Origin of the sequence: Brucella sp. NBRC 113783, assembly GCF_040372265.1 — a bacterium.
Lineage (GTDB): Bacteria > Pseudomonadota > Alphaproteobacteria > Rhizobiales > Rhizobiaceae > Brucella > Brucella teleogrylli.
Genome location: NZ_BAABRX010000002.1, coordinates 398,485 through 455,560, shown reverse-complemented (window position 1 = coordinate 455,560; position 57,076 = coordinate 398,485). Strand labels below are relative to the sequence as shown.

Sequence of the window (57,076 nt, the reverse complement as noted above, 5' to 3'; positions counted from 1 at the left end):
CCGTGTAGAGCTGACGAGGGCGACCGATCTTCTGCTGCGGGTCTTCGATCATTTCCTTCCACTGAGCGACCCAGCCGACGGTGCGGGCGAGTGCAAAGAGAACCGTGAACATTTCGGTCGGGAAGCCGAGAGCCTTCAGCGTAATGCCGGAATAGAAGTCGATATTCGGATAGAGCTTCTTCTCGATGAAGTATTCATCCGTCAGAGCGATCTTTTCCAGTTCCATTGCAACGTCGAGCAACGGATCGTCCTTGATGCCCAGTTCGCCCAGAACTTCATGGCAGGTCTTCTGCATGATCTTGGCGCGCGGATCGTAGTTCTTGTAGACGCGGTGACCGAAGCCCATCAGACGGAACGGATCGTTCTTGTCCTTGGCGCGGGCGACGAATTCCGGAATGCGATCCACCGAGCCGATTTCGGCCAGCATGTTGAGCGCTGCTTCGTTTGCGCCGCCATGGGCAGGGCCCCAGAGGCATGCAACGCCAGCTGCGATGCAGGCGAACGGGTTGGCGCCCGACGAACCGGCAAGGCGCACGGTCGAGGTCGAAGCATTCTGTTCGTGATCGGCATGCAGGATGAAGATGCGGTCCATGGCGCGGGCCAGAACCGGATTGACCTTGTAATCCTCGCAAGGAACGCCAAAGCACATGTGCAGGAAGTTCGAAGCGAAATCGAGGTCGTTCTTCGGATACATGAACGGCTGGCCGATATGGTACTTATAGGCCATTGCGGCGAGCGTCGGCACCTTAGCGATCAGGCGGATGGAAGCGACCATGCGCTGATGCGGATCGGTGATGTCGGTCGAGTCGTGGTAGAAGGCGGACATGGCGCCCACACAACCGACCATCACGGCCATCGGATGCGCATCGCGGCGGAAGCCGGTGAAGAAGCGCGTCATCTGTTCATGGATCATCGTGTGACGGGTCACGCGATAATCGAAATCCGCCTTCTGGGTTGCCGTCGGCAGTTCACCGTAAAGCAGCAGGTAGCAGGTTTCGAGGAAGTCGCCATGTTCGGCGAGCTGGTCGATCGGATAGCCGCGATAGAGCAGGGTGCCTTCGTCGCCATCGATATAGGTGATCTTGGATTCGCAGGAAGCGGTCGAGGTGAAACCCGGATCGTAGGTAAAGGCATGCGAATTCTTGTAAAGTGGACCGATGTCGACGACGTCCGGCCCGACAGTGCCTTGTCGCACAGGCAGATCGAACGTATTGCCGTCGAGAGTAAAGCTGGCTGTCTTAGCTGACATCATGTTTCCTTTCATGTCCACTTTGCCGCCGCAGGCGGCAGTATTGCATTCGCTGCTATAACTTGTCTCGTATCTCTTGGCGGGCCCCGAAAGACTGCGGGATGCCCGATTTTTAACGCATTACGGCTACGATTTTGACCGCCAAACTATCCCAAACCGTCCGCGATGCAATGCGAAATTTGAACTATTTATATGCCGTTCGTCACGTCAGCGTGAATGATAGCACCTTAACCGATTTGATCGCGAATACGGCCCAAGGACTCGTCGCGACCCAGCACGAAAAGCACATCGAACACACCCGGTGAAGTAGCGCGCCCGGTAAGGGCGGCACGCAACGGTTGCGCAATCTTGCCGAGTTTCAGTCCGGTTTTTTCTGCATGGGCGCGAACCACAGCGTCCAGTGATTCAATGGTCCACTCGCCGGCAACTTCCAGATCCGGCAGCACCGATTTCAGAACGGCGCGACCTTCTTCATTGAGAAGTGAGGCGGCCTTTTCATCGAGATCGAGCGGGCGCGCTGCGAAAATGAATTTTGCACCGTCGGCAAGTTCAACGAGCGTCTTGGCGCGGTCCTTCAGGCCGGACATGGCCGTGAGCAGCTGCGCGCTGCGCTTGTCATCGAGCGCTGCGGCCAGCTCTTTACCACCTTCGATTTCCGGCAGAACGGCAACAAGGGCATCAAACAGCGCCTTGTCGTCGCTGCCGCGCATATAAAGACCGTTGATCGCTTCGAGCTTCTGGAAGTCGAAACGGGCAGCGCCCTTGTTGATGTCCTTCACGTCGAACCATTCGATCATCTGTTCGGTCGACATGATTTCGTCATCGCCGTGGCTCCAGCCGAGACGGACGAGATAATTGCGCAATGCTGCGGGCAGATAGCCCATGGCGCGATAAGCATCGACGCCAAGAGCGCCATGACGCTTGGAAAGCTTTGCACCGTCCGCACCGTGGATCAGCGGAATATGCGACATTTGCGGCACGTCCCAGCCCATGGCGTCATAGATGACAGTCTGGCGGGCTGCATTGGTCAAATGATCGTCGCCGCGAATGATATGGGTGACGCCCATGTCGTGGTCGTCAACGACAACCGCGTGCATATAGGTCGGTGTGCCATCGGAACGCAGAATGATGAAATCATCGAGATCCTTGTTGGGGAAGCGAATATCGCCCTGCACGGCGTCGCGCACGAGCGTTTCGCCTTCCTGCGGCGCCTTAATGCGAATGACAGGCTTTACACCTGCAGGCGCTTCGGACGGGTCGCGGTCACGCCAGCGGCCATCATAACGCGGCGGGCGGCCTTCGGCACGCGCTTTTTCGCGCATTTCTTCCAGCTCTTCCGGCGTCGTGTAGCAGTAATAGGCTTTACCAAGAGCAACCAGTTCCTCGGCGACTTCGCGGTGGCGCGGCGCGCGCTCGAACTGCGAGATCGCGTCACCTTCCCAGTCGAGGCCGAGCCAGGTCAGGCCGTCGAGAATGGCGGCGGTGGCGGCATCAGTGGAACGTTCACGGTCGGTGTCTTCGATACGCAGCAGCATCTTGCCGCCGGTATGCTTGGCATAGAGCCAGTTGAACAGGGCCGTGCGGGCACCGCCGATATGAAGATAACCCGTGGGCGAAGGGGCAAAACGGGTGACGACCGGTTTCGACATGGTAGCTCCACTTTATCGCGCGCCCGTCAAGACAGCGGCAATTGCCGGGGCAGGGGCGCAAACTGAATTCTGATGCTCGCCGCCAAAGAGCGAGGGCGAGGATTTCTATAACGAAACCCTCTCGATTTCGACTGGCGTTCATGTAGCATAGGCAGCATTGTGCGCAAGGGCTTCGCGTTTGTTTCGGCTCCTTGCGACATTGTTCTTTTGGGGTATTTCGACAAAAAGACCTTTTTTTGCAGTCAGGCGGGGGCATGACGCGCATAGGTGATATGGCGGAAGCAAATGAGCGGGCGCTTGTCAAAAGCCTGCCTGACGGCTTGACGCGCTCATATCTTCCCGAGCCGTGGCCTGACCCTGCAATTGCGCCTGCCGAACGCCGCGACCGCGATCCGTCGCAAATCCCGACGCCGGATGATGGCCGCAGCGCCGTCAAAAGCCTTGCGCGCAGGGCTCCCGCCGCCTTTGCGGAAGCTGTCAGTCTGGAAGCGGCGCGCGGGATTTTCTTTCTGCTGATTCCGATTTTCAGCGGCCTTGGCGCGATTGCCTATTTCACCGTGTCATTTGAACCGGATTGGACGCCGGTGCTGGCGCTTCTCACCGGACTGGCTGTCATCCGGCTCCTCGCGCGGAAGCATTTCCTTGTTGCGCAGATACTGACGCTGGCGCTGGCTTTCCAGCTGGGTCTTGTCAGCGGAAAATGGGAAACCGAACGCAGGGCGACGCCGATGCTCGGTTCCGATGTTTCAACACGCATAACAGGCCGTGTCGTTGCGCTGGAAGCGCAGGATAATGGCAGCTGGCGTATTACCCTTGATTTGCTGGCAACAGAACGCCCGAAACTGCGCTTTGCACCGGAACGTATCCGTATCAATGCGCGCGATATACCTGCTGAAACAACGATTGGCGGCGGCTTGACCGGTTTTGCGCGGCTGCGGGTGCCGTCAGGCCCGGTCCGCCCCGGCAATTATGATTTTTCTTTTCACGCCTATTTCAACGGTATTGGTGCAAACGGCTTCTTTCTGGGGAACCCAAAGACGGCGCATGTCCCGCCGCAAACAAGCCTGATCGCTGCGATCAGTGAGTGGGTCGCCTTGCTGCGCGTGCGCGTTTCGGAGCGGGTGGAGGAGGTGATTGGCGGCGAGGACGGCAATGTCACAGCCGCATTGATCGCTGGAACGCGCGGCGGCATCAGTGAGGAAACCAACGAAAATCTGCGCAAGGCGGGTCTCGCGCATATTCTTTCCATATCGGGGCTGCACATGGCACTGGCGGCGGGGGTCGTCATGTTTGTCCTCCGGTCTGGTTTTGCGCTCTTTCCCGCGTTCAGTGTGCGCCATCCGGTCAAAAAATACGCGCATTCCTGTCCCTGCTGAGCTGTACGTTCTATCTCGCCATGTCTGGAGCGGATGTGGCCGCACAGCGCAGCTATGTGATGATCGCCGTGATGCTCAGCGCGTTATTGTTCGACCGGGCTGCGATCAGCATGCGCAATCTGGCAATCGCCGGAATGGTGACCATCGCGATTTCACCGCATGAAATATTGGGGCCTAGTTTTCAAATGTCCTATTCGGCGACAGCTGCCCTGATCGCCGGTTATGCCTGGTGGAGCGCGCGCAAGGCCAAGAAGCTGCAGGATATGGAAAGGCGCGTTGCAGCGCCAGTCGGCGGATTGGCAGCCAAGGCGTTGAATTTTGTCTTTGCCGCTGCAGGAACGTCGTTATTGGCTGGGCTTGCAAGCGGTATTTTCGCTGCCTACCACTTCAACAATACCGCACCGTTGGGGCTGATTGGCAATGTGCTGGCTGATCCGGTGATTGCCGTTCTGGTCATACCCTTTGCTGTTTTCGGTTTGGTGTTGATGCCGCTCGGTCTCGACTGGATACCATTGTCCCTTGCTGGTTCCGGTGTGTGGATCGTGCGCGAGATTGCAAGTTTCGTGGCGTCCTGGTCCCCGGAAGGCAATCCGGGCGCGATGCCGCTCACAGCGCTTGCTTTCTGGACCATAGCGCTTGTGATTGCGGTCCTGTTCACAACCAGATTCAAGATTCTCGCTTTACCATTTGTTTTATTGGGATTTATCGCCTTTGTACGCGAGCCGTTTCCAGATGTCGTGATCTCGGAAGATGCTAAGCTGGTTGGGGTTCGACTGTCCGATGGGCGTTTTGCCGTGAACCGCGACAGACCATCCAAGTTCACGGTCGATAATTGGCAAACTGCCTATCTCGCATCGCAATTTCTGATACCGCAACACGCAAAGGACCGGCTCAGAGGAATCCCGACGGACGGCTTTATCTGCGAGGATGGATTGTGCACGATCACGCTGCGCGACGGGCGCGTGCTTGTATATACGGCTGATCCGACAGTTCAGGATATCGCCTGTGACATTGGCGATGTGATTATTCTGGCTGTAGCTGGCGAAATGCCAGGATGCACGCGCACGAATAAGCTCGTTCTCAACCGGCGTGATCTGGCCTTGCGCGGGACGGTTGAAATCAAATTGGGTGACAAGAAAGACGCCGCCAATGTTCCCACCGTGAAGCTTTCAAGCACCTCGCCCGACGAAAGCGGCGCTCCACCGCAACAGCCCAGATTTGCTGATCCGCGTTACGACGACACGCTGGCCTTCGCCATCGATGAGCCACGGCGTCCGTGGCATCTATTTCGGCTCTATTCCCGCGCAGCGCGGGGACTGCCAGATTGGGAATATAAAAAGAAAAGGACTGCGCAGGTGGAGGTGTCAAATTGTCCGGCTGATGACAATCAGGAGCCGGGCAAATGTGAATGACCGCATGGCGGCTATGAGATCAGTTATTCCGGCAGTCCGGTAAACTACCATTGCGACCCAAATCGCCCAAAACGGACAACCTCTGATCAATACCGGCGGATCAGACCGACCAGCTTGCCCTGTACGCGCACGCGGTCGGGACCGAAGATGCGCGTTTCGTAAGCGGGGTTTGCCGCTTCAAGCGCAATCGACGCACCCTTGCGGCGGAAGCGCTTCAAGGTCGCTTCTTCATCATCGACCAGAGCCACGACAATCTCACCCGGATTGGCCATGTCACCGCGCTTGATGATCACCGTGTCACCGTCGAAAATTCCGGCATCGATCATCGAGTCACCTTTGACCTCCAGCGCATAATGTTCGCCCGCGCCGATCATTTCCGGCGGAAGGCTGAGCGAATGCGTCTGGTTCTGAATGGCGGAGATCGGCACACCGGCAGCGATGCGTCCCATGACAGGCACCGACACGGTTGCCGACACATCGTCATTGATCGCAACCGGGGCAGGGCGCAATGGTTGCGCGGGCGCAGGCGGCGCCTTGCCCAGACTGCCTTCAATGACGCTCGGTGCGAATTTCTTCTGCGCGTTCAGCCCCGGTGCAATCGAATCCGGTAGCCGCAGCACCTCAAGGGCACGCGCTCGGTTCGGCAGTCTGCGAATAAAACCGCGTTCTTCCAGAGCGGTGATCAGCCGATGTATGCCCGACTTGGAAGCAAGATCGAGCGCCTCCTTCATTTCGTCAAAAGATGGCGGAATGCCCGTTTCTTTCAGACGGTCATGAATGAACAGCAGAAGCTCGTGCTGCTTACGGGTCAACATGCGCGACACCCTCCGGCCAGATAAGAATCGAGAAAAACAAAACCAGAACGAACACTATATGTTCCAGTCTTGTTCTGCAATGGTTTTAAAATGATTAACGGGTGCGCGCCTTGTTGCGGTTCTGTTCACGGAAGGGTGTGAGGTGGGGCTCGGTGTTTGATGAAGCGGTTTGTTTTCAAACAATTACGTTTGTTACTTCGTGTTCATTCGAGGTTGTGAAAGCGCGGCTTTTCACACCTATCAGCGCAACATCAGAACACGGCACGGTGTGCCCGCAGCGGCTGCCGGGGCATTTTCATCACGAATGAGCAGTGCATTGCAACCGACAAGGGCCGTCAGCATGGACGAGTCCTGTACTGGAAACGGTGTCACCAGCAGTGTTCCATCGCTTTGTGATTCGACCGTTGCGCGCACAAAATCGCGGCGATGGTCATTGGCGGGCATCGCCTGACCGAGTTTCGCCGGGCGGATATCCGCCGTCAAATCGGTGCCTGCAAGTTTCGCGATAAGCGGACGGAGAAAAACCAGACTGCAAACAAGACTTGAAACCGGATTGCCTGGCAGGCCGATTATGTGAACGGTTTTGCCATTGACGGTCTTGCGTCCATACATCAGCGGCTTTCCGGGGCGCATGGCGATTTTCCAGAAGTCCAGTTCGACACCGCAATTGCGTAATGCGCCATGGACGTAATCGCGGTCACCGACCGAGGCGCCGCCGATGGTCACCAGTACGTCGATGCCGCTGTCGAGAGCGGAGGCGATAGCCGCTTCGATCTGAGCCGGATCGTCCGGAATGATTCCCATATCTTCAGGCTTGCCACCGGCGCGGCGCACGATTTCGGCAATGCCGACGCTGTTTGACGCGACAATCTGGTCCGGGCCGGGGTCGGCTCCCGGCGGCACAAGTTCGTCGCCGGTGGCCAAAATAGAAATGCGAGGTTTGCGAAACACATCAAGCGTTGGATTGCCGCTGGCCGCAGCCAGTGACAAAGCGGGTGCGTCCAGTTCGCGGCCAACGGACAGAACAGTCTTGCCCGGCGCAAAATCGAGACCAGCCCGGCGGATATGACGCCCCGTGGCTATGCCTTCGAGTATGGTTAGCTGATCGCCAGATCGCTCGGTATGTTCCTGGATGACAATCGTATCGGCAGCTTCCGGCATCGGTGCGCCAGTGAAAATACGCACAGCCTGTCCGGGGAGGAGTGAACCGTCGAAGCGCTTGCCAGCAGCGGATTCGCCGATAACCTTCAGTTGAAGCGGATAGGTGGTATCTGCTGGCGCAATCAAAGCATAGCCGTCCATGGCTGAGCAGTCGAAAGGCGGTTGCAGGAAATGCGCCTCAACGGCGCGGGCAACAACGCGCCCGCCCGCTTCGTTCAACGCAACGGTTTCGAGGCCATGCGGTTCTGCGGAGGAGAGTATACGCGCCAGAGCATCTTCGACCGGGAGAAGGGACATCGTATTTCCTCTCGAACTCAAACTTGTCGGAACGTTTCACGCCTTCCAGTCGCCGGACTTGCCACCAGACTTTTCCACAACGCGGATATTGCCGATTTCCATATGGCGATCGACAGCCTTGGCCATGTCATAGATCGTCAGGCACGTCACGGATACAGCGGTCAGAGCTTCCATTTCCACGCCGGTGCGGCCCTTGAGCTTTGCAAGTGCGCGAACGCGCAAGCCCGGCAGCGCATGGTCCGGTACAATATCCACCGCGACCTTGGTCAGCATCAGCGGGTGGCAAAGCGGAATGAGGTCGGCGGTCTTTTTCGCGGCCATGATGCCCGCAAGCCGCGCGGTTCCGATCACATCGCCCTTGGCTGCGTCGCCCGCCAATATGAGCGCCAGCGTTTCCGGCTTCATGGTCACGCTGCCTTCGGCGACGGCCTGACGCTCGGTCTCGTCCTTGGAGCCGACATCCACCATATTGGCGGCGCCTTTCTGGTCGAGATGCGTGAGCCTGGCCGTGTCCGAGGTCATGACATCAGGCCTTGCCGGTCAGGAGTTCGCGTGTGGCGGCGGCAACATCGTCCTTGCGCATCAGGCTTTCGCCGATGAGGAACGTGCCGATGCCGGATTTTTCCAATCGCAGGCAATCGTCATGGGTGAAAATGCCGCTTTCGCCAACCAGCAGGCGGTCGGCAGGAGCCATTTTCGACAGCCGTTCCGAAACGGTCAGGCTTACTTCGAATGTACGCAGGTTGCGATTGTTGACGCCCAGAAGGCGCGAGGAAAGCTTGAGGGCGCGTTCCATTTCGGCTTCGTCGTGCACTTCGATGAGCGCATCCATGCCGAGTTCGAAAGCGGTTTCTTCCAGCGCCTTGGCCAGATCGTCATCGACGCTCGCGAGAATGATCAGGATGCAATCCGCACCCCAGCTGCGCGCCTCATAGACCTGATAGGTGTCGAACAGGAAATCCTTGCGCAGGGCAGGCAGGTTGCACGCGGCGCGCGCTGCCATCAGGAATTCCGGCGCTCCCTGAAAGGACGGCGTATCGGTCAGAACCGAAAGGCAGGCAGCGCCGCCATCTTCATAGGCCTTTGCCAATGCTGGCGGATCGAAATCCGGACGGATCAAACCTTTGGAAGGGCTGGCCTTCTTGATTTCCGCGATCAGGGCGAATTTATCGGCTGCGCGCTTGGCTTCGAGCGCCTTGAGAAAGCCGCGTGGTGCGGCCTGATCCTGTGCACGGGCCTTCAGGTCTTCAATCGTATGACGCGCCTTGGCAGCCGCGATTTCCTCGCGCTTGTAGACTTCGATCTTACGGAGAATGTCGGTAGACATGGTGCGCTTCCTCTCGTCAGACTGTCTTGTCGTTGGAGACAGCGATTACCTTTTGCAGAACGGCCAAAGCCGCGCCGCTGTCGATGGAATGGGCAGCCTGTGCTATGCCATCCTTCAAATCCGTGGCCGTACCCGCGATCACGAGGGCGGCAGCCGAGTTGAGCAGAACAATGTCGCGATAAGCGTTCTTCGCGCCTTCCAGAACGGCGAGCAGAGCCTTGGCATTCTCGGCAGCGTCGCCGCCTTTCAGTTCTTCCGGCTTGCAACGGCGCAAACCGACGTCTTCAGGCGTAATCTCGAATGTGCGGACGGTACCGTTTTCCAGCGCCGCGACCTGGGTCGTGCCAGCGGTGGTCATCTCATCCAGACCGTCGCCATAGACGACCCAAACGGCTTCCATGCCGAGTTCATTCAGCACATGCGCCAGAGGCTCAACCCATTGTGCCGCGAAAACGCCCAGGAGCTGGCGCTTCACGCTGGCCGGATTGGCGAGCGGACCCAGTATGTTGAAGATCGTGCGGGTTCCAAGCTCGACGCGAGAAGGGCCGACATGGCGCATAGCGGAATGGTGCATCGGCGCGAACATGAAGCCGAGACCGGCTTCCCGGGCGCTGCGGCCAATGGTTTCCGCGTCGGCTTCAATATTGACGCCCAGTGCTGCAAGCGTGTCTGCCGCGCCTGAGCGGGACGACAGGGCACGGTTGCCGTGCTTGGCGACGGGAACGCCAGCGCCCGCCACGACAAAGGCCGAGCAGGACGACACATTATACGAACCGGACTGATCGCCGCCGGTGCCGACAATGTCGATGGCGTTTGAAGGGGCGACGACCGGCAGCATGCGTGACCGCATGGAAGCGACCGCGCCGACGATTTCCGGCACGGTTTCGCCACGCACGCGCAAAGCCATCAGAAAACCGCCGATCTGCGAAGGCGTTGCCTGACCGGACATCATGATATCGAACGCGGCCTTGGAATCCTCTTGGCTCAGTGGTTCGCCGGAGGCCGCTTTCGCGATGTATGGTTTCAGATCAGCCATTGTCTTTCTGCCGTTTGTTTCTGTGAATTCTCGCGTTCGGCTGCTCAGCAGAACCTAGAATGCGAGAGCATTATTGATGACAGTCTGGTTGATCTTCACCGGATACTGCTTCTGCAATTCGCCAACCATCTGTTCCAGCACATCGTCGGAAAGGGCGGTTGCGAGATAGTTGCGCTGTTGTTCAGGAATGGTGTCCGGGCCAGCACTTGCAGGCTCGGTCACTTCCGTCACCTTGAAGAGAATCTGCGCGTCGTCGGAAGGCGCTGCCGCCGTGCCGGTGAAACCGTCCGGGCCACGGAAAATCTGCGCTGCCGCAGCCGAGCCGATATCGGCATCGTTCGTGGAGCGGGTGATGCCGCGCTTGGTCTGCTTTTCAAGGCCAAGTTCCGAAGCAATCGCATCGAGCGTCGCGCCGCCATCGAGGCGCTTCTTCAGGTCTTCCAGACGCTGATTGAGACGCTTGACGGCTTCCTCACCCTTCCATGCCGCCACAACCTTGTCCTTGACTTCATCAAGGGTGCGGTCGCGGGCAGGGGTGACGCCATCGATCTGATACCAGAGATAGCCGACATTGCCCATGGTCAGCGCGTCATTGTCAAAGCCCTGTTCGGCCTGGAAAGCAGCGGCCAGAAGCGCCTGTCCGTTCGGAAGTTCAACCGGCTTGCCGGACGGGTCGTTGCCCTCGGCATCGACCGCATCGACGGTGACGGTCTTGAGGCTCAGGCTCTTGGCGACATCGGCCATCGATGCGCCATCGGAGCGCTGCTGCTCATAGGAATCATGAATGCCGCTGATGCTGCTCGCCGCAATGTTGTTGGCGAGCGTCGTGCGGATTTCGGCTTCGACTTCCGAGAGTGGCTTGACATGCGCCGGGTCGATCTTGGTAACGCGCAGAATGACCGGGCCGAAACCGCCCTTGACGACAGGGCTTACGCCGTTTTCAGCGAGTGCAAAGGCTGCATCGGCGATGGTCTGGTCAGGAATAGCGCTTTTCTCGAAGGTGCCGAGCTTGAGATCGTCTTCGGTCTTGCCCTGTTCCTTGCCTATGTCGAGGAAGCTGGCGCCAGCGGCAATCTTTTCCTGCGCGGCGTTGGCCGCAGCTTCGTCGGTAAAGCTCAGCTGTTCGATGGTACGCTGTTCGACAGTGCCGTAGCGCGACTTGTTCTTTTCGTAATATTCGTTGATTTCGTCCTGCGTCACCGCAGAAGGGTCTGCGATGTCTGCTGGCTCCAGCTTGACATAGGTTACCTTGCGGTATTCAGGCGCCTTGTACTCATCCTTCTGCGCATCGAAATAGGTCTTGAGGACCTCATCCGACGGGGCAGGGATCGCGTCTGCTTTTTCCACAGGAATGGTGATGTAGTCCGCGCTGCGGCTTTCGCCCTGATAAAGCGCCAGAGCTTTCAGCATGGCGTCGGGCATCTTGATGCCGTCGGTCGCCGCTTCGACCATCTGCTGGCGACGGGCAACCTTGGCGCGATTATCAAGATAATCCTGCGCGCGAATGCCGGACTGGCGCAAAACCGCATCGAACTGCGCGCGGTTGAAGTTACCGCTGGCGTCCTGGAAGGCCGGATCTTCCGCCGTCAGGCGGGCAATGCCGTCCTTCGAAAGACCAAGCTGCATGTTGCGCGCGCCTTCGTCGAGAACCACACCGGCTGCAAGCTGCGCCAGAACCTGATTTTCAACGCCGATCGATTTTGCCTGTTCGCGCGTCAGACGCTGGCGGAACTGCTGCGACAGGCGCATCACCTGCTGTTCATAAGCGAAGCGGTAGTCAGTCGCGCTGACTTCGGAGTCGCCCGCAGTCAGCGCGGCATTGCCGGTTATGCCACCGCGGAAAACATCCGCAATACCCCAAACGCCGAAGCTCAGGACGAGCACACCAAGCAGAAGCTTGGAGATCCAGGAGCGAGAGGCAGAGCGCAGGCTGTCGAGCATGGGAAACCCTTCGATTATGAAATAAAGCTCGGCTTTGGTTGATTTGAGCCAGTCATTGAATTGATCCGTTCAGGGGATAACCCCAAGCAAGCCCCATATGCAAGGTCTCATTGAGGCTCTGCAACCAAGAACATTTGCATTGCGACACGAATATGCTTAGTCAGTGGCAAAATTCGGCGCGGTCATGCGTTATTCGCAGGAGGCGCCTGCCGTTTAGAGCGTGTTTCGATCCGAATGAATCGGATCGACGCTCTGAATGTTCAGTTCGACGCATAATCTTATCGATCCTCGTTTCACTCCGGTCGGATTATGCTCTTGAAAGGCGAGGAGAACACAATGACTCCGGGTATCCGTCCGTTGGTCGCTGGCAACTGGAAGATGAATGGTACGGGAGAATCTCTCACCGAACTGCGCGCGATTGCAGCCGGTCTGAGCTCCGATTTCGGTAGAAAATTGGATGCAGTGATCTGCGTACCGGCCACGCTGCTTTCACGCGCTGCCGAAACGCTCTCTGGCGAAACGACGGTCGGCCTTGGCGGGCAGGACAGCCATTTCAAGACTTCCGGCGCGCATACCGGCGATATTTCGGCTGAAATGCTGAAAGAAGCAGGCGCAAGCCACGTCATCATTGGACATTCAGAGCGCCGCACTGATCACCACGAAACCAACGATACGGTGAAGGCAAAGACCGAAGCCGCCTGGGCCTCTGGTCTTGTTGCCATCGTTTGCGTGGGTGAAACGGCTGATGAGCGTCAGGCAGAACGCACGCTGGACGTCATCGGCTCGCAGCTTGCGGGCTCCCTGCCGGATGGCGTGAATGCCGAAAACACCATCATCGCCTATGAGCCTGTCTGGGCCATTGGAACGGGTCTGACGCCGACGGTGCAGGATGTTCGTGCGGCGCACGCCTTCATGCGTGAGCAGCTGACCGAGCGCTTTGGAGCCAAGGGCGCGCATCTGCGTCTTCTCTATGGCGGTTCGGTCAAGCCGTCCAACTCTACCGAACTGCTCGGCATCGCCGATGTCGATGGTGCGCTTGTTGGTGGTGCGAGCTTGAAGGCGACAGACTTCCTCGCCATATGCGAGACCTATCGCAACCTTTGAGCGGCGCCTTGCCTCGCCATGCTCTAACTTGGGCGGCGGGGCTTGGATTATCACGCAATAGCGTGTAAAGAGCCGCATCTATTCTATCGTGCAGTCTGGACATGGTCATGTGATGTGTCCTGGAACTGCTTTAGTTCAGGGACGTAAAGACCGTTACCCATGCAAACCGTACTCATTGTCATTCATTTGTTGATCGTGCTGGCGCTTGTCGGCGTTGTGCTTATCCAGCGCTCTGAAGGCGGCGGCCTTGGCATTGGCGGCGGTTCTGGCTTCATGACGGCGCGGGGTGCCGCCAATGCGCTCACCCGTACGACTGCCATTCTGGCTATCGGCTTTTTCGCGACGTCGCTGGTTCTCGGCATCATGGCGCGTTATGGCGAACGCCCGACCGATATTCTGAACCGTATCCCGGCAGCATCCGGCAGTCAGACGGCTCCGGCAGGCGGCAACGGCGCTGGTGGTGGCATCCTCAATCAGCTCGGCGGCGAGTCTTCGCGCACCGACACGAATGGGACCGCACCGGCTGCACCGGGCGCCGCTCCGACGGGAACGACTGCACCGCAGGCGCCGGCGACGCCGGAAGCTCCGGCCAATCCGGTTCCAAGCTCACAGTAAAAAGAGCTTTCCATTCAAGCGATTGTGAAGCCGGCCCAATGGGCCGGTTTTCTTTTTGTTAACCACCGAATTGCAAAGTGTTGCAAGCAGGCAATAGGCTTTTACGAATCGCATTGCACAACTGTTGCAACGAATTGAGTCGTTCCTGCGTTTACAGTAAGGAAAGCGAAAGCTTGGCCGTAAAGTTGCGGCAGCTATTTTCCGCTTGTGCTTGGATTTCGGGAACTGATCATGTTTTCACGTCGTATTCTTATGGCTGGCATTGCGAGCCTTTGCGTTGGAGTTTCCGCGCCGGCTTTTGCCGCATCGCCGGTCAGTGCTGAAGCGCAGCTGAACGAAGCCGCTGCCGCTAACGTGCAAAAGGTTGCGCTTTCGAGCGACGCCAAGGCCAATCCGGACAAGCCGAAGAAGAAGAAAAAGAGCGCTTCCAACGGCAATGCCGGTGTGAAGGCCAACAAGTACAATATCGATCCCAAGTTCCGCGCACAGGAAGTTGCCTTTACGGGCTACAAGCCGGGCACGATCGTGATCGATCCGAAGCAGCGCTTCCTCTATCTGGTTGAAACCTCGACCACGGCGCGCCGCTATGGCATCGCAGTGGGCAAGCAGGGTCTGGAATTCAAGGGTTCTGCGACCGTCAATGCCAAGCGCGAATGGCCTCGCTGGATCCCGACCAAGGAAATGGTCGAGCGTGATCCCGGCCATTATGGTCGCTTCAAGAACGGCATGGATGGCGGTCCGGGCAACCCGCTCGGTTCGCGCGCCATGTATCTGTTCCAGGGCAACAAGGATACCTATATCCGTATTCACGGTACGGTTCAGCCATGGACCATCGGCAGCTCCGCTTCGAACGGCTGCTTCCGCATGATCAATGAAGATGTGATGGATCTCTACGAGCGCGTCGGTCTCGGCACCGAAGTCATCGTTCTTTGATCACAAATGACGATCTGAAAATGGCCGGGCTTTCGGGCCCGGCTTTTCTTTTGGCCGATTTTACGAATGCGTGAAGCTAAGCTGTGGATTGCGGGCTTCGGCATGGAAAAGTCGGGCAGGGGCCGTTAAGACGGTTCCATGTATTCGTCCGGAGATCATGCTTCCGTCATCTTCAGACGTATAGCGTTCGCATTCGTGCAATAGGGTTTCAGGGGTGCGTGTCACTCACCAAACGGTCCGTTTTGGGGTGACGTGTCTGTGTTCAACAACGATTACCGCATCGCTTCGGTGAAAAATCACTCCGAAGCGCATTTTTTTGTGGCGGAATCAATTAAGAAAGTCTAACGAGATAAGCCCATGGCGCGATATGTTTTCATCACTGGCGGCGTGGTTTCTTCCCTTGGAAAAGGCATAGCTGCTGCAGCACTGGCTGCACTCCTTCAGGCACGCGGTTACCGCGTGCGTATCCGTAAACTCGACCCTTATCTGAACGTCGATCCCGGCACGATGTCGCCTTACCAGCATGGTGAGGTGTTCGTCACTGACGATGGTGCCGAAACTGACCTCGATCTCGGTCATTACGAGCGGTTCACCGGTCGTCCTGCCAACAAGCAGGATAATATCACCACCGGTCGCATCTACCGTAACATCATCGAAAAGGAACGCCGCGGCGACTATCTCGGCGCGACGGTTCAGGTCATTCCGCACGTCACCGACGAGATCAAGAATTTTGTTCTCGAAGGCAACGAGGATTACGATTTTGTCCTGTGCGAAATCGGCGGCACTGTTGGCGACATTGAAGCCATGCCGTTCCTTGAGGCGATCCGTCAGCTTGGCAATGAATTGCCGCGCGGCGCAGCCGTTTACATCCATCTGACGCTGATGCCGTATATTCCGGCGGCGGGCGAGCTCAAGACCAAGCCGACGCAGCATTCGGTCAAGGAACTGCGTTCCATCGGTATTGCGCCGGATATTCTTCTGGTGCGTGCGGATCGCGAAATTCCGGAATCCGAACGCCGCAAGCTGTCGCTGTTCTGTAACGTGCGTGAAAGCGCCGTTATTCAGGCGCTCGACGTGGCAACGATCTACGATGTGCCAATTGCCTATCACAAGGAAGGCCTGGATTCGGAAGTTCTTTCGGCTTTCGGTATCGACCCGGCTCCGAAACCGCGCATGGATCGCTGGGAAGAAGTTTCCCATCGTCTGCACAATCCGGAAGGCGAAGTCACCATCGCAATCGTCGGCAAATATACGGGTCTGAAGGACGCGTATAAGTCGCTGATCGAAGCGCTCTATCACGGTGGTCTCGCCAACAAGGTTAAGGTCAATCTCGACTGGATTGAAGCGGAAGTCTTCGAAAGCGAAGATCCGGCTCCGCATCTGGAAAAGGTACACGGCATTCTGGTGCCGGGCGGTTTCGGCGAGCGTGGCGCAGAGGGCAAGATTCTTGCGGCGAAATTCGCGCGTGAGCGGAAAGTGCCGTATTTCGGCATTTGCTTTGGCATGCAGATGGCCTGCATCGAGGCAGCGCGTAATCTGGTTGGCATCGAAAACGCGTCTTCGACCGAGTTTGGCCCGACCAAGGAACCAGTAGTTGGTCTGATGACCGAATGGCTCAAGGGCAACATGCTCGAGAAGCGCGCAGCAGCTGGCGATCTCGGCGGCACGATGCGTCTTGGCGCTTATGAAGCAGCCCTTGCTCCGGGTTCCAAGATCGCGGAAATCTACGGTTCGACCGATATTTCCGAGCGTCACCGCCATCGCTACGAAGTCAATATCGACTATAAGAACCGTCTCGAAGAGGCGGGTCTGAATTTCGCGGGCATGTCGCCGGATGGCGTTCTGCCGGAAACGGTCGAATATCCAGACCATCCATGGTTCATCGGCGTACAGTACCATCCGGAACTGAAGTCGCGCCCGTTCGAACCGCATCCGCTCTTCGCTTCGTTCATCGAAGCGGCGATTGAACAAAGCCGTCTGGTTTGATGCATGAATAATGATCTCGCGCGCAATGCTCGTTCGGTGGACCATTTGGTTCTGCCGGTTGGACGACTGGACGAAGCGCGCGCGAGACTTTCTCTCTTGGGATTTACAGTGGCCCCGAATGCCCAGCATCCATTCGGCACCGCCAATGTGTGCAGCTTTTTTGCTGACGACACCTATCTGGAAATGCTGGCAGTCGACCGCGAGCCGCTTTATGTGGCTGCCGCCCGTCGCTCGAACAGTTTCATTCTCCGCGATCAGGCCTACCGCTTCCGTAACGGGCAGGATGGCTTTTCAGGCATAGCCTTCAAAACGGACGATGCACGCGCCGATCACGCCGCGTTCAAACGGCGCGGTGTTGCCGGTGGCCGCATGGTTGAGTTTTCACGGGCGTTCGTGAGCAAGGAAGGCAAGCGCGAAATTGCGAGTTTCCGCCTTGCTTTTGCGGCGGATCTGCGCGCGCCCGATGCGTTTTTCTTCACCTGCCAGCGTCTGGCTTATCCCAAGACGGATCGTTCGCATCTGATTGCGCATGAAAATGGCGTCAGCGGATTGCGCAAAATCCTGATCTGCGAGGATAATCCGGCGGCATTTTCGGAATTGCTGCAAGGCGTGTTTCATGCGCCAGCGCGCAAGCAGAACGGTGGTTCTCTGGAAATCACCGCAGGCAATGCCGATATAGATATCCTTCCTTCCAAACAGTTTGAACAAAGCTTTGGATGGTTGCCAGAGCTTCATGGCCGTGGCTTGCGGCTTGCAGGGCTGGTTTTCACGGTTGCTTCGCTTTTGACAATCGAGCAGCTTCTTGACCGCAACGGTGTCACGTTTCTGAAAAGAGATGGCCGTATCATCGTTTCTCCGGCTAAAGGCCAGGGTACGTTGTTCGTATTTGAAGGTGTTGAGTAAATGACGACCGCCAATTCCTCCGTCAAAGTCGGTAATGTTACCTTCTCCAACAGCGCGCGCTTCGCGCTGATCGCTGGCCCATGCCAGATGGAAACGCGGGACCATGCCTTCGACATGGCGGGACGCCTGAAGGAAATCACCGACAAGCTGGGTATAGGTCTGGTCTACAAGTCGAGTTTCGACAAGGCCAATCGCACGTCGCTGAAGGCAGAGCGCGGTATCGGTCTCGAAAAGGCGCTGGAAGTCTTTACCGATCTGAAAAAGGAATTCGGCTTTCCGGTTCTGACCGATATCCACACCGAAGAACAATGCGCCGCAGTCGCACCCGTCGTCGATGTGCTTCAGATTCCGGCCTTCCTCTGCCGCCAGACCGATCTGCTGATCGCCGCCGCGAAGACTGGCCGGGTGGTCAATGTCAAGAAGGGCCAGTTTCTGGCACCCTGGGACATGAAGAATGTTCTGGCCAAGATCACCGAAAGCGGCAACCCGAATGTGCTTGCAACCGAGCGCGGCGTGTCCTTCGGCTATAATACGCTGGTTTCGGATATGCGCTCGCTGCCGATCATGGCCGGCCTTGGCGCGCCGGTGGTTTTCGACGCGACCCATTCGGTGCAGCAGCCGGGCGGGCAGGGCGGTTCGTCGGGCGGACAGCGCGAATTTGTGGAAACACTGGCGCGCGCAGCGGTGGCTGTCGGTGTGGCCGGTCTTTTCATTGAAACCCATCAGGACCCCGACAATGCGCCGTCGGACGGACCCAATATGGTGCCGATCGACAAGATGCCTGCACTGCTGGAAAAGCTTGTGGCGTTCGACAGGATTTCCAAGGGTCTATAAAACACTGAGCGAATTGTGAAAGGCGGGGGATTTTCCTCCGCCTTTTGTTTCGCTAAGGATGTGCCCACATCGGATTTGTTCAGCAGCTCTGCATATAAGCGGAGCGATCTATAGGGAAGGACTGGCTCCTATGACTGCAATTATCGACATCGTCGGCCGCGAAATTCTTGACAGCCGCGGCAACCCGACCGTCGAAGTGGACGTAGTGCTTGAAGATGGCTCTTTTGGCCGTGCCGCTGTTCCATCCGGCGCATCGACCGGTGCCCATGAAGCCGTTGAGCTTCGCGATGGCGGCAGCCGCTATCTCGGCAAGGGCGTGGAAAAGGCCGTTGAAGCGGTGAATGGCAAGATTTTCGACGCCATTGCAGGCCTCGATGCCGAAAGCCAGCTGCTCATCGACCAGACTCTGATTGACCTCGACGGCTCTGCCAACAAGGGCAATCTTGGCGCCAATGCTATTCTCGGCGTGTCGCTGGCCGTTGCCAAGGCTGCCGCTCAGGCAACTGGCCTGCCGCTTTATCGCTATGTCGGCGGCGCGAATGCGCATGTTCTGCCCGTGCCGATGATGAACATCATCAATGGCGGCGCACATGCCGACAATCCAATCGACTTTCAGGAATTCATGATTCTGCCGGTTGGCGCATCGTCGATCCGCGAAGCCGTGCGTTATGGCTCGGAGGTTTTCCACACGCTGAAGAAGCGCCTCAAGGACGCTGGCCACAACACCAATGTCGGCGATGAAGGCGGTTTTGCTCCAAATCTCAAGAGCGCGCAGGCTGCCCTCGATTTCGTGATGGAATCGATCGAAAAGGCCGGTTTCAAGCCGGGTGAAGATATCGCTATCGGTCTCGATTGCGCATCGACCGAATTCTTCAAGGACGGCAATTACGTCTATGAAGGCGAGCGCAAGACCCGTGATCCAAAGGCGCAGGCCAAGTATCTGGCCAAGCTCGTCGCTGATTATCCAATCGTCAGCATTGAAGACGGCATGGCCGAAGACGACTGGGAAGGCTGGAAGTACCTGACCGACCTCGTTGGCAACAAGTGCCAGTTGGTTGGCGACGATCTGTTCGTCACCAATTCGGCCCGTCTGCGCGATGGCATCCGCATGGGCGTCGCCAATTCGATCCTCGTGAAGGTCAACCAGATCGGTTCCCTGTCGGAAACGCTCGATGCCGTCGAAACCGCACACAAGGCCGGTTACACCGCCGTCATGTCGCACCGTTCGGGCGAAACCGAAGATTCGACCATTGCCGATCTGGCAGTTGCCACGAATTGCGGTCAGATCAAGACCGGCTCGTTGGCCCGTTCGGACCGTACGGCGAAGTACAACCAGCTTATCCGCATTGAAGAAGAACTCGGCAAGCAGGCTCGCTATGCAGGCCGCAGCGCGCTGAAGTTCCTTTAATCGGAACCCCAAGGCTTTTGATGAAAGGCGGGCTCTGTGCCCGCCTTTTTCGTTGTCTTTGAGAACCATACCGCCATCTTGGTCGGTCCCGCTTTTGACTCCGTCCATATATATTGATATCAATGTTATTGTTCTGCCATGCGCTGGCCCTGAATGGGGAGCAATATGGCGGACATGGAGCGGCTCAATCCCGTATTGACCCGAGCCGTAAGGGGGGAATCGAAAGGGAGAGAGAAAATGGCTTATATTGAAGGCTTCGTCGTTGCGGTTCCAAAAGCGAACAAGGAAATCTATCGCAAACATGCCGCGACTGCTGCCGAACTGTTCAAGGAGTTTGGCGTTACGCGCATGGTTGAGGCATGGGGTGACGATGTGCCCGATGGCAAGGTGACCGATTTCCGCCGAGCCGTGCAGGCAACCGACGATGAGGAGGTGGTTTTCTCCTGGTTCGAATATCCCGACAAGGCCACCCGCGATGCGGCCAATCAGAAAATGATGAGCGATCCGCGCATGGCGGCGATGGGCAGCGAGATGCCCTTTGACGGCAAGCGGATGATCATGGGCGGGTTCTCAACGATTCTCGATGTGTGATCGTCTGAACGGTCGATAATGAACAGATCGGCAATCAAGAATTGATCCTGGTTGCCGATTTCCCCCCTGCGAGTGAATTACTCACAAGAGGTCACCGTCTTTTGATTATCCGAACTGTTTCACAAAAATAGGGTTAATCCTTCCCTGACATATGGCTGCGGTAAAGCTCTGTTAAGCAAAATAATGCTTCATGGTGGAATTCGGATTGGCGGCTACAGCTTGAGATTCGCTGCCGTCAAAAACATCCGGGAAGGAAGCCGCAATGTGGACCAAGCAGAAACGTAAATCGATCCGTGGGCGCTTTATTCTGCCTATTCTGACGGCTGCGTTTCTCAGCTATTTCGGCTTCCACGCCTATCATGGCGAATTCGGTCTTTACGCCCGTATCCGGCTCGAAGAGCAAAAAGCCATCCTTACCAAGCAGCTTGAAAAAATCAGCGGCGAGCGTTCCGCGCTTGAAAAGCGTGTCGCGCTTTTGCGTGATGGTTCCATCGAAAAGGATATGCTTGACGAGCAGGCGCGCAGGGCGCTTAATCTCTCCCATCCCGATGAAGTGACAATTATTACCTCTCGGGAAGACAGGTCGAATTAACTGAATTCCGGTTAATTGTCTTTTTGTGATATGTTTTTAAGGGCTTGGCAGCATAGCAGCTATGCTCTGGGTGCATATTGTATCTTGTAATATGCGCGTATAACGTCACAATATAACGACAATCTAAGGGAGCGAGATATGGCACCGAGGGCTAAAAAGACGCCTGCTGGCAAAACGCAGACGTCTTCTGTCACTACCCCCAAGGCACCTGCGCCTGTGGAATTTACCAAGGAGCAGGAACTGCACGCGTATCGCGAGATGCTGATGATCCGGCGTTTCGAAGAAAAAGCCGGCCAGCTTTATGGCATGGGCTTCATTGGTGGCTTCTGCCATCTTTATATCGGACAGGAAGCTGTCGTCGTTGGTATGCAGACCGCGCTGAAGGAAGGTGACCAGATCATCACTTCCTATCGCGATCACGGTCATATGCTGGCAACGGGCATGGAAGCGCGCGGTGTCATGGCCGAGCTGACCGGACGCCGTGGAGGCTACTCCAAGGGCAAGGGCGGCTCCATGCATATGTTCTCCAAGGAAAAGGGCTTCTTCGGCGGTCACGGTATCGTCGGCGCTCAGGTTCCGCTCGGCACCGGTCTTGCCTTTGCGAACAAGTATCGTGGCAATGACAATCTGTCGGTCACCTATTTCGGCGATGGCGCTGCCAATCAGGGCCAGGTTTATGAAAGCTTCAACATGGCCTCGCTGTGGAAGCTTCCGGTGATCTACGTCATCGAAAACAACCGTTACGCCATGGGCACCTCGGTATCGCGTTCTTCCGCTGAAACCGATTTCTCCAAGCGCGGTGTTTCGTTCAATCTTCCGGGCATCAAGGTCGATGGCATGGACGTTCGCGCCGTTGCCGCTGCCGCCAAGTTCGCTGCCGATTGGGCGCGTTCCGGCAAGGGTCCGTTGATTCTCGAAATGGAAACCTATCGCTATCGCGGTCACTCCATGTCCGATCCTGCGAAATATCGCTCGAAGGACGAAGTGCAAAAGATGCGTTCCGAGCATGATCCGATCGAACAGGTCAAACAGCGCCTGATCGACAAGGGCTGGGCAACCGAAGAAGAGCTGAAGGAAATCGACAAGGAAGTCCGCGACATCGTCGCTGATTCGGCCGATTTCGCTCAAAACGATCCGGAGCCGGATGTTTCCGAGCTCTATACGGATATTCTGCTCTAATTCGGGAAAGGTGTTGTCATGCCCGTAGAAATTCTCATGCCCGCCCTTTCTCCGACCATGGAAGAAGGCACGCTTTCCAAGTGGGTGAAAAAGGAAGGCGACAAGGTTACGTCCGGCGATGTGATTGCCGAGATCGAAACCGACAAGGCGACGATGGAAGTCGAAGCCGTCGATGAAGGCGTTATCGGCAAGATCCTCATCGCTGAAGGCACAGAAGGCGTGAAGGTCAATACGCCGATTGCCGTGTTGCTCGGCGACGGCGAAAGCGTTTCCGATATCGGTTCGGCCCCGGCTGCCAAGGCTGAAGCCCCGAAGCAGGAAGCCAAGGAAGAAGCAAAGGAAGCGCCGAAGGCTGAAGACAAGCCTGCTGCCAGCGTTCCGGCTGCTCCGAAGGTTGAAGTCGCTTCCGATCCGGATATTCCGGCAGGCACGGAAATGGTTTCGATGACCGTGCGTGAAGCGCTGCGCGATGCCATGGCCGAAGAAATGCGCCGTGACGAAAACGTCTTCATCATGGGTGAAGAAGTTGCCGAATATCAGGGCGCTTACAAGATCACGCAGGGTCTTCTCGATGAGTTCGGCGCGCGCCGCGTCGTCGATACGCCGATCACCGAGCATGGTTTTGCCGGTGTGGGCGTCGGTGCCGCAATGGCCGGTTTGAAGCCGATTGTCGAATTCATGACCTTCAACTTCGCCATGCAGGCAATCGACCAGATCGTCAATTCGGCTGCAAAGACGCTCTACATGTCGGGCGGTCAGATGGGTGCACCGATGGTGTTCCGTGGTCCTTCGGGCGCTGCTGCCCGCGTTGCCGCCCAGCACTCGCAGTGCTACGCCGCCTGGTACAGCCACATTCCGGGCCTGAAGGTCGTCATGCCTTACACGGCTGCCGACGCCAAGGGCTTGCTCAAGGCTGCCATCCGCGATCCGAACCCGGTCATTTTTCTCGAAAACGAAATTCTCTACGGTCATCATTTCGAAGTGCCGAAGCTGGATGATTTCGTCCTGCCGATTGGTAAGGCCCGCATTCACAAGCAGGGCAAGGACGCCACGCTGGTTTCGTTCGGTATAGGCATGACCTATGCGGTCAGGGCTGCGGAAGAACTGGCTGCACAGGGCATCGACGTTGAAGTCATCGATCTGCGCACCATTCGTCCGATGGACATTCCGACTGTCGTGGAATCGGTCAAGAAGACCGGTCGCCTCGTAACCGTCGAAGAAGGCTTCCCGCAGTCGTCGGTCGGCACGGAAATCGCCACCCGCGTGATGCAGCAGGCTTTCGACTATCTCGATGCGCCGATCCTGACCATTGCGGGCAAGGACGTTCCAATGCCTTACGCCGCAAATCTCGAAAAGCTGGCGCTGCCGAATGTGGCCGAAGTCGTGGAAGCGGTGAAAGCCGTGACCTACACCGCTTAACGAAAGGGTCTGGACATGCCGATCAATATCACCATGCCAGCGCTTTCTCCCACGATGGAAGAAGGCAACCTGTCGAAATGGCTGGTCAAGGAAGGCGACAAGGTTTCCTCCGGCGATGTGATTGCCGAGATCGAAACCGACAAGGCCACGATGGAAGTCGAGGCTGTTGACGAAGGCACCGTTGCCAAGCTGGTTGTTCCGGCTGGCACCGAAGGCGTCAAGGTCAATGCGCTGATCGCAATTCTCGCCGCTGACGGCGAAGATATCGCGGAAGCAGCAAAGGGCGGCGGCGCTGCCGCTCCCAAGGCGGAAGCAAAAGCCGAGGCTCCGAAGGAAGAGCCGAAGGTTGAAGCCAAGAAGGAAGCCGCGCCCGCCGCTGCTCCTGCTCCTGCTCCGGCACCTGCCGCTCCCGCACAGGCAAAGGGCGAACGCGTTTTCGCTTCTCCGCTTGCCCGCCGCATTGCCAAGGACGCTGGCGTCGATATCGCCGCCGTGAAGGGCACTGGTCCGCATGGCCGTGTCGTTCAGCGCGATGTGGAATCCGCGATCCAGTCCGGCGGCGCGAAAGCTGCTGCTGCACCGCAGGCTGCTGCGGCTGCTCCAGCGCCTAAGCCGATGTCGGACGATGCCGTTCTCAAGCTGTTCGAGGAAGGTTCTTACGAGATCGTGCCGCATGACGGCATGCGCAAGACCATTGCTCGCCGTCTGGTGGAATCGAAGCAGACCGTTCCGCATTTCTATCTGACGATCGATTGCGAACTGGATGCGCTTCTGGCGCTTCGCGCGCAGATCAACGCGGCGTCGCCGATGCTCAAGACCGAGAAGGGCGAGGTTCCGGCCTACAAACTCTCCGTCAACGACATGATCATCAAGGCGACCGCTCTGGCGCTGCGCGATATCCCGGAAGCCAATGTTTCCTGGACCGATGGCGGCATGATCAAGCACAAGCGTTCGGATGTCGGCGTTGCCGTTTCCATTCCGGGTGGCCTGATCACGCCAATCGTCCGCAATGCGGAAAGCAAGACGCTCTCCACCATCTCCAACGAGATGAAGGATTTGGCCAAGCGCGCGCGTGATCGCAAGCTGAAGCCGGAGGAATATCAGGGCGGTTCGACCTCCGTGTCCAATCTGGGCATGTTCGGCGTCAAGGATTTTGCAGCCATCATCAACCCGCCGCATGCGACCATTTTCGCAATCGGCGCCGGTGAAGAGCGCGTCGTGGTGAAGAAGGGCGAGATGAAAGTGGCGACGGTCATGTCGGTCACGCTTTCTACCGATCACCGCGCGGTGGACGGCGCACTTGCTGCCGAACTCGCGCAGGCCTTCAAGCGCCACATCGAAAACCCGATGGGCATGCTGGTCTGATGGAACTGACGCCGCGCTTGTCTTTGTAGATCATGCAGGGACAAGCGCGGCCTTTCCGCATTCAGGAATAAGGGCAAGAATTATGGCCGACATTTACGACGTTATTGTTATCGGATCTGGCCCCGGCGGCTATGTGACGGCAATCCGTGCGGCACAGCTGGGTCTCAAGACCGCTATTGTCGAGCGCGAGCATCTGGGTGGTATCTGCCTCAACTGGGGCTGCATTCCCACCAAGGCACTGCTGCGTTCGGCGGAAATCCTGCATTTCGGCGAACACGCCAAGGATTACGGTCTGAAACTCGAAGGCACCATCACGCCGGACGTGAAAGCCGTCGTGCAGCGTTCGCGCGGCGTTTCGGCCCGTCTTAATGGCGGCGTCGCCTTCCTCATGAAGAAGAACAAGATCGACGTCATCTGGGGCGAAGCCAAGCTCGTCAAAGGCGCTTCCGGTTCCAATCCTGCTGAAATCACGGTCGGCAAGACGTCGAAGCAGCCGATGCAGCCGCAGAACCCGGTGCCGAAGGGCGTGCTGGGCGAGGGCAGCTACAAGGCCAAGCACATCATCGTGGCCACCGGTGCGCGTCCGCGTGCGCTGCCTGGCATCGAACCGGACGGCAAGCTGATCTGGACATATTTCGAAGCCATGGTGCCGCAGGACCTGCCAAAGTCGATGCTGGTCATGGGTTCGGGCGCTATCGGCATCGAATTCGCGTCGTTCTATCACGACATGGGCGTCGATGTGACGGTTGTGGAAGTGATGCCGCAGATCATGCCGGTAGAAGATGCGGAAATTTCCGCCATCGCCCGCAAGCAGCTCGAAAAGCGCGGCCTCAAAATCATCACCGACGCCAAGGTTGCGAAAGTGGAGAAGGGCGCCAACAACGTCACTGCTTCCATCGAAACCAAGGATAGCAAGGTGCAGAAGCTGACGGTCGACCGGATGATTTCGGCTGTCGGCGTGCAGGGCAATATCGAGAATCTCGGCCTTGAAGCGCTTGGCGTGGAGACGGATCGTGGCTGCATCGTCATCGACGGTTATGGCAAGACCAATGTTGAAGGCATCTATGCCATTGGCGATGTCGCCGGTCCGCCGATGCTGGCGCACAAGGCCGAACATGAAGGCACGATCTGCGTTGAAAAGATCGCAGGCCTTCCGAATGTCCATTCGCTCGACAAGGGCAAGATTCCGGGCTGCACCTATTGCAATCCGCAGGTCGCGTCGGTCGGTCTGACGGAAGCCAAGGCCAAGGAACAGGGTTTCGACATTCGTGTCGGTCGCTATTCCTTCACGGCCAACGGCAAGGCGATTGCTCTGGGTGAAGATCAGGGTCTGGTAAAGACGATCTTCGACAAGAAGACCGGTCAGCTTCTGGGCGCACATATGGTTGGCGCGGAAGTCACCGAGCTTATCCAGGGTTTCGTGATTGCCATGAACCTTGAGACCACCGAAGAAGAGCTGATGCATTCGGTCTTCCCGCATCCGACCCTTTCGGAGATGATGAAGGAAAGCGTACTCGACGCATATGGCCGGGTGTTAAACGCCTAATCCCGAAAAGTTGCAGACTTTTCGGACCAGATTAGGCGTGTAAATAAAGCTTAAAGCAATAGGAGACGCCTATTCCGCTGATCGAAAATGGAGGGCCATGGCGGCGCGCCGCCTGGCCGATCATAAAATGGTGTACCGTCATCGGTCTGGCGCTCGGATTTGTAGCCGGCGTCTTGAGTCTGCTTGGCGGTAACACCATATCGGTCAACGGAATGGCGCTCTTGGGCTGGTATGGTGTCTGGACGCTGACTTTGGCGCTTGGCTTTGGCGGTCTGGTCTTTGGGCTCATCTGGGCTCTGGTTTTCAGGGCGCTCGGGCTGGCTGCGCGGCGATGAGTAGCAAATGGTCCAAGTTGACAGGTCTGTGGTCAGGGCTTAGGACCGGACCGAATTAAGGAGCGTTCCACATTTCTTTTGGAACATGCTCCGGATAGGCAGGAAACAGCATGGTTACAGTTCTCAATACGGTCAACCAGAGCGGACGTCTGCGGCACCCGGAAAAGGCGCACCGCCCGGACAATGAAGTCCAGAAGAAGCCTGACTGGATTCGCGTCAAGGCTCCGGTCTCGCGCGGCTATAGCGAAACGCGCGAAATCGTGCGTTCCAACAAGCTCGTGACCGTCTGTGAAGAAGCTGGCTGCCCGAATATCGGCGAGTGCTGGGAAAAGAAGCACGCCACGTTCATGATCATGGGCGAAATCTGCACACGCGCCTGCGCGTTCTGCAATGTTTCGACCGGTATTCCTACGCCGCTCGATCCCAATGAGCCGGAAAATGTCGCCAAGGCCGTCAAGCAGATGGGCCTGACCCATGTGGTCATCACCTCGGTAGACCGTGACGATCTGGCAGACGGCGGTGCGCAGCATTTTGCCGAGGTCATTCGCGCCATCCGCGCTGCAACGCCTGCGACCACCATCGAAATTCTGACGCCGGACTTCCTGCGCAAGGAAGGCGCGTTGGAAATCGTGGTCAAGGCGCGTCCCGACGTGTTCAACCACAATCTGGAAACCGTGCCGTCGCGTTATCTGAAGGTTCGCCCCGGCGCACGCTATTTCCATTCGATCCGCCTGTTGCAGCGCGTCAAGGAACTCGATCCGACCATCTTCACCAAGTCCGGCATCATGGTCGGTCTCGGCGAAGAGCGGAATGAAATCCTGCAGCTGATGGACGATCTTCGTTCGGCGGATGTGGATTTCATGACCATCGGCCAGTATCTGCAGCCGACCCGCAAGCACCATCCGGTCATCCGTTTCGTGACGCCGGACGAATTCAAGTCGTTCGAAACCATCGGCAAAACAAAGGGCTTCCTGCTCGTCGCCTCCAGCCCGCTGACGCGTTCTTCGCATCACGCTGGCGACGATTTTGCAAAGCTCAAGGCCGCCCGCGAAGCGCAGATTGCCAACCGGTCATAAGTAGACATGCCGCAGTTTACGACCGTCAGACGGGTGCATCACCGGGCCGATCAGATGTTCGCACTCGTGGCGGATGTCGAGAAATACCCGGAATTTCTGCCCATGTGCGAAGCCTTGTCGATCCGCTCCCGCAAGGAGCGCGACGGCAAGGCGCTGCTGATTGCCGATATGACGGTCGGCTACAAGCTCATCCGCGAAACCTTCACCAGTCAGGTCCTGCTGAAACCGGACGAGAATGTCATCGACGTCAAATATCTCGATGGCCCGTTCCGCTATCTCGACAATCGCTGGACGTTCAAACCTGCCGAGGATGCGGCTTATTGCGATGTCGAATTCTTCATCGACTATGAATTCAAGAGCCGCACACTCGGCTTGCTGATGGGGACGATGTTCGATCTGGCCTTCAAGAAATTCTCCGAAGCCTTCGAAAAGCGCGCCGACCAGATTTACGGCCTATAATCAAACAGCTTTTTACTGTGCCGTATAACCGCCATCGACCATTAGCGAAGACCCGGTGATGAATGAGGACTCGTCGCTGGCGAGGAAGAGCACAGCGCTTGCCACTTCCTCGGCCCGGCCAAGGCGACCCATCGGGTGCAGGGCAACCAGAGCGTCCTTCTTGTCGTCGGGAATATCTTTCAGAAGTGGTGTGTCGATATAGCCCGGGCAAACGGCATTTACGCGGATATTCTGCGTACCATAATCGATAGCCAGTGTCTGGGTCAGCAGTTTCACACCGCCTTTTGCCGCGGCATAGGCGGTCACGCCAGACTTGCCGACATGGCTGTGGATCGATCCGCAATTGACGATGACGCCGCCGCCTTGCGACCGCATCTGGTCGATTGCGTATTTATCACAGAGATAAACGCCGGTCAGATTGATATCGATGGTCTTCTGCCAGGCGCTTTCGTCAAGTTCGTCGATTGGTCCGTCCGCAGCAATACCGGCATTGGCGAACATGATGTCGAGACGACCGTAATTTTCCACTGTTCGGGCGATAAGCTCCTGAACAGCTTTGGTTTTTGTCACGTCTGTCTTGATGAAAATGGCCTGCTGGTGTTCACCGGCAAGTTCATCGGCCAGTTGCTGGCCGTGGTCGGCATAATCGGCAATGATAACGTTGGCGCCTTCGCGCACAAAAGCCCGGACCGTCGCTTCCCCAATACCGCTTGCCCCGCCCGTAACAATGGCCACTTTGCCTTTGAACCGCATTGCCTATGCTCCTCATCTTAAACTGATAAGTAGAGGATAGGGCGGCAGGGCGGAAAGTACATGCGTGAGCGTTATGCCTTGCGCAAATTTGTCAGCACCAGTTCCAGCGCGGCAAGAACCGTTGCATGGCGAATTTCAGCACGGCTTTTCGGGCCGAAACGGCATTCCCGATGCAGCGTTGGCTGGCCGTTGCGTGCGGAGGCGATATGGACGAGCCCGACGGGCTTTTCGTCTGAGCCACCGCCCGGACCGGCAACGCCGGTCACCGCGATGCTGATGCCCGCCCGCGAGTGCTTCAGCGCGCCTTCGGCCATGGCAATCGCCACTTCTTTTGAGACAGCGCCGACGCGGTTGATCAGCTCCATTGGCACGCCGATCATGTCGTGCTTGGCCTCATTGGAATAGGTGATGAAACCGCGATCCACCACATCGGACGAACCGGCAATATCGGTCAATGCACCGGCAATCAGGCCGCCGGTGCAGGATTCTGCGGTCGCAATCATCAGGCCGGCCTTGCGGCAGGCGTCCAGCAGCGCGATGGCTTCCTTCTCTGCGACGAGTTCGCTCATTCCGGCACCTCGCCGGGATAAATGACGGTGGCGGTGGCGATGGCTGCAATGCCTTCGCGGCGGCCGACGAAGCCAAGCTTTTCGTTGGTGGTTGCCTTGATGGAAACGCGGTCGGCGGCAATGCCGAGCATATCGCAGAGCGCTTCCGTCATGGCGGCGCGATGCGGTCCGATCTTCGGCGCTTCGCTGATCAGCGTCACATCGACATTGGCGATGCGCCCGCCAGCCTCACGAACGATTTTGGCGGCGTGCTCGATGAAGATGCGCGAGGCCGCGCCCTTCCATTGTGGATCCGATGGCGGAAAATGCGTGCCGATATCGCCTGCGCCGCGCGTGGCGAGCAGGGCGTCGGTCACGGCGTGGAGCGCCACATCGGCGTCAGAATGGCCGTTGAGCTTTGCTTCATGCGGAATTTTCACGCCGCATAGCGTGACATGGTCGCCCGGTTCGAAGGAATGGACGTCATAGCCATTGCCCGTGCGAATATCCGGAAAGGCGGCATGGTCTTGCCGCAGGCGCTTGTCTGCCATTTCAATGTCCTTTGCCCAGGTAAGCTTTGTATTGTCAGCCGAGCCTTCGATGATGCGCACGGCGAGGCCCTGCCATTCGGCGATGGCGGCGTCGTCGGTGAAATCGGTGCGACGAATGGCGAAGGCTTTTTCATGCGCTTCGAGAATAGGCGCATAGGGAAATGTCTGCGGGGTCTGTGCCGCGAACAGACCGGCGCGGGGAACGGTGGTCTTGACCGTGCCATCGATGGCGGATTGTTTCAGCGTGTCCGAAACGGCCAGCGCGGGGAGGACGCCTTCTTCCGGCGTCAGATTGCCGACGATGCGTTCGAGCAGTGCTTGCGTGATGAAGGGGCGCACGCCGTCATGGATCATCACATAATCCGGCGCGTGGTCCTTGAGGGCGAGGAGGCCCAGCCGTGTGGATTCCTGCCGTGTGGGGCCGCCGGTGACGACGATCGCATCTTTGTGGCTTTCTGGTATGGCGCGTTCATAAAGCGCGAGATCGTCTGGATGAATGACGACGACGATCTCGTCGACCAATGTGCAGTCGGTAAAGGCGCGCAAGGTGCGCGCGAGCACGGCTTCGCCGCCGATGCGCCGATATTGCTTCGGCCCTTCGACGCTTTGCCCCGCCCGTTCGCCCCGGCCGGCTGCCACAATGACCGCTGCTGTTTTCGAAATGATCTTTGCCTTTGCCAAAACGGATCGCTTTGAAGCCGAATAATGCCTTGCATCGACAAATGCCAGACTGCAATTTATTTATCGCTTAATCTATGCGCTTTTCCTTGCGTTCAAAAGATGAACTGATTAAAGTGTGTGCGTTATGCATCATGCACATGAAATAGGCATTTGTTGGTGACTTCTCTCGATCAGCCCTTGGATATCCGCGGCGTGGTGCTCAAGAATCGCGTTTTTCTGGCGCCGATGTCAGGCGTCTCCGATCTGCCGTTTCGCAAGCGTGCTGCCGCCGCCGGAGCGGGTATGGTCGTTTCGGAAATGGTGGCCAGCGCGGAACTCTGCAATCGTCACAAGGAAAGCCTGCTGCGCCTGTCGGGCGAAGGTTTGGGCACGCATGTGGTTCAGCTTGCCGGGCGTGAAGCGCATTGGATGGGCGAGGCGGCCAGGATTGCCGAAGGCGAGGGCGCCGATATCATCGATATCAATATGGGCTGTCCGGCCAAGAAGGTGACAGGCGGCTATTCCGGGTCGGCGCTGATGCGCGATCTGGATCACGCCATGACGCTTGTCGAAGCAACAGTGGCAGCGGTCAACGTGCCGGTCACATTGAAAATGCGGCTTGGCTGGGACGAAAACAGCATCAATGCTCCGGAACTGGCCAAACGGGCCGAGGATGCCGGTATTGCGATGGTGACGGTGCATGGCCGCACCCGCTGCCAGTTCTATGAAGGTCATGCCGACTGGGACGCCATTCGCGCCGTACGCGATGCGGTGAAAATTCCGCTCGTCGCCAATGGCGATGTGACGTCGCGTGAAGATGCGGAAGAGATTCGCCGCCGGTCGGGTGCCGACGCGGTGATGGTCGGGCGCGCTACCTATGGGCAGCCATGGTTGCCGGGCTCGATCGCGGGCAGTGCCTTGTCGTCTCAAGATGGAACAGGGATTATCGATTATATTATAATGCATTACGAAGATATGCTCGACCATTATGGTAGCAAAACGGGTATTCGCCATGCGCGCAAGCATCTTGGCTGGTATCTGGATCGTCACGCTGGAGAGTGTTCGACCTCAGCAGACAAGGCGGAAGTGATGACGCTGACCGATCCCGCAAAGGTGGTGGAAGTGCTGCGCCGGATTTTCGCGGCGCGGACGACGGATGCGCCAGAGTTGAAATCGGCGTTCAGAAAGGTCGCCTGATGCGCGAAAGAGATGAAAAGGGTAGCATCCCGTCGGTCATACTGGATGCGATCAGCCAGCCGGTCATTATGGTTGGGCCTGACAATCACATCGTTTATGCCAATCTGGACGGCGAGCAGTTCTTCCGCTCGGGTTCGTCCATATTGGCGCGCAACCGGCTGGAAAGTTTTCTGCCGTTTGGCAGCCCGCTTCTGGCGCTTATCGATCAGGTTCGCGCTAGCCAGATGCCGGTCAATGAATATCGCGTCGATATTTCTTCGCCGCGTCTTGGTGCGGAACGCATTGTCGATCTCTATGTCGCGCCCGTTGTTGAAATGCAGGGTGCCGTGGTCATTCTTTTCAAGGAAAAGACCATGGCGGAAAAGATCGACCGCCAGATGACCCATCGCGGCGCTGCGCGTTCAGTGACCGGGTTGGCCTCGATGCTGGCGCATGAAATCAAGAACCCGCTATCGGGCATTCGCGGTGCGGCGCAGTTGCTTGAACAGGTGGTGGGCGACGAGGATCGCGCGCTGGCGCGACTCATTACCGATGAAACCGACCGTATCGTATCGCTCGTGGACCGGATGGAGGTTTTCTCTGACGAACGCCCCATCGAGCGCACAGCTGTGAATATTCACGCGGTTCTGGACCATGTAAAGGCCGTGGCCCGCAACGGGTTTGCGCGGCATATTCGCTTCTCGGAAGATTACGATCCCTCACTGCCGCCGGTTTTCGCCAATCGCGACCAGCTTGTGCAGGTGTTTCTCAATCTGGTGAAGAACGCCTCTGAGGCCATTGGCGACCGCGACCACGGAGAAATCCTTCTCTCGACGGCGTACCGTCCCGGTATCCGGCTTCAGGTGCCGGGCGCACGCGACCGCGTTGCGCTGCCGCTGGAATTCTGCGTGCACGACAATGGGCCCGGAGTGCCGCAGGATATGCTGCCGCATCTCTTCGATCCGTTTGTGACGACCAAAACCAACGGGTCCGGCCTTGGACTGGCACTAGTGGCGAAAATCATCGGCGATCACGGCGGCATTATCGAATGCGACAGCCATCCCTCGCGCACCACTTTCCGCATTCTCATGCTTGCCTGGAAAAGCTCGGATATTGCTTCGCCAGCGCGCAAACTCACGACTGATTATACCGGAGACGACGCATGATAGCAGGACGCCCGACGGGAACCGTATTGGTGGCGGATGACGATGCGGCGATCCGCACTGTGCTCAATCAGGCGCTTTCCCGGGCCGGTTACGATGTGCGGGTCACTTCGAACGCCGCTTCGCTTTGGCGTTGGGTGGCGGCAGGCGACGGCGATCTGGTGATTACCGATGTCATGATGCCGGACGAAAACGCCTTCGACCTTCTGCCGCGCATCAAGAAGATGCGGCCGGAATTGCCGATTGTGGTGATGAGCGCCCAGAACACCTTCATGACGGCCATTCGCGCCTCGGAAGCGGGCGCTTATGAATATCTGCCAAAACCGTTCGACCTGACGGAACTGATCAATATTGTCGGACGCGCGCTGTCTGAACCAAAACATAAGCCGGCTTCGGTGATGCACGACGAGCCGGGCGAGAACATGCCTCTTGTCGGCCGTTCGCCCGCCATGCAAGAAATCTACCGCGTTCTGGCGCGTATGATGCAGACGGACCTCACCATGATGGTCACGGGCGAATCCGGCACCGGCAAGGAGCTGGTCGCAAGCGCCTTGCATGAATATGGCCGTCGCCGCAAAGGACCATTCGTTGCTATCAATATGGCGGCGATCCCGCGTGATCTGATCGAGTCCGAACTGTTCGGCCACGAGAAGGGCGCTTTCACCGGCGCGCAGAATCGGTCCAGTGGTCGCTTCGAGCAGGCCAATGGCGGTACGCTTTTTCTTGATGAAATTGGCGATATGCCGATGGAAGCCCAAACGCGTCTGCTTCGCGTGTTGCAGCAGGGCGAATACATGACCGTCGGCGGGCGTACGCCGATCAAGACCGATGTGCGCATCGTGGCAGCGACCAACAAGGATTTGCGCCAGCTGATCGCGCAGGGTCTTTTCCGCGAGGATCTTTATTACCGGCTTAATGTGGTGCCGCTGCGGCTGCCGCCGTTGCGTGAGCGCAGCGAGGACGTGCCTGATCTTGTGCGCCATTTCTTCAAGCGCGCCGCCGAAGAGGGCTTGCCTGAAAAGCGCATTACCAATGCCGGTCTCGACATGATGCGACGCTATCCATGGCCGGGCAATGTGCGCGAACTGGAAAATCTGGTGCGCAGGCTAGCCGCGCTCTATCCGCAGGAAGAGATTTCGCCGGAAATCATCGAAACCGAGCTGAAGGCGGAAATGTCGAAGCCCGACAGCATTCCGGCAGTGGCAGGTGATGCGGAAAACATCACGATTTCGCAAGCCGTCGAGCAAAACATGCAGCGTTATTTCGCTTCGTTCGGTGCCGATCTGCCGCCGCCGGGGCTTTATCACCGTGTGCTGGCCGAACTCGAATATCCCCTGATTCTGGCTTGCCTGACGGCAACGCGCGGCAACCAAATCAAGGCGGCGGACCTGCTCGGTCTCAACCGCAATACGCTGCGCAAGAAAATCCGCGAACTCGGCGTAAATATCTATCGCGGCGGGAAGGGAAACTGAGCCCGTCCGCCTGATCTTCGAGCCGCTATCTCTTTGTAACGGTAGCGGTCTCAGAGCCAAATCTTACCAATCGGGATGAAGATCGATAAGATTTGGCCGTGAAATAGATTTAAAACGCGAATTTCTGTTTGGTTTTAATGCCGTGTTGGCTTTTTGATGGGCTTCTTTACCGGCTTTTTCACATGCCTTTTGGGGGATGGCTTTTTCGCTTTCGCCTTTTTCTCCGCTTTGACTTGATGAACCAAGCCCGAGGAGATGTGGCTTGGAGCAGCAAATGCAGCCGGCGCGGAAATAAAGGAAAGCGCGATTGCCGCAGCAAAGATTTTTCTCATAATCAGTATCCTCAATGTTTTCAGTAATTCAAATATATATCTATAGATTGTCCTGTTTACGGCTGATTTGTAAACGAACGTTGCTGATATGAATTTTTATGAATATTCTGATCGGTGATAAATAAACTATTTATTGCTTTGAAAAAGTGGCAAGCGTCTCAATCGTCTGATTGAGATGACATTAGAGATATCAGTCTGCGGCGGTTCTGAATTTTGAGGAAAGTGTAATCTTGTCATTGTGAACGGCGAGCGTTTTGCTCCAACCGTGAAAATATTGGTGCCCCCAGAGAGACTCGAACTCCCGACCCCCTGATTACAAATCAGGTGCTCTACCAACTGAGCTATAAGGGCACTTCACAATACAGTGTTGTATCGAACCGGTTTTGGTCGCAAATCGCTTCCGCATCGCGGTTAGCGCTCGATTAGCACAAATGACGCGTCTGTAAAACGAAAATTCATCGCATTGAGGTCATGGCAACAGGGTTTTTCATGTGCTAGCCAGTAGACCGCGATGAGGACATGGCAAACTTATCAGGGTTGAACTGGGGAGCGAGACGGTAGACATGACAGACAAATCACTCGCGCTTCATTTTCTGTCGTCCGGGAGTGAAGAATCACTCGCGGCGCAGAAAGAACTCGTGAAACGCTATGGCCACGTGGCAGGCGAAGACGCCGATATCATCGTTGCGCTCGGCGGCGATGGCACCATGCTGCAGGCGCTGCGTGATTTCATGAATACCGGTACGCCGATCTATGGGATGAATCGCGGGTCCGTCGGCTTCCTGATGAATGAGTTTAGCGTCGATAATCTGTGCGAGCGCATTCTCGCCGCACAGATGGAAACGATCCGCCCGCTGGTCATGATCGCGGAGACCGAAAACTCAGCGCCGGTCGAAGCGCTTGCAATCAACGAAGTTTCGCTGTTTCGCCAATCCTATCAGGCAGCCAAGGTTCGCATATCGATTGACGGCAAGGTGCGGCTGGAAGAGCTGGTCTGTGACGGTGTGATGGTTGCAACGCCCGCCGGTTCGACGGCCTATAATCTGTCGGCGCAGGGGCCAATCCTCCCTCTGGAAGCACCGCTTCTGGCGCTGACGCCGGTGAGTCCGTTCCGGCCACGTCGCTGGGGGGGCGCATTGCTGCCAAAGCATGTAACGGTGCGCATGGATCTGCTTGAAACGGAAAAGCGCCCGGTTAATGCGGTAGCTGACAATAACGAAGTCAAATCGGTAACGTCGGTTACGGTGCGCGAGGCGCCGAACAGCCAGGTAGCCATTTTGTTCGATAAGAACCATTCCTGGGACGAGCGGATTTTGACGGAACAGTTCCGGCATTGATCTGAAAAGTCTATAGATTTCGGGTAAGATTATGCGCAAGCAAAGATGAAAAACTTCCGTGTGTGACAATCCTCTAATGTCATCAATTTGATTTAATTCGATTAGAAAAGGCGTTGATTGGCGTCGATTATCGTTTTGTGCAGAACTATCAAAGCAATTTGATATCGTATGATGGTATTTTGGTTGACTTTTGCACGCTGCGGACGTAGGCGATGCTGCAAGAAAACGCTAGATGCGTTGCAGACGCCTTTTCTGCTTTGGTCCTGCGCCCGATGACGCGGCTGCAATGACAGGATGGGCGGAACACGTTTCCGAACCAGAGAGCTGCGCCTCCATTGACGACATTTGCCGAACTCGGTCTTTCCCCGAAAGTGCTTGCTGCTGTAGAAGCGGCAGGATACACCGCGCCTACACCCATTCAGGCTGGCGCCATTCCGCCCGCGTTAGAGCGCAAGGATGTGCTTGGTATCGCCCAGACGGGGACGGGCAAGACGGCTTCTTTCGTTCTGCCGATGCTGACGCTCCTGGAAAAAGGCCGCGCTCGCGCGCGTATGCCGCGCACGCTCATTCTGGAGCCGACGCGTGAACTCGCAGCGCAGGTTGAAGAAAACTTCGTCAAATATGGCGTCAATCATCGCCTGAACGTCGCCCTGCTGATCGGCGGCGTTTCGTTCGACGAACAGGAGCGCAAGCTGGAGCGCGGCGCGGACGTGCTGATTGCAACGCCGGGCCGTCTTCTTGATCATTTCGAACGCGGCAAGCTTTTGCTGACCGGCGTTGAAATTCTGGTCATCGATGAAGCAGACCGTATGCTCGACATGGGCTTCATCCCGGACATCGAACGCATCTGCAAGCTGATCCCGTTCACGCGCCAGACGCTGTTCTTCTCCGCGACCATGCCGCCGGAAATCACCAAGCTCACCGAGCAGTTCCTGCATTCGCCATCCCGGATCGAAGTGGCCAAGGCTTCGTCCACGGCCAAGACCGTGACGCAGCGTCTGGTCAAGTCGAGCAAGAAGGATTGGGACAAGCGCGCCGCATTGCGCGATCTTATCCGCGCCGAAGGCGACACGCTCAAGAATGCGATCATCTTCTGCAACCGCAAGAAGGATGTGTCGGAGCTGTTCCGTTCGCTGGTGCGTCACGAGTTCAACGCCGGTGCCTTGCATGGCGATATGGACCAGCGCGCCCGCATGACGATGCTGTCCAACTTCAAGGACGGCAAGCTGCAGCTGCTGGTCGCTTCCGATGTGGCCGCACGTGGTCTCGACATTCCTGACGTCAGCCACGTTTTCAACTTCGATGTGCCGATTCACTCGGAAGACTATGTCCACCGCATTGGCCGTACAGGCCGCGCTGGTCGCTCCGGCAAGGCGTTCACCATCGTGACGCCGTCGGACACGAAATACCTTGCCGCGATTGAAAACATGATTGGCGAGAAGATTGAATGGGTCGATGGCGATCTGTCCACGCTTGCACCGTCCGACGAGGCCGATGATCAGCCGCGCAAGGGCCGGAATGCGCGTGGCAAGGGCAAGGACTCCCAGCGCGACAGCAAGGGCAAAGACAAGGGGCGGGACAAGAGCATGGATAAACCGAAGGAAAAGGTCGCTTCGATTGAAGCGCTCGATCCGGCGGAACAGCCGCAGCCCATTATCGAATCCCACGACCGCCGCGACGCGATCCGCGCTTCCAACGATGAACGTCGTGGCAGGCCGCAGCATGACCAGCATAAGCAGCGCCGTCGTGATCGCGATGATGATGGTCCGTCGCCGGTTGGTTTCGGCAACGATATCCCTGCTTTCATGCTCATTCCGACGGGCATGTAAGCAGACTGCAGTTTTGAGATTGTTATTCGGCCGTGAAGGAACGCTTCGCGGCCGATTTCTTTTGGGGTTTTGATGGACCGCTGCGCAGGGCGGCTTCATAGGCGAGGCGCGCCCACTCAGTCATGATTTCTGGATCATCGAAGGCTTCGCCCGGCACGCTCCAATAAGGCATGCCGATCGGATCGCCGCCTTTGCGCCCTTCATAGGTCCACTGCACCGATCCGGCATCGATGAAACGCGGACTGGTCAATGCGTCGGCTTTGAAAAGGAGTTCGTCGCGAACCACAAGCGCGAAGATCAACCCCTGATGATAAATGCCCTTGCCGCCGAACATGCGGCGGATGCTGATCGGGCCGAAATCCTGCAGCAGATCGCGGAGGGTTTCGTCATCCATTGGGGAGATTCCTTCGGAAGACCAGCCGCTTAAATCAGATCAGGCGGCGCCTTGCATCTGGCGGAGGCTTTCTGCCGAGGCGGGCGTCAGCTCAACCGATTCACCGCAGCCGCAGGCAGAGGTCTGGTTCGGGTTGTTGAACACGAAACCGGTGCGCAGCGTCGTCACTTCAAAATCCATCTGGGTTCCGAGCAGGAAAAGCACGGCTTCCGGGGCGATAAAGACCTTGGCGCCATCTTTCTCGGCAACATCGTCACCGGCTTTCGCTTCATTGGCGACATCGATGGTATATTCCATGCCTGCGCAGCCACCTTTTTTCACACCGACACGAATACCCAGCGCGCCTTCACGCGACTCAACAATCTCGCGAACGCGATTTGCTGCGGCTTCGGTTAGCGTCATGACTGCGAAACGGCCCATGGTTCATCTCTTCCGGTGTTATGCAGTGGCTTCGAAAGTGTGGCTTCATGCGCGAGAATCAACCAATCTCGTGTGAAACCCGCGAGTTTCGACCTCGCTGCCACGTTTTCACTATAGTTAGTGTTGTAACATCATTACCGCAAGACACCAAATCGAGAGCACAGGCCGGGTGCCCGGCTGGCGGGCTTTGGGAAAGAGGAGATGTGAATGTCGATCGATCGGATGAAATCTCTGAGACTGGCTGTTCTCGCGAGCGCGCTCGGCTTGTCTGTTGCTCTCCCGCAGGCCTATGCGCAGGAAGCGCCGAAACCTGCCGCGAAGGAAGCACAGAAGCCTGCGGCGAAGGAAAACGCCGAGCCGACAGCGCAGAAGAAGCCAGAGGCTGCGGAAACAAAGGCGCCCGTGGAAGAGACCAAGCCATCCGAACAGACACAGGATGCCGCCAATGGTGTTACAGTCCCGGAATATCGCGACGACCGGTCTTCGCCGCAGGCGCTAATCGAATCTTACTATAATGCGATCAACCGCAAGGAATATACGCGGGCTTATGGGTATTACTCGGAAGAGGGGCGGGAGCCCGACTTCAAGACCTTTGTGAAGGGCTACGAGAACACCAAAAGCGTCAAGGTCGCTTTGCGCAAGACCGAGCCCGATCCGGGTGCAGGCCAGATCTATTGGAGCCAGCCGCTGGCCATCGAAGCCGAGAGCAATGATGGCAAGAAGGAAGTCTTCGGCGGCTGCTACACAATTCATCTTACCAATCCCGCCATGCAGGAAGAGCCGCCCTTCAAGCCGATTGAAATCATGACCGGCTCGCTGAGCAAATCGGAACTGGAGCTTGAAAAAAGCGTGCCGGAAGCCTGTGAAGCCCCATAATTCTTTGATCCCGGCAACGGAATAGAAAGGTGAAATAAGCCCCGATCGCTGATGACGTTTTCACGCTTGACCTTACCACGATGGCAAGGTGCATAAGGTATGCATAACAAGTGTGGAGCGTTACCCGTGATGAAATTGACTATTCCCAAGATGAAATGTGGCGGCTGTGCCGATAGCGTGACTGCCGCCCTGCGCAAGCTCGATGCTACGGCGCCGATTGAAATCGATCTCGAAACCAAGGAAGTCGAGTATGGCGGCGATGCGTCCAGAGATGCCGTGGTTTCCGCGCTGGCCGCAGCGGGTTATCCGGCTGCAAACGCTCAATAATGTGATTTTGCCAGCGCTTGCGCCGGGACAAGACAGGATGTAGGTGCCGGGAAGCCTCGCTTTCCGGCATTTTCTTTCCGCAAGGAAAGTGGGGCTGAAAAGGTTCGTTATGGTGAGTTCAAGTGCCGCAAATGCGGGTGTTTCGCAGCTGTTTCATTGACTGCACCAGCGATTTTTGCCACATCAACGGCAAATCTCGTTTATGGTGCACTCGCAGCGGGGTTTGAACCAACGCTGCGGAGTGCTTTGTGATATGAAACATCGCGTTAGGCGATAATGAAGGGTTGAGGGCTATGGCAGCCGATTTCCAGGATCTTCGCACAAAGATGGTCGACAATCAGATCCGTACGACGGACGTAACCGATCTGGCGGTTATCGATGCATTCCTGGCGGTACCGCGGGAAGCTTTCGTACCGACTGTGCGTCAGGCTGTTGCCTATATTGACGAAGACCAGCGGCTTGAGACCGAAGGTTCTGCACCACGCTATCTGATGGAGCCGTCGCCTTTCGCCAAGCTCGTTCAGCTCGCCGACGTGAACAAGAACGATGTCGTGCTGGATATCGGATGTGGCACTGGTTATTCCTCGGCGATCCTGTCGCATCTGGCCGGTTCGGTTATCGGACTGGAGAGTGATTCTGCACTTTCTGCGGCTGCGACCGCGCGTCTTGCCGAACTCGGCTATGACAATGTTGTGATTGTGTCGGGCGACCTGCATGCCGGCTATCCTTCGGAAGCACCTTACGATGTGATCATGATCGAGGGCGGCGTGGATTTCGTTCCGGACGCCTTGTTCCAGCAGCTTAAGGAAGGCGGACGCCTCGTCGCCGTCGAAGGCCGCGGAAATGCCTCGGTTGCCCGGATTTACGTTAAAGAAAATGGTGTTGCATCGGGACGCATTGCGTTCAACACTGCGGTGCGCCCACTTCCGGGATTCGAGCGGATTCCACAGTTCGAATTTTAATTTCGGGGATTGGTACAATTCTGCAACGCTGCGGAATTTCTTTGTGCATGCTCTGGGCAGGGCGATGGAAATAACCGATTTTAAAGGTTATTTAAGGTTGCCCGAACTGATTGGTTCGATTTACTGAAATTGGCTGTTCTTAAGATGAGGTACCCGGTGTTTAAAACATACAAAGGACTGGTCGCAGCGGCAGCATTGTTGGCCGGCACCGTTTTATCGGGGCAGTCCGCCTTATCTGAAACCCTGCCTGGTGCACTGGTCAAGGCTTATAAGAATAACGCCACGCTCAACTCGTCCCGCGCAGGTGTGCGCATTCAGGACGAGAACGTGGCGATCGCCAAGTCCAATTATCGCCCGCAGATTACCGGTACTTATGATGCAAGCCGCAGTCGTTCGCCGACGAGCGGTTACCGCACCAGTGGCACGGTCGGCATTCAGCTGAACCAGATGCTGTTCGACGGTTTCCAGACCAAGAATAATGTCGCCGCAGCAGAAACGCAGGTTTTTGCCCAGCGCGAAAATATGCGCAATGACGAGCAGAACACGCTCTATAGCGCTGTCGTCGCCTATATGGACGTTTATCAGAATCGCCAGATCGCCGTGCTTCGCGAGAAGAATCTGGCTGCGATGAACGAACAGGTGCGTGCAGCTCGCGCACGTCTGGATGTTGGTGAAGGCACGCGCACGGACGTTGCGCAGGCTGAAGCCAGCCGTTCGACAGCAGTTGCCGAACTGAATAGTGCCCGCGCCAATATCAAGTCGGCTGAAGCAACCTATATCCGTATCGTTGGTGCGCAGCCGGGCAAGCTGTCTGCTGCTGCGGCAGCGAAGAACCTGCCCAAGTCGCCGAGCGAGGCTTTCGCAATCGCGCAGGCAGGCCATCCCGGCATTCTTGCAACGCAATATGCGGTGAATGCCGCTGGCTACAACGTGAAGGCCAAGGAAGGCGCAATGCTGCCAACCGTTGGTCTGTCGGCTGGCGCCAGCCGTCTCGATACTTATGCCGGTTCGACGGTGGGTGACGGCAATTCCGCTTCGGTCGGTATTGGCGTGACCATTCCAATTTATACGGGTGGCCGCACCTCGGCGCAGATTCGCCAGTCCAAGGAACAGCTTGGTCAGGCGCGCATCGAAGTTGACGTTGTGCGCGATCAGGTTCGTGAAGCCATTGGTTCGGCATGGTCGCAGCTAGAAGCTGCCCGCGCTTCGGTCAAGGCAAATCGCGATGGTATCGCCGCCGCCCAGCTCGCGCTGGACGGTGTGGTCGAAGAACGCAAGGTTGGTCAGCGCACCACGCTCGACGTGTTGAACGCGCAGAACGATTTGACTGCTGCCGAAATCAGCCTGGTCCAGTCGGAGCATGATGTGGTTGTCGCCAGCTATGCGCTTCTCAACGCGACCGGCCGCATGACCTCGAAGCAGATGGGCCTTCAGGTGGCTGAATATAAGCCGGAAGAACATTACGAGGCCGTCAAGGACAAGTGGTTCGGCCTGCGCACGCCGGACGGTCGCTGATCAGCGAGAATTCAGATCAAACGGCGCCTTCGGGCGCCGTTTTTGTTTGATGATGATTCGCGAGCGGCGGCGATCAATTCTTAACAAAATGATAAAGCTGTGGGTTCAATTGGCTGGCTCTCTTGCGGGGATTCTCAAATCGTCGAACGTCCGGTACCCTTAATTCATTGATTCTCTGTCCTTTGCAGGACGCGGCTTGCGAAGCTGCGGAACGGTTTTCCGCGCCGGAACGGCTGCTCCAAACAGAGAAGGAGAACCTTGCGTCGCTCACACGCGCGCATTGCTCTATTCTGAAATAGGGAAGATGGACAGCTATGGCACAGACATCCAGCGCATCACGCGAACCGTCCATGGAAGAGATTCTCGCTTCCATCCGGCGCATTATTGAAGACAGCGATGTGAGCCGCCACCCTGTGTCCACCACGGCGAATTTTCCGTTGCGCGGCGAGGTGGCAGAGTTCCGTCGCCCAGTGCCTGCGCAGGAACAGCCCGCTGCAGAACCTCCGGTTTCCAGAGCGGCAGAAAAGCCGGTCATGATGCGCGATATTCTAAAAGATGAGCCGGTGTTGCGCGGCTCGATTGATGCGCCGGTCAAAGCCGCGCCCGCACCGGAACCGGAAATCGAAGAGGAAGAAGAGGACATTGTTCTCGACGCCCAGAACGATGACCGGCGCGCCGCCGAACTGTCCCCGAACGCGCCTGCCGCAACTGCTCCGGAAGCTGCAAAAGAGGATGTTTCGATAGAGGCGCTTGATCGCTCATTGGAAGATGGCATCGCCGAAGCCATCGACGAACTGCTTGAACCTGACCTTGAAGAGCCTGTCGAGGCAAGCGCTGCGCCCGTCGAGGAACCAGTTTCAGAAACGCCGGTTGCTACCGCTGCTACGACCGCACCCGAACCACTGGCAAAGGCGGCTACGGCTTCCCATATTCTGTCACAAGTGGCAGAACGTCAGGTGGCCGCCGCCTTCCAGGATTTGAGCCACGTCGTGCGGTCGGAACCGCGTCGTTCGTTTGATGATATCGCTGCAGAGATTCTTCGTCCGATGTTGCAGGATTGGCTGGACAACAATCTGCCCACCCTTGTGGAGCGGCTTGTTCGTGAAGAAATCGAACGGGTGGTGCGCGGCGACCGATAATCGACGTGTTGCCTGTCTAAAACGGCCTTTGAGTTCAAAAGCCCGTCTGTCTCGCAGGCGGGTTTTCACTTTTAAAGTGATTTATCACCCGTTTGTTGTTATTGAGCGCTCAATCCTTTCATTGCGCAAAAAGACCGGATAATTCCATGCTTGAGAAGACTTATGACGCCGCGGCCATAGAGCCGAAAATTGCCGAACGCTGGGAAGAAGCTGGGGCATTTAAAGCGGGAGCAGGAGCGAAGCCAGGAGCCGATCCTTTTGCCGTGGTCATTCCTCCGCCGAATGTCACCGGATCGCTGCATATGGGCCACGCGCTCAACAACACGATTCAGGACATTCTGGTTCGTTTTGAGCGCATGCGCGGCAAGAACGTGCTGTGGCAGCCGGGCATGGATCATGCCGGTATCGCCACCCAGATGGTTGTCGAGCGTCAGCTGGCCGAGAGGCAGGAGCCGAACCGCCATGTCATGGGCCGCGAGAAGTTCATCGAGCGTATCTGGCAGTGGAAATCAGAATCCGGCGGCATGATCTCCAATCAGCTGCGTCGGCTTGGCGCGTCGTGCGACTGGTCGCGCGAGCGCTTCACCATGGATGAGGGCCTGTCGCGCGCTGTTCTGGAAGTCTTCGTCACGCTTCACAAGCAGGGCTTGATCTATCGTGACAAGCGACTGGTCAATTGGGACCCGAAGCTGCTGACGGCGATTTCCGACATTGAAGTCGAATCCCGTGAGACGAAAGGGCATCTCTGGCACTTCCGCTATCCGCTGGAAAATGTGCCGTTCGATTCAGAAAATCCGCATACTTACATTGTTGTCGCGACGACCCGTCCGGAAACCATGCTGGGCGATACCGGCGTTGCGGTCAATCCGAAGGATGAGCGCTATCACGCTCTGGTCGGCAATGATGTCGTTCTGCCGCTCGTTGGCCGTCATATTCCGATTGTCGCTGATGATTACGCTGATCCGGAAGCTGGTTCCGGCGCGGTCAAGATCACGCCTGCGCATGATTTCAACGACTTCGAAGTCGGCAAGCGCAATGATCTGCGCGCGATCAATATTCTGACGCCGGCAGCGGCTGTCACGCTGAAAGACAATAACGACTTCCTCGAAGGCCTGCAGCTCACGCCGGAACTGAAGGCGCTGATCGCCGAGCTGGACGGACAGGATCGCTTTGCGGTGCGCAAGCGTATCGTTGAGTTGATGGACGAGCGCGGCTATTTGGAAAAGGTTGAGGATCACACCCATGCCGTTCCGCATGGTGATCGCGGCGGCGTGCCGATCGAGCCTTATCTGACCGACCAGTGGTATGTGAACGCAGCCGAAATGGCCAAGCCTGCCATGGCCGCTGTTCGCGACGGTCGCACCCAGATCGTGCCTAAAAACTGGGAAAAGACCTATTTCGACTGGATGGAGAACATTCAGCCGTGGTGCGTTTCGCGTCAGCTATGGTGGGGACACCAGATTCCGGCGTGGTATGGCCCGGATGGCGCCTGTTTCGTTGAAAAGAGCGAAGCCGAAGCCAAAGCGGCTGCGAAGGCGCATTATGGCGAAGACGTTGCTCTGGAACGCGACACCGACGTTCTGGACACCTGGTTCTCATCGGGCTTGTGGCCTTTTTCGACGCTGGGCTGGCCCGACAAGACGCCGGAACTCGCGACCTATTACCCGACCAGCGTTCTGGTGACCGGCTTCGACATTCTGTTCTTCTGGGTTGCCCGCATGATGATGATGGGCCTCCATTTCATGGAGGAAATCCCGTTCCATACGGTCTATCTGCACGCGCTCGTTCGTGACAAGCACGGCGCGAAGATGTCGAAATCCAAGGGCAATGTCATCGACCCGCTGGAATTGATGGACGAATATGGCGCCGATGCACTGCGTTTCACGCTGGCCATCATGGCCGCGCAGGGCCGCGACGTTAAGCTCGATCCGGCGCGTATCGCGGGCTACCGCAATTTCGGCACCAAGCTCTGGAATGCGACGCGTTTTGCGCAGATGAATGGCGTTGAGCTCAACGCGGATTTCCATCCGGAAAACGCAAGGCTTGCGGTCAATCGCTGGATTCTGACCGAACTGACAAAGGCCACGCGTTCCGTGACCGAGGGCATTGCCAATTACCGTTTCAATGAAGCGGCTGGTGCGGCCTATCGCTTTGTCTGGAACCAGTTCTGCGACTGGTATCTGGAATTGCTCAAGCCGATCTTCATGGGCGACGATGAAGTGGCAAAGGCCGAAGCGCAGGCTACGGCTGCTTACTGTCTGGATCAGATCTATAAGTTGCTGCATCCGTTCATGCCGTTCATGACGGAAGAACTGTGGACGCTGACGGCTGGTGAAGGCAAGAAGCGCGATACGGTTCTGGCACTGGCCGACTGGCCGGAGCTTTCCTTCGCGGATGAAGACGCGGCTGCCGATATCAACTGGCTGGTCGATCTCGTCACCGGTATCCGCTCGGTGCGCGCGGAAATGAACGTCCCGGCAGGTGCTGTGGCACCAGTCGTCGTTCTTGACGCCAACGCAACGTCGACGGAACGTTTTGAACGTCACGACGCTGCGATCAAGCGTCTGGCCCGTGTTGAAAGCGTGACCTTCGAAGCGCAGGCTCCGAAGGGGGCAGCGCAGATGCTGCTCGGTGAAGCGACGATCTGCATTCCGCTCGGCAAGCTGATCGATCTCAAGGCTGAAGCTGCACGTCTGGCCAAGGAAGCAGGCAAGATTGCCGCTGATATCGACCGGATCGAGAAGAAGTTGTCGAACGAGAAGTTCGTGGCCAATGCCAAGGAAGAGGTCGTTGAAGCCGAACGCGAGCGTTTGGTCGAGCTGAAGGAAGCCGCGGAGCGGGTTGCGACAGCTGAGTCACGTATCCGTGACGCAGGTTGATTTGACGCGTTCCGCAACGTAAGACTTTCACGAATCAACACCCGGCAGCGAAAACTGCCGGGTGTTTTTTGTGCGGTATGTCGCGGAAAAGTTGCGTTTCAAGGGGCTTTGGACCGCATCGAACCGGCGTTTCGATTGTTTTTTGAAAATGTTGCCCTTTCGCAACAAGGCCGAAATATGGCCGAAAAAGGGGCAATTTGGGCGAATTTCTGGTCTACATTTGTCGGAATGTTTCCACCAAATGGAGAAACGCCCCGTATTTTAAGCGTTTTGAAAGAAGCGACTTCGAAGCCGCTCATAGCCCGCGAATGATTGGATATTGCAGGTCGAATCCTTCCTGTTTTACGTTTGCGTCAACGTTAATGCCGGTTGCTATCTGGGAGGACATAATGAGCGGACGCGGCTTAAAAATTGGGGGAATTGCAGCGGTACTGCTTGGGAGTGCGGTTGTCGCTCATGCAGGTGGTTTTGAACGCAGCTCGCAGGATTTTGATATCCTGTTTGAGCAGGGAAACGCCGTTGATGCGTCGGGAACTTTCGTAGCCCCGCAACGCAAGCTCAAGAATATTCGTGGTTCTGCAATCAGCACGATGAGCGGTGGCGTCAATCCATTGACGGGCCGAGCCTTCGAAACGGAAGTTGACGAGGCGGAGAGCTACTGGGTGCCGAAGTTTTCGGCCAAGTTCGACCTGACGAGCGATCTGGCCTGTGCGGCGCAATATCGTCAGCCCTGGGGTATCAGCACCGATGTCGGCATCGATACGGTCCGTGCTTATACGGCGATAGAACAGAAAATTTCGTCGCATGACTACGGCGTCAACTGCTCCTACCGCTTTACTGCGGGTGAAAAGGGCTATTTCCGCATTCTCGGTGGTGTGAGCTATCAGGAACTCCGCGGCGAACAGACAAAAGCCATTCCGGGTATGCCGCGAGGAAACCCATATAACATCCCCGCCGGCCCAACCCGTATCGGATCGCTGGATGTTGACGATCAGGCTGTAGGCTGGCGTCTCGGTGCAGCTTATGAAATTCCAGAATATGCGGTGCGGGCAAGTGTCGTTTACCAGTCCAAGGTCAAATACGACCTTGAAGGTACGGTCGATAATCTGGTTCTCAATCCGATCACCGGAAGAGGCATGTCCCTAAATGTGGACAGCGAAGTTTCCACGCCGCAGTCGCTCGAGTTCAAATTCCAGACCGGCATCGCGCCCGACTGGCTTGCATTTGGTTCTGTGAAGTGGACCGATTGGTCGTCGCTCACATCGGTCGATTTTGCCACATCTGACAGCAAGGTTCTGCCGAGCGGTACTAAGGTCACCAGCCTGAACCTTTATTATCAGGACGGCTGGACCGTGAGCGGCGGTGTCGGTCACAAGTTCAATGACCAGTGGTCGGTTGCAGGAACGGTGACCTGGGATCGCGGCACCAGCACGGGTCTCACATCGCAGACCGATATCTGGCTGTTCGGTCTCGGCACCAATTACAAGCCGAACGACCAGTTCGAAGTTCGTCTCGCCGGTGCTGCTGGCTGGCTGTCTTCGGGTGAAGTTGATGACACGGTCGTCAATGGCACGCGGAACCTGCTGGGTTCCAAGGGTGAATTCGGCAACGACTTCGTCGGCGGTCTCTCGCTGACGGCGAAGGTCAAGTTCTGATCCATCGGATCAAATATAACTCAAGGGCCGGAGCATCCTAACAATGTTCCGGCCCTTTATGTATCAGCCCGGCAGTTCCCGCTGCCGGGCTTTTTGCGTGATCGGTCCGGGGAAATTTTAATTCCAGAAGCGTCTAAAGTAATCGAACCGGCGGTTCGGTTTCGCAAGCACGCCATTGCGCATTCGCAGCAGGCGGAAACAGGCCAAAAACGGCGGTTTTAGCGGAATTTGATTTGGGATTTGTTGGAACTCTGTCGCTGAGCCAATTTGCTCGGGGGGCGCTTTGGCCGCACAATTAACTCGCTATTGGTTGGATATTGCAGCTCCGTTTCTTCCCGTTTTACGTTTGCGTCCTCGTTAATGCCACAGCTTCTTGGGGGGAGATTTATGGGCGGACGCGGCTTTCAAATCAGTTGTATCGCGGCAGTGCTGTTTGGGAGAGCGGTCGTCGCTCACGCCGGAGCTTTCGAGACGAGTTCGCAGGATTTCGATATTCTGTTCGAACAGGGAAACGCGGTCGATACGTCGGCGATTTATGTGGCTCCCCAGCGTCGATTGACGAAAATCGGTGGCTCGGTCGCCAGCGACACGAATGGCGGTATCAACCCGGCGACAGGCCGCCCGTTCGAAAAAGGTATCGAAGAGGCGAAGGGCCTTTGGGTGCCGAAGATTTCGGCCAAGTTCGATCTGACCAGCGATATTGCCTGTGCTGCGCAATACCGTCAGCCTTGGGGCATCGACACCGATGCGGGCATTGAAACGGTTCACTCTTACACCTCGATCGAACAGAAGATCACGTCGAACGATTACGGTGTGAACTGTGCCTATCGTTTTGATGCGGGCGCGATGGGCTATTTCCGTATTTTGGGTGGCGTCAGCTATCAGGAACTGCGCGGCCAGCAGACCAGAATGATCCCGCATTTTTCCCGCAATCCTGACGGCATTCCCGGAAGCCCGTTTCGCGCCGCTTCTCTGGATGCAGATGACCAGTCGTTTGGCTGGCGAATTGGCGCTGCCTATGAAATTCCTGAATATGCGATCCGTGCGAGCATCGTTTATCAATCTGCGGTCAAGTACGGCCTTGAAGGCACTGTTGATAATCTGATTTTGAACCCAATCACCGGGCGCGGCGAACCGATTGATGTGAGCAGTGACGTTGCAACACCTCAATCCGTCGAATTCAAATTTCAGACGGGTATAACGCCCGGTTGGCTGGCTTTTGGCTCGGTAGAATGGATGGACTGGTCAAGCGTGACGTCGGTTGATTTTGTTGCGGCTGACAGTGCGGTTCTCCCTATCGGCACCAGAGTTACCAGCCTGAACCTCTATTATCAGGATGGCTGGACTTTGAGGGGTGGTGTTGCTCACACGTTCGACAACCACTGGTCTCTCGACGGGACTTTGACCTGGGATCGCGGCACCAGCACGGGCCTCACCACGCAGACGGACCTCTGGTTGTTCAGCCTTGGCGCCGGTTACAAGCCAAGTGACCAAGTCGAGTTTCGTCTGGCGGGCGCTGCGGGTTGGCTGGTCTCAGGAAAGGTTGACACGACGCTTGCCGACGGTGAGCGCAGTCTGCTGGGTTCCGAGGGCGTACTCGACGATGATTTTGTCAGCGGGCTGTCGCTCACGGCGATGGTCAAATTCTGATTGAACGCGGCTAATATAAAAAAGCCCGGCGGGAATGCCGGGCTTTTCTCCTGAACTGAACTCAGTTGATGTTCACTTCTGCTCCAGACGCGCCAGCAGAGAAGACGTATCCCAGCGATTTCCGCCGATCTTCTGCACCTCTTTGTAGAATTGATCGACAAGCGCAGTGACGGGCAGAAGCGCGCCATTGCGGTCTGCTTCGTCAAGGCAGATGCCCAAATCCTTCCGCATCCAGTCGACGGCAAAGCCGAAATCATATTTGCCCTGGTTCATCGTGGCGGAGCGGTTTTCCATCTGCCACGAACCGGCAGCGCCCTTGGAAATCACCGCGATGAGCTTTTCGATATCGAGACCGGCCTTCTTGCCAAAATGAATGCCCTCGGCCAGTCCCTGAACGAGACCGGCGATGCAAATCTGGTTCACCATCTTGGCCAACTGTCCCGAACCGACAGGACCCATGAGACCGACAGACCGGGCATAGGCGTCGATGATTGGCTTGGCGCGCTCGAAAACCGGCTCGCTGGAACCGACCATCACGGTCAACACGCCGTTTTCCGCGCCAGCCTGACCGCCGGAAACCGGCGCATCGATGAAATGAACGCCAAGCTTCTGCGCTTCTTCCGAAAGCTCGCGTGCGACTTCGGCAGAGGCAGTCGTGTTGTCGATGAAAATCGCGTCTTTCTTCATTGTCGAGAAAGCGCCGTCCGGGCCGATTGTTACCGAACGCAGATCGTCATCATTGCCGACGCAGGCGAATACATAATCGGCATCGCGCACGGCTTCTGCGGGCGTGGCGGCGAAACTGCCGCCGAATTCCTTCGCCCATTTTTCCGCTTTTGCCGTCGTACGGTTATAAACCGTAACGTCGTGGCCACCCTTGTTCCTGAGGTGTCCTGCCATTGGATAGCCCATCACGCCCAGCCCGAGAAAGGCTACTTTTGCAGTCGTCGTCATTCGTTCATTCCTCTGGATAGTTTGTGGACCGTTTGATCAGGTGAGGGGTGTCATCACAGCCGAACGGTAGGCAGGGCGCTCTTTCAGGCGCTCATACCAGCTTTCGAGCTGCGGAAGCGAGGGGCGTTCGATGGGGAACTCGAACCATGCATAGGCATAGCAGCCAATCGGAATGTCGCCGATGCCAAACGCGTCTCCGGAGAACCACGGCGCTTGGCCGAGACCGTCATTGGCAATCTTCATGGAACGGGCAAGGCCGTCGAGACCGCGTTGCAGGATTGCCGGATCGCGCTTGTCTTCCGGCAGGCGGATCATATGCTTCATCACATTGCTGAAATCGCTGTAGAGCGTGTTGGACGCCCAATCCATCCATTTTTCCGCTTGCGCCCGCTTGGCCGGGTTTTCGATCCACAGGCTGTTTTTGCCATAGGTTGCAGCCAGATAACGCGTGATGACATTCGATTCCCAGAGCACGGTTTCTCCGTCTTCGACAAGCGGAATGAGGCCATTGGGATTGCGCGCGAGGAAGGCCGGGTCGTCCAGGCCGCCAAACTGGCCGCCCACGTCGATCTGTTCGTAATCAAGGCCAAGCTCCTGCGCGATCCAGAGCGCTTTCTTGACATTGGTGGAATTGGTGCGACCCCAGATTTTCAGCATGATATTGCCCATTGCTATGCTTGAGAAATTGTCTGTGCGCTGCGTGGCAGCGAAGACATATTGTTGATTAAACAGATAGCCCCCGGAAGCTGCAAGGCTGCCGAGGGCTAAATTTAAGGTCTATCTGGTAAATCAACGAACAAGATGCCGTGTCAGCTTCCGTTCGAGATAATCCCAGATGTGGCGCAGCGCTTCGACGATCAGCAGATAGATCACGGCTGCCCAGAGATAGGTCTGGAAATCGAAAGTGCGGGAATAGGCGCGGCGCGTTTCACCCATCAGGTCGAGAACCGTAATGATGGCCACAATGGCCGAGCCCTTGATCATCAGGATGATTTCATTGCCGTATGGACGCAGCGCAACGATCAGCGCCTGTGGAAGAATGACCTTCCAGAACGTCACGCGCTTGGAAATGCCCAGCGCCGCGGCACCTTCCCACTGGCCCATGGCAACGCTCTGGATCGCGCCGCGCAGGATTTCAGCCTGATAGGCAGCCGTATTGAGCGAGAAGGCCAGAATGGCGCAATTCCATGCATCACGGAAAAACACCCACAGACCGATGCTTTCTAGGAAAGGCCGGAAAGTGCCGAAGCCGTAATAGATCAGGAAGGTTTGCGCCAGAAGCGGCGTGCCGCGGAAGAAATACACATAGCCGAAGGCGATGGCTTTCAGCCAGCGATTGTTCGACATGCGTGCGGCTGCGATCGGGATCGACAATGCAGCGCCGACAAGGATCGACACCACGACCAGTTTCAGGGTGATCAGCAGGCCGGACCAGTAGCGCGGTCCATAAGTTTCGAAGAGATCGATGCGCCAGACATTGTAGAGATAGATGGCGAGCCCAGCGAAGAGCAAAGCCCATATGCCGACGAAGATGTGGCCTGCAATGCGAGCGCGGGTCCATTCGCGGACGACGGGCGGCGGCGCCATGACGGCAGCACTGGTTTGAGTGACGGCTTCGCTCATGATCATGCACCCCGCGAACGATTGCTGCCCGCATCAGCCCATTGGGCAATGCGGTTGATGAAATAGGACGAGATGATCGCGAGAGCGAGATAGAGCAGGCAGGCGACGCCGAAGAACAGAAACGGCTCCTTGGTCACGCGCGCTGCGATGGATGTCTGACGCATGATGTCGGACAATGTGATCACGGACACCAGCGACGTGTCCTTCAGCAGCACCAGCCACAGATTGGCAAGGCCGGGCAGGGCGATGCGGATCAATTGCGGCAGGATGACCTTGCGCATGGTTTGCCAGTGCGACAGGCCGACAGCGTAACCGCCTTCATATTGGCCACGCGGAATGGCACGGAAAGCGGACAGGAAGACTTCACTCGAATAGGACGAGAAGACGAAACCGAGCGCCACCATACCGGCGGCAAAGGCGTTGATCTCGACATTCGCATTGATGCCGAAGAGCGCCAGCAGTTTCTGTAGGCCGAGCGAAGCGCCGAAATACACCAGAAACAGGGTCAGCAGTTCTGGAAGGCCGCGGAAAATGGTCGTGTAGATATTCGAGGCCAGTCGGATCGATGGTTCGCTCGATTGCTTCCCCAAAGCAACCAGAAATCCGAGAACGAGGCCAACGGGCAGAGTGGCGATTGCCAGAGTGACAGTGACCAATAGCCCCCAGGCGATGCTCCTCGACCAACCTTCGGGGCCGAAACTCAATAAAGTGGCGTAATGTTCCATCGCCTTTTTTCTTTTTTCTGGGCGGATACCAAATCCGGCGGTCTCTGTTTCGAGCGCTTCTACCGAATGGTCTGCCATAAATGATGTGCGCCGGTTTGTGTGACACAAACCGGCGCAAACTTCTTCAAAGCAACTTAGTTTTCGGCGCCGTAGGCGTCAAACTCAAAGTACTTATCGTTGATTTCCTTGTACTTTCCGTTGGCGCGGATCGCCTTGATGGCCGCGTTGAACTTTTCAATCAGTTCCGGGCGGCCTTTCTTGAAGGCAACGCCCGCACCGGGACCGTGAATTTCAACAACCGGCGGGAAGGTGCCGACCATCTTGCAGCAGGCGCCATCCGGCGTCTTCAGCCATTCGCCCAGCGTTACGCTGTCGTCATTGGCGGCGTCGAGACGGCCATTGGCCAGATCGAGGCGGTATTCCTCGGCAGTCGGGTAGGCCTTGATCGTGCTGTCGGTAAAGGTCTTTTCCGAGTAGTTGGCATGGGTGGTGGAAACCTGAACGCCGATCGTCTTGCCAGCGAGATCTTCCTTGGTCACGCCCTTGATGTCGCTATCTTTCGGAGCGACGATGCCCGGAGGCGTGTTGTAATATTTGTTCGAGAAATCGACCTGCTTCTTGCGCTCGTCGGTGATCGACATGGAAGCGATGAAAGCGTCGAACTTGCCAGCCTGAAGGGCCGGAATTGCGCCATCCCATTCCTGAGTGACGAACGTGCACTGAGCCTTCATCTCATCGCAAAGTGCTTTCGCGATATCGACGTCAAATCCCGAAAGGGTGCCGTCCGGCTTGATGAAATTGAAGGGGGGGTAGGCGCCTTCGGTGGCGATGGTGAGCTTCAAGGGCTCTTGGGCATTTGCGGCGCCAATGGCCAATCCGCCTGCCATGGTTGCAATGGTTGCAACCGAAGCTGCTGCTACGATACGCTTCAATACGCGCATATTTAGTCCTCTCGTTTACTCAGGCTGGTTCCCTGATTATTGTTCTGGTTCAGCCATCTGTAGTGCAATTGCAATTTAAAATTGAGGATTACCGATTGATAGTCATTCCTCCTGTGGCTACCAATAGATGGTTCAACGGAGGCTGCGCAATATTTTTTCGCATCTTCGCCGCCGCCCTCCAATCTGAGCACGATATTCCCACCACTTTTCACCCGAAGGCAAGATGGGTTGCGTAATAATTTTGCGTATAATTATTGTGGAATTCACAGGCTATTCCGCCGAAAGACGTGGCAAAATAGTGAATGCTGACGTTTTGGCGGAAAGCGATAGGGAATTGCTCAAAGTGCCATTTCATTTTGGATGAAATCGGCGATTTCATCGACCATATTGATATCGAAGACCGGCAGGCTCAAGCCCGACTGTGGATGATCGGTTGCAATGGCGACGATGCTTGGATCGTTTTCGGCGAGCGGCGGGCCATCATGGCTGCCCGTTCGGCGAAGCTCGATTTTCTTGTGCGGCTCGCGCTTATAGCCCTCGACGAGAATCAAATCGCACGGCGCAAGCTTGTCCGCGATGTCTTGCAGGGCGATTTCCGGACCGTCGAGATTTTCATGCATGATGGCGAAGCGGCGCTCCGAAACGATGGCCACTTCTGCGGCACCTGCTTGACGATGCCGCCAGGAATCGGTGCCTTCGTGATCGATGTCGAAATTATGATGCGCGTGCTTGATCGTGGCGATGCGATAGCCACGTTCGGTCAGGCAGCGCACGAGCTTTTCGGTCAGTGTGGTCTTGCCGGAATTCTTCCAGCCCGTAATGCCGAAAAGCTTATGTGTCATTCCGTATCTCCGTTCAGTCTATGCAATCGCCGGGCTTCGACAAGGTCGTCGGGCCGGTTGATATTGAAGAAGGGATCATAGTTCTCCGCGCCATCCTTGGTCGCCAAGAGCGGAAAGTCCACCGTTTCAAATTCAACATCGCGTGCGAAAGCGAGAACACTGGCTTTCTCTGCGGTTGAAAGCCAGTCTTTCAGACGATCCGCCAGCTGCGTGCGCCACAGGCCAAAGATCGGGTGAATATGCCCGGCGGAGCTTGCAAGAACGATGTCCTTGCCGGTCGCTCGTTGACGTTCGAAAAGCCGCTCTCCCAGATCGGCAGGCAGAAACGGCGTGTCCGCCGCTGCGGTCAGCAGCCATGTCGAATTTTTTGCGTGGATGAGCGCCGTGAGGATGCCGGGCAGCGGACCGCCATGTGATGCGGAAATGTCCGCTACAACCGGTAGGCCGAGGCTGAACAGTCGGGAGGCGTCGCCATTGGCATTGATGAAAAGCGCGCTCACCTGCGGTTTCAGCCGTGCGGCGACTTCACCAATGACGGAACCGGCACCCAAAACCTGCAGGAATTTGTCACCGTCTATTCCGCCTTCGCGCATACGGCTCGATAATCCGCCCGCGATGATCGCACCGGCTACATCCTTGATGGTCATCATTTTGGTCCGAGGCCGGTTGGAATAGACGCCAGAGTGCTTTTGTTCTTCTCACGCTTCTTGAGCGCGTTTTCGCGATAGACCATGTAAATGCCGCTTCCGACGACCAGAACAGATCCAGCAATTGTATACGCATCCGGCGCTTCACCAAAGATTGCAATGCTCAAGCCTATCGCCCAGAGCAGGCTGGAATAGCGGAACGGGGACACGAAGGACACTTCGCCCTCACGCATGGCGAGAATGATAAAGTGATATCCGATCAGCAAAAGCACGGCTGCGCCCAGCAAGGTCGCGATGGAAAGAAGGCCGACAGGCTGCCAACCGCCCATGGGGACGGTCAATACGCCGCCGGTAACCGCAATCGCACCGGCGGTAAGCGTGGAAAGGTAGAATGTCGGCACATGGGCGGGCACACGGCGCGTTGCAATATCGCGCATGGCCGCGCAAGCGACACTCGCCAGCAAAATGCCAACGGCACCGAGGCTTGCCGCACCGGCTGAACCGGGGCGAATGATGATGATTACACCGACGAAGCCCACCAGAATGGAGACCCAGCGCCGCCAGCCAACTTTTTCCTTGAGAAAGATTGCAGCGCCCAGCGTGACGACCAAAGGTGTGGCCTGAAACACGGCGGAACAGAACGCCTGGGAAAGATGACCCAGCGAGACAATGTAAGTGATTGTCGCAACGACTTCGCCCAGCACGCGCAGGACCGTCATCCACTCCAGAGAAAGATTGCGCAGCGCGCCATGACGCCAGGCCAAAAAACCAATCATCGAAGTGGCAAAAAAACCGCGGATCAGCATGTACTGCCCGCTGTTCATTTCCGTGAGAAGGAATTTGGTTATGCTGTCCCCGATGGTGAAGGTGCCCATGGCGAGAAGCATATAAATACTTGCGCGGAAATTATCTGACTGCAGCACGGTATAGAATCCAGTTTAGAATCCAATACCTTGTTAAAGTTTATTGCGCGACAATTATTTGTGATTATTTTCGCCTAAAAGTATAGCGCGGGGATTAACCACCCGTCAGGCTCATGTGGCGCGCCACAGCTGGGCGGTTATGATCGCGATCAATGATGAAATCATGGCCCTTGGG

At 56.9% G+C, this 57,076-nt stretch carries 53 protein-coding genes, 1 tRNA gene and 1 pseudogene (2 of these 55 running past the window's edge); 31 read left to right on the top strand and 24 right to left on the bottom strand.

Going from position 1 to position 57,076, the window contains the following annotated elements; all coding sequences use genetic code 11:
- Positions 1-1,249: the 5' portion of a citrate synthase gene (gene gltA / locus ABWW11_RS07490; RefSeq protein WP_078340455.1), read on the bottom strand. It extends 44 nt beyond the left edge of the window; 1,249 of the gene's 1,293 nt are visible here — the first part of the coding sequence; its start codon is at positions 1,247-1,249; the stop codon falls past the left edge of the window.
- Positions 1,250-1,476: 227 nt separating this feature from the next.
- A complete protein-coding gene (gene gltX / locus ABWW11_RS07485; protein WP_109369162.1) occupies positions 1,477-2,898 on the bottom strand; it encodes a glutamate--tRNA ligase in 1,422 nt (473 codons plus the stop codon).
- A 254-nt stretch (positions 2,899-3,152) separates the two neighbouring features.
- On the opposite strand from gltX, the pseudogene ABWW11_RS07480 reads away from it, so the two are divergent.
- A pseudogene (locus ABWW11_RS07480) lies at positions 3,153-5,686 on the top strand (ComEC/Rec2 family competence protein).
- 86 nt (positions 5,687-5,772) lie between these two features.
- On the opposite strand, the gene lexA reads toward ABWW11_RS07480, so the two are convergent.
- The 6 genes from lexA to ABWW11_RS07450 all read right to left on the bottom strand — a co-directional run bounded on the left by lexA (position 5,773) and on the right by ABWW11_RS07450 (position 12,263).
- Positions 5,773-6,501, bottom strand: coding sequence for a transcriptional repressor LexA (gene lexA / locus ABWW11_RS07475; RefSeq protein WP_109369161.1), 729 nt, complete (start codon positions 6,499-6,501; stop codon positions 5,773-5,775).
- Positions 6,502-6,741: 240 nt separating this feature from the next.
- Positions 6,742-7,959 carry a molybdopterin molybdotransferase MoeA gene (locus ABWW11_RS07470; protein WP_109369160.1) on the bottom strand — a complete coding sequence of 406 codons (1,218 nt, stop codon included), beginning with the start codon at positions 7,957-7,959 and terminating at the stop codon, positions 6,742-6,744.
- Between the two features lie 36 nt (positions 7,960-7,995).
- Positions 7,996-8,481 carry a cyclic pyranopterin monophosphate synthase MoaC gene (moaC, locus tag ABWW11_RS07465; protein ID WP_109369159.1) on the bottom strand — a complete coding sequence of 162 codons (486 nt, stop codon included), beginning with the start codon at positions 8,479-8,481 and terminating at the stop codon, positions 7,996-7,998.
- A 4-nt stretch (positions 8,482-8,485) separates the two neighbouring features.
- On the bottom strand, positions 8,486-9,286 hold the full coding sequence (trpC, locus tag ABWW11_RS07460) for an indole-3-glycerol phosphate synthase TrpC (protein WP_109369158.1): 801 nt from the start codon (positions 9,284-9,286) through the stop codon (positions 8,486-8,488).
- 16 nt (positions 9,287-9,302) lie between these two features.
- On the bottom strand, positions 9,303-10,322 hold the full coding sequence (gene trpD, locus ABWW11_RS07455) for an anthranilate phosphoribosyltransferase (protein ID WP_109369157.1): 1,020 nt from the start codon (positions 10,320-10,322) through the stop codon (positions 9,303-9,305).
- Between the two features lie 54 nt (positions 10,323-10,376).
- The gene (locus tag ABWW11_RS07450; RefSeq protein WP_109369156.1) at positions 10,377-12,263 is read right to left on the bottom strand and encodes a peptidyl-prolyl cis-trans isomerase; all 1,887 of its coding nucleotides are present in this window, start codon (positions 12,261-12,263) and stop codon (positions 10,377-10,379) included.
- Positions 12,264-12,599: 336 nt separating this feature from the next.
- On the opposite strand from ABWW11_RS07450, the gene tpiA reads away from it, so the two are divergent.
- From tpiA to ABWW11_RS07370, 16 genes are all read left to right on the top strand, one after another.
- Complete coding sequence (tpiA, locus tag ABWW11_RS07445) at positions 12,600-13,367, top strand: triose-phosphate isomerase (RefSeq protein WP_109369155.1); 768 nt, start codon at positions 12,600-12,602, stop codon at positions 13,365-13,367.
- 159 nt (positions 13,368-13,526) lie between these two features.
- Positions 13,527-13,982: a preprotein translocase subunit SecG gene (secG, locus tag ABWW11_RS07440; RefSeq protein ID WP_109369154.1), complete on the top strand. Its 456-nt coding sequence runs from the start codon at positions 13,527-13,529 to the stop codon at positions 13,980-13,982.
- A 231-nt stretch (positions 13,983-14,213) separates the two neighbouring features.
- Positions 14,214-14,915, top strand: coding sequence for a L,D-transpeptidase (locus tag ABWW11_RS07435; RefSeq protein ID WP_109369153.1), 702 nt, complete (start codon positions 14,214-14,216; stop codon positions 14,913-14,915).
- Between the two features lie 357 nt (positions 14,916-15,272).
- On the top strand, positions 15,273-16,901 hold the full coding sequence (gene pyrG / locus ABWW11_RS07430) for a CTP synthase (protein ID WP_109369152.1): 1,629 nt from the start codon (positions 15,273-15,275) through the stop codon (positions 16,899-16,901).
- A gap of 3 nt (positions 16,902-16,904) precedes the next feature.
- Positions 16,905-17,804 (top strand): VOC family protein, encoded by a 900-nt coding sequence (locus tag ABWW11_RS07425; protein ID WP_109369151.1) that lies wholly within the window; start codon positions 16,905-16,907, stop codon positions 17,802-17,804.
- The gene (gene kdsA, locus ABWW11_RS07420; RefSeq protein ID WP_121536244.1) at positions 17,805-18,638 is read left to right on the top strand and encodes a 3-deoxy-8-phosphooctulonate synthase; all 834 of its coding nucleotides are present in this window, start codon (positions 17,805-17,807) and stop codon (positions 18,636-18,638) included.
- Positions 18,639-18,768: 130 nt separating this feature from the next.
- Complete coding sequence (gene eno, locus ABWW11_RS07415; protein WP_109369149.1) at positions 18,769-20,046, top strand: phosphopyruvate hydratase; 1,278 nt, start codon at positions 18,769-18,771, stop codon at positions 20,044-20,046.
- A 237-nt stretch (positions 20,047-20,283) separates the two neighbouring features.
- A complete protein-coding gene (locus ABWW11_RS07410; RefSeq protein ID WP_078340401.1) occupies positions 20,284-20,637 on the top strand; it encodes a DUF1428 domain-containing protein in 354 nt (117 codons plus the stop codon).
- 262 nt (positions 20,638-20,899) lie between these two features.
- Positions 20,900-21,229: an FtsB family cell division protein gene (locus ABWW11_RS07405; RefSeq protein WP_109369147.1), complete on the top strand. Its 330-nt coding sequence runs from the start codon at positions 20,900-20,902 to the stop codon at positions 21,227-21,229.
- Positions 21,230-21,367: 138 nt separating this feature from the next.
- Positions 21,368-22,408, top strand: a complete 1,041-nt coding sequence (gene pdhA / locus ABWW11_RS07400) for a pyruvate dehydrogenase (acetyl-transferring) E1 component subunit alpha (protein WP_109369146.1) — start codon at positions 21,368-21,370, stop codon at positions 22,406-22,408.
- Positions 22,409-22,426: 18 nt separating this feature from the next.
- On the top strand, positions 22,427-23,827 hold the full coding sequence (locus tag ABWW11_RS07395) for a pyruvate dehydrogenase complex E1 component subunit beta (protein WP_109369145.1): 1,401 nt from the start codon (positions 22,427-22,429) through the stop codon (positions 23,825-23,827).
- A gap of 15 nt (positions 23,828-23,842) precedes the next feature.
- On the top strand, positions 23,843-25,192 hold the full coding sequence (locus ABWW11_RS07390) for a pyruvate dehydrogenase complex dihydrolipoamide acetyltransferase (protein WP_109369144.1): 1,350 nt from the start codon (positions 23,843-23,845) through the stop codon (positions 25,190-25,192).
- 82 nt (positions 25,193-25,274) lie between these two features.
- On the top strand, positions 25,275-26,738 hold the full coding sequence (gene lpdA / locus ABWW11_RS07385) for a dihydrolipoyl dehydrogenase (RefSeq protein WP_109369143.1): 1,464 nt from the start codon (positions 25,275-25,277) through the stop codon (positions 26,736-26,738).
- A gap of 173 nt (positions 26,739-26,911) precedes the next feature.
- The gene (locus tag ABWW11_RS07380) at positions 26,912-27,073 is read left to right on the top strand and encodes a hypothetical protein (RefSeq protein WP_167836034.1); all 162 of its coding nucleotides are present in this window, start codon (positions 26,912-26,914) and stop codon (positions 27,071-27,073) included.
- Between the two features lie 110 nt (positions 27,074-27,183).
- Complete coding sequence (gene lipA, locus ABWW11_RS07375) at positions 27,184-28,149, top strand: lipoyl synthase (protein WP_109369142.1); 966 nt, start codon at positions 27,184-27,186, stop codon at positions 28,147-28,149.
- A 6-nt stretch (positions 28,150-28,155) separates the two neighbouring features.
- A complete protein-coding gene (locus ABWW11_RS07370; RefSeq protein WP_109369141.1) occupies positions 28,156-28,608 on the top strand; it encodes a type II toxin-antitoxin system RatA family toxin in 453 nt (150 codons plus the stop codon).
- Positions 28,609-28,620: 12 nt separating this feature from the next.
- Here the strand turns inward: ABWW11_RS07370 and ABWW11_RS07365 are convergent, their stop codons facing one another.
- The 3 genes from ABWW11_RS07365 to ABWW11_RS07355 all read right to left on the bottom strand — a co-directional run bounded on the left by ABWW11_RS07365 (position 28,621) and on the right by ABWW11_RS07355 (position 31,141).
- On the bottom strand, positions 28,621-29,361 hold the full coding sequence (locus ABWW11_RS07365; protein WP_109369140.1) for an SDR family NAD(P)-dependent oxidoreductase: 741 nt from the start codon (positions 29,359-29,361) through the stop codon (positions 28,621-28,623).
- Between the two features lie 71 nt (positions 29,362-29,432).
- A complete protein-coding gene (locus tag ABWW11_RS07360) occupies positions 29,433-29,930 on the bottom strand; it encodes a CinA family protein (protein WP_109369139.1) in 498 nt (165 codons plus the stop codon).
- Positions 29,927-31,141 carry a bifunctional 2-C-methyl-D-erythritol 4-phosphate cytidylyltransferase/2-C-methyl-D-erythritol 2,4-cyclodiphosphate synthase gene (locus ABWW11_RS07355; RefSeq protein ID WP_109369138.1) on the bottom strand — a complete coding sequence of 405 codons (1,215 nt, stop codon included), beginning with the start codon at positions 31,139-31,141 and terminating at the stop codon, positions 29,927-29,929. Before ABWW11_RS07355 ends, ABWW11_RS07360 begins: the two co-directional genes overlap by 4 nt.
- 156 nt (positions 31,142-31,297) lie before the next feature.
- On the opposite strand from ABWW11_RS07355, the gene dusB reads away from it, so the two are divergent.
- The 3 genes from dusB to ntrC are packed head-to-tail and all read left to right on the top strand — an operon-like array spanning position 31,298 to position 34,931.
- Positions 31,298-32,317 carry a tRNA dihydrouridine synthase DusB gene (gene dusB / locus ABWW11_RS07350; RefSeq protein WP_181376095.1) on the top strand — a complete coding sequence of 340 codons (1,020 nt, stop codon included), beginning with the start codon at positions 31,298-31,300 and terminating at the stop codon, positions 32,315-32,317.
- On the top strand, positions 32,317-33,462 hold the full coding sequence (locus ABWW11_RS07345; protein WP_319080489.1) for a two-component system sensor histidine kinase NtrB: 1,146 nt from the start codon (positions 32,317-32,319) through the stop codon (positions 33,460-33,462). The genes dusB and ABWW11_RS07345 overlap by 1 nt, the downstream gene beginning before the upstream one ends.
- A complete protein-coding gene (gene ntrC / locus ABWW11_RS07340) occupies positions 33,459-34,931 on the top strand; it encodes a nitrogen regulation protein NR(I) (protein WP_109369136.1) in 1,473 nt (490 codons plus the stop codon). The genes ABWW11_RS07345 and ntrC overlap by 4 nt, the downstream gene beginning before the upstream one ends.
- Positions 34,932-35,065: 134 nt before the next feature.
- On the opposite strand, the gene ABWW11_RS07335 is transcribed toward ntrC, so the two are convergent.
- Positions 35,066-35,263: a hypothetical protein gene (locus ABWW11_RS07335; protein ID WP_109369135.1), complete on the bottom strand. Its 198-nt coding sequence runs from the start codon at positions 35,261-35,263 to the stop codon at positions 35,066-35,068.
- 275 nt (positions 35,264-35,538) lie between these two features.
- Positions 35,539-35,614, bottom strand: a tRNA-Thr gene (locus ABWW11_RS07330).
- 212 nt (positions 35,615-35,826) lie between these two features.
- Here ABWW11_RS07330 and ABWW11_RS07325 point away from each other — a divergent pair.
- Positions 35,827-36,600: an NAD kinase gene (locus tag ABWW11_RS07325; protein WP_109369134.1), complete on the top strand. Its 774-nt coding sequence runs from the start codon at positions 35,827-35,829 to the stop codon at positions 36,598-36,600.
- Between the two features lie 335 nt (positions 36,601-36,935).
- The gene (locus tag ABWW11_RS07320) at positions 36,936-38,429 is read left to right on the top strand and encodes a DEAD/DEAH box helicase (RefSeq protein WP_121536232.1); all 1,494 of its coding nucleotides are present in this window, start codon (positions 36,936-36,938) and stop codon (positions 38,427-38,429) included.
- Positions 38,430-38,451: 22 nt separating this feature from the next.
- Here the strand turns inward: ABWW11_RS07320 and ABWW11_RS07315 are convergent, their stop codons facing one another.
- Both ABWW11_RS07315 and sufA read right to left on the bottom strand, forming a co-directional pair.
- A complete protein-coding gene (locus ABWW11_RS07315) occupies positions 38,452-38,823 on the bottom strand; it encodes a TfoX/Sxy family protein (protein ID WP_109369132.1) in 372 nt (123 codons plus the stop codon).
- Between the two features lie 39 nt (positions 38,824-38,862).
- A complete protein-coding gene (sufA, locus tag ABWW11_RS07310; RefSeq protein WP_109369131.1) occupies positions 38,863-39,243 on the bottom strand; it encodes a Fe-S cluster assembly scaffold SufA in 381 nt (126 codons plus the stop codon).
- Between the two features lie 207 nt (positions 39,244-39,450).
- On the opposite strand from sufA, the gene ABWW11_RS07305 reads away from it, so the two are divergent.
- From ABWW11_RS07305 to ABWW11_RS07265, 9 genes are all read left to right on the top strand, one after another.
- Complete coding sequence (locus ABWW11_RS07305; protein WP_109369130.1) at positions 39,451-40,119, top strand: hypothetical protein; 669 nt, start codon at positions 39,451-39,453, stop codon at positions 40,117-40,119.
- A gap of 126 nt (positions 40,120-40,245) precedes the next feature.
- Positions 40,246-40,446, top strand: coding sequence for a heavy-metal-associated domain-containing protein (locus ABWW11_RS07300; protein WP_109369129.1), 201 nt, complete (start codon positions 40,246-40,248; stop codon positions 40,444-40,446).
- A gap of 293 nt (positions 40,447-40,739) precedes the next feature.
- Positions 40,740-41,408, top strand: a complete 669-nt coding sequence (locus ABWW11_RS07295) for a protein-L-isoaspartate O-methyltransferase family protein (RefSeq protein ID WP_109369128.1) — start codon at positions 40,740-40,742, stop codon at positions 41,406-41,408.
- Between the two features lie 144 nt (positions 41,409-41,552).
- The gene (locus ABWW11_RS07290; RefSeq protein WP_109369127.1) at positions 41,553-42,923 is read left to right on the top strand and encodes a TolC family outer membrane protein; all 1,371 of its coding nucleotides are present in this window, start codon (positions 41,553-41,555) and stop codon (positions 42,921-42,923) included.
- Positions 42,924-43,237: 314 nt separating this feature from the next.
- Positions 43,238-44,062, top strand: a complete 825-nt coding sequence (locus tag ABWW11_RS07285; RefSeq protein ID WP_109369126.1) for a PopZ family protein — start codon at positions 43,238-43,240, stop codon at positions 44,060-44,062.
- A gap of 146 nt (positions 44,063-44,208) precedes the next feature.
- Positions 44,209-46,941: a valine--tRNA ligase gene (locus ABWW11_RS07280; protein WP_109369124.1), complete on the top strand. Its 2,733-nt coding sequence runs from the start codon at positions 44,209-44,211 to the stop codon at positions 46,939-46,941.
- 108 nt (positions 46,942-47,049) lie between these two features.
- Positions 47,050-47,253, top strand: coding sequence for a hypothetical protein (locus ABWW11_RS07275; RefSeq protein ID WP_109369123.1), 204 nt, complete (start codon positions 47,050-47,052; stop codon positions 47,251-47,253).
- A gap of 350 nt (positions 47,254-47,603) precedes the next feature.
- On the top strand, positions 47,604-48,596 hold the full coding sequence (locus tag ABWW11_RS07270; protein WP_235858883.1) for an OmpP1/FadL family transporter: 993 nt from the start codon (positions 47,604-47,606) through the stop codon (positions 48,594-48,596).
- A gap of 360 nt (positions 48,597-48,956) precedes the next feature.
- Positions 48,957-50,246, top strand: a complete 1,290-nt coding sequence (locus ABWW11_RS07265) for an OmpP1/FadL family transporter (RefSeq protein WP_328589782.1) — start codon at positions 48,957-48,959, stop codon at positions 50,244-50,246.
- 72 nt (positions 50,247-50,318) lie between these two features.
- Here the strand turns inward: ABWW11_RS07265 and ABWW11_RS07260 are convergent, their stop codons facing one another.
- The 9 genes from ABWW11_RS07260 to moaA form a co-directional block, all read right to left on the bottom strand.
- Positions 50,319-51,200: an NAD(P)-dependent oxidoreductase gene (locus ABWW11_RS07260; protein ID WP_109369120.1), complete on the bottom strand. Its 882-nt coding sequence runs from the start codon at positions 51,198-51,200 to the stop codon at positions 50,319-50,321.
- Positions 51,201-51,236: 36 nt separating this feature from the next.
- Positions 51,237-51,857 carry a glutathione S-transferase family protein gene (locus ABWW11_RS07255; protein ID WP_109370243.1) on the bottom strand — a complete coding sequence of 207 codons (621 nt, stop codon included), beginning with the start codon at positions 51,855-51,857 and terminating at the stop codon, positions 51,237-51,239.
- Positions 51,858-51,989: 132 nt separating this feature from the next.
- A complete protein-coding gene (locus tag ABWW11_RS07250) occupies positions 51,990-52,823 on the bottom strand; it encodes an ABC transporter permease (protein WP_109370242.1) in 834 nt (277 codons plus the stop codon).
- Between the two features lie 2 nt (positions 52,824-52,825).
- The gene (locus tag ABWW11_RS07245; RefSeq protein WP_109370241.1) at positions 52,826-53,548 is read right to left on the bottom strand and encodes an ABC transporter permease; all 723 of its coding nucleotides are present in this window, start codon (positions 53,546-53,548) and stop codon (positions 52,826-52,828) included.
- Positions 53,549-53,682: 134 nt separating this feature from the next.
- Positions 53,683-54,489 (bottom strand): ABC transporter substrate-binding protein, encoded by an 807-nt coding sequence (locus ABWW11_RS07240; RefSeq protein WP_109369119.1) that lies wholly within the window; start codon positions 54,487-54,489, stop codon positions 53,683-53,685.
- A 338-nt stretch (positions 54,490-54,827) separates the two neighbouring features.
- Positions 54,828-55,331 carry a molybdopterin-guanine dinucleotide biosynthesis protein B gene (gene mobB, locus ABWW11_RS07235; RefSeq protein ID WP_109369118.1) on the bottom strand — a complete coding sequence of 168 codons (504 nt, stop codon included), beginning with the start codon at positions 55,329-55,331 and terminating at the stop codon, positions 54,828-54,830.
- The gene (mobA, locus tag ABWW11_RS07230; protein ID WP_109369117.1) at positions 55,328-55,978 is read right to left on the bottom strand and encodes a molybdenum cofactor guanylyltransferase MobA; all 651 of its coding nucleotides are present in this window, start codon (positions 55,976-55,978) and stop codon (positions 55,328-55,330) included. The genes mobB and mobA overlap by 4 nt, the downstream gene beginning before the upstream one ends.
- A complete protein-coding gene (locus ABWW11_RS07225; RefSeq protein WP_109369116.1) occupies positions 55,978-56,865 on the bottom strand; it encodes a DMT family transporter in 888 nt (295 codons plus the stop codon). Before ABWW11_RS07225 ends, mobA begins: the two co-directional genes overlap by 1 nt.
- Positions 56,866-56,995: 130 nt before the next feature.
- A protein-coding gene (gene moaA / locus ABWW11_RS07220) for a GTP 3',8-cyclase MoaA (RefSeq protein WP_109370240.1) crosses the window boundary here: on the bottom strand, positions 56,996-57,076 show its 3' portion. The gene runs 954 nt beyond the window's last position; 81 of the gene's 1,035 nt are visible here — the last part of the coding sequence; its start codon lies off the right edge, out of view; the stop codon is at positions 56,996-56,998.

What these genes read in the sequence shown, in the direction of transcription:
- gltX (WP_109369162.1), bottom strand. Translation starts at nt 2,898, where the DNA reads ATGTCGAAACCGGTCGTCACCCGTTTTGCCCCTTCGCCCACGGGTTAT.
- lexA (WP_109369161.1), bottom strand. Translation starts at nt 6,501, where the DNA reads ATGTTGACCCGTAAGCAGCACGAGCTTCTGCTGTTCATTCATGACCGT.
- ABWW11_RS07470 (WP_109369160.1), bottom strand. Translation starts at nt 7,959, where the DNA reads ATGTCCCTTCTCCCGGTCGAAGATGCTCTGGCGCGTATACTCTCCTCC.
- moaC (WP_109369159.1), bottom strand. Translation starts at nt 8,481, where the DNA reads ATGACCTCGGACACGGCCAGGCTCACGCATCTCGACCAGAAAGGCGCC.
- trpC (WP_109369158.1), bottom strand. Translation starts at nt 9,286, where the DNA reads ATGTCTACCGACATTCTCCGTAAGATCGAAGTCTACAAGCGCGAGGAA.
- trpD (WP_109369157.1), bottom strand. Translation starts at nt 10,322, where the DNA reads ATGGCTGATCTGAAACCATACATCGCGAAAGCGGCCTCCGGCGAACCA.
- ABWW11_RS07450 (WP_109369156.1), bottom strand. Translation starts at nt 12,263, where the DNA reads ATGCTCGACAGCCTGCGCTCTGCCTCTCGCTCCTGGATCTCCAAGCTT.
- tpiA (WP_109369155.1), top strand. Translation starts at nt 12,600, where the DNA reads ATGACTCCGGGTATCCGTCCGTTGGTCGCTGGCAACTGGAAGATGAAT.
- secG (WP_109369154.1), top strand. Translation starts at nt 13,527, where the DNA reads ATGCAAACCGTACTCATTGTCATTCATTTGTTGATCGTGCTGGCGCTT.
- ABWW11_RS07435 (WP_109369153.1), top strand. Translation starts at nt 14,214, where the DNA reads ATGTTTTCACGTCGTATTCTTATGGCTGGCATTGCGAGCCTTTGCGTT.
- pyrG (WP_109369152.1), top strand. Translation starts at nt 15,273, where the DNA reads ATGGCGCGATATGTTTTCATCACTGGCGGCGTGGTTTCTTCCCTTGGA.
- ABWW11_RS07425 (WP_109369151.1), top strand. Translation starts at nt 16,905, where the DNA reads ATGAATAATGATCTCGCGCGCAATGCTCGTTCGGTGGACCATTTGGTT.
- kdsA (WP_121536244.1), top strand. Translation starts at nt 17,805, where the DNA reads ATGACGACCGCCAATTCCTCCGTCAAAGTCGGTAATGTTACCTTCTCC.
- eno (WP_109369149.1), top strand. Translation starts at nt 18,769, where the DNA reads ATGACTGCAATTATCGACATCGTCGGCCGCGAAATTCTTGACAGCCGC.
- ABWW11_RS07410 (WP_078340401.1), top strand. Translation starts at nt 20,284, where the DNA reads ATGGCTTATATTGAAGGCTTCGTCGTTGCGGTTCCAAAAGCGAACAAG.
- ABWW11_RS07405 (WP_109369147.1), top strand. Translation starts at nt 20,900, where the DNA reads ATGTGGACCAAGCAGAAACGTAAATCGATCCGTGGGCGCTTTATTCTG.
- pdhA (WP_109369146.1), top strand. Translation starts at nt 21,368, where the DNA reads ATGGCACCGAGGGCTAAAAAGACGCCTGCTGGCAAAACGCAGACGTCT.
- ABWW11_RS07395 (WP_109369145.1), top strand. Translation starts at nt 22,427, where the DNA reads ATGCCCGTAGAAATTCTCATGCCCGCCCTTTCTCCGACCATGGAAGAA.
- ABWW11_RS07390 (WP_109369144.1), top strand. Translation starts at nt 23,843, where the DNA reads ATGCCGATCAATATCACCATGCCAGCGCTTTCTCCCACGATGGAAGAA.
- lpdA (WP_109369143.1), top strand. Translation starts at nt 25,275, where the DNA reads ATGGCCGACATTTACGACGTTATTGTTATCGGATCTGGCCCCGGCGGC.
- lipA (WP_109369142.1), top strand. Translation starts at nt 27,184, where the DNA reads ATGGTTACAGTTCTCAATACGGTCAACCAGAGCGGACGTCTGCGGCAC.
- ABWW11_RS07370 (WP_109369141.1), top strand. Translation starts at nt 28,156, where the DNA reads ATGCCGCAGTTTACGACCGTCAGACGGGTGCATCACCGGGCCGATCAG.
- ABWW11_RS07365 (WP_109369140.1), bottom strand. Translation starts at nt 29,361, where the DNA reads ATGCGGTTCAAAGGCAAAGTGGCCATTGTTACGGGCGGGGCAAGCGGT.
- ABWW11_RS07360 (WP_109369139.1), bottom strand. Translation starts at nt 29,930, where the DNA reads ATGAGCGAACTCGTCGCAGAGAAGGAAGCCATCGCGCTGCTGGACGCC.
- ABWW11_RS07345 (WP_319080489.1), top strand. Translation starts at nt 32,317, where the DNA reads ATGCGCGAAAGAGATGAAAAGGGTAGCATCCCGTCGGTCATACTGGAT.
- ntrC (WP_109369136.1), top strand. Translation starts at nt 33,459, where the DNA reads ATGATAGCAGGACGCCCGACGGGAACCGTATTGGTGGCGGATGACGAT.
- ABWW11_RS07335 (WP_109369135.1), bottom strand. Translation starts at nt 35,263, where the DNA reads ATGAGAAAAATCTTTGCTGCGGCAATCGCGCTTTCCTTTATTTCCGCG.
- ABWW11_RS07325 (WP_109369134.1), top strand. Translation starts at nt 35,827, where the DNA reads ATGACAGACAAATCACTCGCGCTTCATTTTCTGTCGTCCGGGAGTGAA.
- ABWW11_RS07315 (WP_109369132.1), bottom strand. Translation starts at nt 38,823, where the DNA reads ATGGATGACGAAACCCTCCGCGATCTGCTGCAGGATTTCGGCCCGATC.
- sufA (WP_109369131.1), bottom strand. Translation starts at nt 39,243, where the DNA reads ATGGGCCGTTTCGCAGTCATGACGCTAACCGAAGCCGCAGCAAATCGC.
- ABWW11_RS07305 (WP_109369130.1), top strand. Translation starts at nt 39,451, where the DNA reads ATGTCGATCGATCGGATGAAATCTCTGAGACTGGCTGTTCTCGCGAGC.
- ABWW11_RS07295 (WP_109369128.1), top strand. Translation starts at nt 40,740, where the DNA reads ATGGCAGCCGATTTCCAGGATCTTCGCACAAAGATGGTCGACAATCAG.
- ABWW11_RS07290 (WP_109369127.1), top strand. Translation starts at nt 41,553, where the DNA reads ATGAGGTACCCGGTGTTTAAAACATACAAAGGACTGGTCGCAGCGGCA.
- ABWW11_RS07285 (WP_109369126.1), top strand. Translation starts at nt 43,238, where the DNA reads ATGGCACAGACATCCAGCGCATCACGCGAACCGTCCATGGAAGAGATT.
- ABWW11_RS07280 (WP_109369124.1), top strand. Translation starts at nt 44,209, where the DNA reads ATGCTTGAGAAGACTTATGACGCCGCGGCCATAGAGCCGAAAATTGCC.
- ABWW11_RS07265 (WP_328589782.1), top strand. Translation starts at nt 48,957, where the DNA reads ATGCCACAGCTTCTTGGGGGGAGATTTATGGGCGGACGCGGCTTTCAA.
- ABWW11_RS07260 (WP_109369120.1), bottom strand. Translation starts at nt 51,200, where the DNA reads ATGACGACGACTGCAAAAGTAGCCTTTCTCGGGCTGGGCGTGATGGGC.
- ABWW11_RS07255 (WP_109370243.1), bottom strand. Translation starts at nt 51,857, where the DNA reads ATGCTGAAAATCTGGGGTCGCACCAATTCCACCAATGTCAAGAAAGCG.
- ABWW11_RS07250 (WP_109370242.1), bottom strand. Translation starts at nt 52,823, where the DNA reads ATGAGCGAAGCCGTCACTCAAACCAGTGCTGCCGTCATGGCGCCGCCG.
- ABWW11_RS07245 (WP_109370241.1), bottom strand. Translation starts at nt 53,548, where the DNA reads ATGGAACATTACGCCACTTTATTGAGTTTCGGCCCCGAAGGTTGGTCG.
- ABWW11_RS07240 (WP_109369119.1), bottom strand. Translation starts at nt 54,489, where the DNA reads ATGCGCGTATTGAAGCGTATCGTAGCAGCAGCTTCGGTTGCAACCATT.
- mobB (WP_109369118.1), bottom strand. Translation starts at nt 55,331, where the DNA reads ATGACACATAAGCTTTTCGGCATTACGGGCTGGAAGAATTCCGGCAAG.
- mobA (WP_109369117.1), bottom strand. Translation starts at nt 55,978, where the DNA reads ATGACCATCAAGGATGTAGCCGGTGCGATCATCGCGGGCGGATTATCG.
- ABWW11_RS07225 (WP_109369116.1), bottom strand. Translation starts at nt 56,865, where the DNA reads ATGCTTCTCGCCATGGGCACCTTCACCATCGGGGACAGCATAACCAAA.